Raw genomic sequence first — 56697 nt, forward strand, 5'->3', positions numbered from 1 at the left:
CGGCGGGAGGGGCACCACCTGATCAGCCTCGTTTTCGGGGTCGACCAGGAAGGTCGGCTCCTCAAGATCTTCACCTTCACCCGGACCGACCACGTTGGGCGCTCCCGCGCTCTCGGTCAGTTGCAGCGTCCAGTCCGTCCGGTTTTGGGTATCGATTTCAAAGAACCCGGTGCGCTCATAGCCCCGCGCGAGGCAATCCTCAACCCCGAATATTGTGAAGGTTTCGTCGCGCGTGCACATGAAGACCTGGCCATCCCAGGCGCCGCCGCCGATATCGTCGACGGCATAGAGGTAATAGAAGCGCCGGGCGAGGTCGCCCTGATAAAGCGTGCGGCAATCACCGGGCGGAGTTTGCCACCAGCCTTCGCTCATCCAGCCGCGCTCAGCCCTATAGCCGAGGGAAACCGAAACCATGTTTGCCGTTTCGTTGCAGATGCGCAGATCGGCATAGGCCGGGAGAGGTGCGGCAAGGAAAAAACCGCCAGCAAGGAGGGGAATAAGGATCGAGCCGAGGCAGATGCGTTGCACGGGCGCGCCATGAGACATTGGGAAACCGCGTTTGTTTGAGCCGATGAGACAAGTGGGGTCAATGGCTAATGACCCGATTTGACGGAATTGCGGGCATGCAAGTCGCGCTTATTGGGAGAATCGGTGCGTCAAGGGGTTGAACCGCGCGGGGCCTTGGGGTTCAAGACAGCCAGAACAAGAAGAGGTTTACGATGGCCGTCGAAGACAGCGTCGCCCAGGACCAGCTCCGCGCCTTTATCGAGCGCATCGAGCGGATGGAAGAAGAAAAGGCTGCGATTGCAGCCGATATCAAGGAAATCTACGCCGAAGCCAAAGGCAACGGCTTTGACACCAAGATCCTGCGCAAGATCGTTACGATCCGCAAGCAGGATGCCAATGAGCGCATGGAGCAGGAAGCCCTTCTCGAACTCTACATGTCTGCCCTCGGCATGGTCGAAGGCGCTTCCAACTGAGTTTTGGCCCGGCCCTCAGGCCGGGCTCAACGAGGCGGCGGTCAGCTTGACCGAGCGCCAATAGGTGTTGGCGACGCGCTTGCCAGGACTGATGGCATCAGGGTAATCGAGCGCAATATCGGCAAAGCCATCCTCGTCCAATGCATCGATCGGAACGGGGATGGTGAAGCGCTCGGTCTTGTCGGGCGTCACGGCGATCTCCCGCAATTTCTTGCCATCGACGGAAATGACGACGCGCTGCTGGGCTGGGCCCGGCAGCGTGACGCCGGTCAATTCCAGCATCAAAGTGAGGTTTTGCCTCCGACCGATGGCAAGGCGCAGGCGCGAGGTTTCGCCGATCGAATGCATGCCATCGCCAGCCGGACCGTCCCAGCCGCAAGGACGGGTTTCGCGCGTGTTGTCGCCGCCGGAGCGGAAATCGAGCTCGGTGCCAAGCGCATAGTCGCCGGTCACAGGCTGGGGCAGACACGTGGTCGTGCGGTCTATGTAATAGGCGCGATAATCGGCCGAGACATTTGGGTGGAGCGCCTGCCAGAGCACTGCCAGCTCGAAAAGCGCCAGCAGCGCGGCGAGGGCATAGGCGGCAAGTGCGGCCGGGGAGCGTTCAGACAAGCGCAACATTGCCTCCGAGCCAGGCGAGGGTGACGAACCAGGCGCTCACCAGAAGCGCGGCAAGACTGATGGCAAAGACAATCCGGTTGCGTCCGAACAGGGTGGCCAGGGTGATGGTAATCGGCGCCATGGCGGACATGAAGCGCAGCATCGAGGCCAACCCCGCTGCGAGCGGGATGATGATGCCGAGAAAGCAGAAGATCACCGCAGGCCATTGGCGGCGCCAGGCGAGAATGCCGGTGACGAAAAGGCCCACGACAGCAGCGACCGCCAGGATTTGGGAATTGCTCAGAATTGCGCCATTCGTCGGCCAGTTGACGAGGCCCTCCCAGAGATAGACCGCAGGATTGGCGACCTGGCGGCCCCAGGCCCGCTGGGTATGGCTGAAGGCCAGTCCGTCCCCGATCCAATGATTGAGGAAGGCCATATAGGCAAAAAGCCCGAGCGGCGAAATGAAGATGGCAAGGACAAGCTTTGGCTGACCAAAAATGCCACCCACGACGCCGCGCCATGTTCCGTTAACCTGCCGGTAATCCATGAGCGCCTTGACCCCGATCGAGAGCGAGGAAAAGACGCCGACAATACGCGTTCCGGACAACAGGGCGGCAGCACCGGCGGCGCCGAGATAGTCCGATTTGGCGAGATAGCGGAAGACCAGCGTCGTCAACAGCACATACATCACCTCGGTGAAAAAGGTGGTGAAATAGAATGAGACGGGCCCCGACAGCATGAAGGCGGCATAAAGAGTATAGGCGCGGAGGCTGCGTCCAAGGAGCGGCCAGGCTACGACAACCGCGACATAGGTGAAGCCGATCGAGAGCAGGCTCGCGAGGACGATGGTGGGCAGAGGAATGATCTTGCCGATCAAGCCCACGAGCATAGGATAGAACGGGAAGAACGCCCAATTTCCGGCATTGACCCGCGAAGGAATTGGAAAGGGATCGTAACCCGTCTCGGCCATGCGGATGTACCAGCCACAATCCCACCGGCAGAGCGCACCAAAGTAATTGGTCCATTCGGTATCGGGCTGGGCATAGCGGAAGGCGAGAAACCGGATCAGCGTGCCGCTGACGATAAAGGCCAACGGCAGAAGCAGGACCCATGCAATATGCTTGTCCTGCCCAGAATCTGTGGTTTGAAACATCGCGCCTCCAGCGATGATGAGAATGCGCCAGATTGCATAAAGCTCAAACCATCACATCTGCGCCCCGCGCAACGCAGCCATGCCATCTATTTGTGCAACTTTCGGTACGCGGCGTGCTTTTACAGAGTTGTCCGCAGACAGAGTTTCTCAACAAATGCCGATTGGCCCCGTCACCGAAGCCCTCGTCGAACATTCCACCACTTTCCGTCCTCCCCAGCTGGCCGTCATTGTCCCGTCCTATAATGAGCGGGACAATATCGAGCTGCTTTATGAAAAAGTGGCGCTGGCGCTCGGCTCGACACCTTGGGAAATGATTGTCGTCGATGACGATAGCCCAGACGGTACGGCCGATGTGGTCAATGAACTGAGCCGCATCTACGCCAATATCCGATGCCTGCGCCGCTTTGGCAGGCGGGGTCTGGCTTCCGCATGCGTCGAGGGGATGGCCGTTACGTCCGCGCCTTATGTCGCCGTGATCGATGCCGACCTGCAGCACGATGAAGCCATTCTGCCACAGATGCTCGCCGAGGCTCTCAATGGGGCCGATCTCGTTGTCGGCTCGCGTTTCGCCGAAGGTGGTTCGGCTGGAGACGGGCTGAGCCAGACGCGGCTTTCAGGCAGCAATTTTGCCAACAAGCTTGCCGGGATGATTGCCGGGCAGGCTGTCAGCGACCCGATGAGTGGGTTTTTCCTTATTCGCCGCGAGGCAGCACTGGCGGCGGCCCCCAAGCTTGCAAGCGATGGGTTCAAGATCCTGATCGATCTGATCGTGACATCGGCCCGCATGGGCAAGCCGCTCAAGATCGCTGAAGTGCCGTACACTTTCCGTCCCCGCCATGCCGGCGAAAGCAAGATGAACCCCCTGATCGTGATCCAGTATCTCGGTCTTTGGGTTTCAAAGATGACCGGTGGCGCCTTGCCGCCGAGCTTCCTGCTATTCGGTCTTGTCGGCGGCACTGGTGTCGTCGTCCATCTCGCCGTGCTTGGCGCCACGACAGGGCTGCTGACGGGCAGCACCGGCATGACGCATGAAGCGGTGTTCGTTGCGGCGCAGATCACGGCAACACTTGTCGCCATGACTTGGAATTTCTTCCTCAACAACAATCTGACCTATGCCGACCGCAAATTGCGCGGGGCACGGCTCGTAACGGGGCTTTTGAGCTTCTTTGCGATCTGTGCGCTGGGCGGCATTGCCAATATCTCGGTAGCCAATGCCATTTATCAGTGGGATCATCAGACTTTCATCGCCGGCCTATCGGGCGCGATCATGAGTTCGGTCTTCAACTATGCGGTGACCCGGGCCTTTACCTGGAAATAGCAAGCGAGAGCCTCAAACAAAAATCCCCGCGCAAGCGGGGATTTTTTTACCTGCCTGACTGATGTCAGGCATTCGCGAGAGCCGCCTTCATTGCAGCTTCGTCAAAACCCAGTGTCGTGAGCGCCGTCTGAACGATGCCGGCGCGATCAAGGCCTGCTGCTGCATACATGTCGTTCTGGTTGGAATGTTCATCGAACCGATCAGGGATCATCAGCGGCCGGAAGCGGACCTTGCCGTCTAGAAGTCCATTTGTCGCAAGGAAAGTCGCGACATGGCTGCCGAATCCGCCGAGCCCACCTTCTTCGGTAGTGATGAGCACGTCGTGATCCTGCGCCAGCCGCGCGATCAGTTCTTCGTCGAGCGGCTTCATGAAGCGCGCATCGGCAATAGTCGGGTTGAAGCCTAAAGCCGAGAGTTTGTCGGCCGCCGCGAGAACTTCGCCAAGCCGGGTGCCGTAGGATAGAAGAGCGATGGTATTGCCCTCGCGCAGGAGGCGACCCTTGCCGATCGGCAGGATTTCGCCGCGCGCCGGCATATCGACACCTATGCCATCGCCACGTGGATAACGGAAGGTGATCGGGCCGGCGTCATAGGCCGTCGCGGTGGCGACCATGTGGCGAAGCTCCGCCTCGTCAGCGGCGGCCATCTGCACGATGCCGGGCACAGCACCGAGATAGGCATTGTCGTAGTTGCCGGCGTGAGTCGGGCCATCGGCGCCGACGAAGCCGGCCCGGTCGATGGCAAAGCGCACGGGCAGGCCCTGGATGGCAACGTCGTGAATGACCTGGTCGTAAGCACGCTGCAGGAAGGTCGAATAGATGGCGCAGAATGGGCGCATGCCTTCGCTAGCAAGGCCGGCGGCAAATGTGACCGCGTGCTGTTCGGCGATACCGACGTCGTAAATGCGATCGGGAAAAAGCTCGGCAAATTTATCGAGGCCGGTGCCCGTCGGCATGGCCGCGGTAACAGCGACGACGCGCGGATCGTTCTGCGCTTCCTGGATCAGCGTCTCGGCAAAAACATTGGTGTAGGAGGGCGCGTTCGACGGCGCCTTGGTTTGCGCGCCGGTGATGACGTTGAACTTGGAAACGCCGTGATACTTGTCCGCCGAATTTTCGGCAGGTGCGTAGCCCTTGCCCTTCTTGGTGACGACGTGGATCAGGACGGGGCCCTTCTCCATTTCGCGGACATTATCGAGCACCGGCAGGAGATGGTCGAGATTGTGACCGTCGATCGGCCCGACATAATAGAAGCCCAACTCTTCAAAGAGCGTGCCGCCCGTAAAGAAGGCGCGGGCGAATTCTTCGGTCTTGCGCGCAGGTTCGTGGAGCGGCTTGGGCAGCTTGCTGACCAGCGACTTGGCGGCGTCGCGCGTGCCGCGATAGACCGGGCTCGAGACGAGCTGGGCGAGATAGGCACGAAGAGCGCCCGTCGGCGGGGCGATCGACATGTCGTTGTCGTTGAGGATGACGACGAGCCGCGCATCCATGTCGCCGGCATTGTTCATCGCTTCATAAGCCATGCCCGCCGACATGGCGCCATCGCCGATGACGGCAATGACATTGCGCTGAATTCCCAGATGCTCGCTGGCGACCGCCATGCCGAGACCAGCCGAGATCGAGGTCGACGAGTGGCCGGCGCCAAACGGATCGTATTCGCTTTCGGCGCGGCGCGTGAAGCCGGAGAGCCCATCCTTCTGACGCAGCGTGCGGATGCGGTCGCGGCGCCCGGTCAGGATTTTGTGCGGATAGGCCTGATGGCCGACGTCCCAGATGATGCGGTCATGCGGGGTATCGAAAGCGGCGTGCAGCGCGACAGTGAGTTCGACGACGCCGAGGCCTGCACCGAGATGGCCACCTGTGACCGAAACCGCATCGATCATTTCGAGACGCAGTTCGTCAGCCAGCTGGCGGAGGTTTTCGCGTGGCATGGCACGCAGATCGGCAGGAGTCTTGACCGTGTCGAGCAACGGGGTGTGCAGCTTTTCGGCCAAGCGGGGCTCCCATCAGGATGCAATAGCTATCTGTGTTTAGGCCCGCGGTAAGGCCAATGCAAGAACTGGCGCATCACGGGTCTAATCACTTCGAACGTGCAGATTGCTGAAAAGTGGCACCAATTCATGGCACCAATCGGCAATTATTTCGCTGGCAAGGCGAACCGGGCAGTTCCGGGCATGGTCGTGTCGTCGCCGACGCCCATGACGATGACGTGCTGGCCCATTTCCGGGGTGGGATCGAAGTCCGCTTCATCCCGATCGAAGATCACGGCGAAATGGTTGGAGCTCAGGCTTGCCGGGGCTGCGAACACATCGACGACGTGTTCGAAATCGGGCGCGACGAGGTCGGGCTTGCGAAGGCCGTCGACCGCAACCGGCTTAGATACGTGCGTCGTCAGGGCGGCGACGAGGTCTTGCTGCTGGGCATCGGTGGCCGCAGAGAACGTGCCCGAGAAGAGGTTGGCCATCTCGCCGTCCGTGGCCGGCAGGCCCGAAAGTTCTGTCGGCATCGGGGTTCCGATTGACGCAAGAACCGGCAAGCGGTTGGTGGGCGCGGGCGGAATTGCCCCAGTGATGCTTGGCGTCAGCGATGCGGTGACCGCAGGGCCCAGAGCAGGCTGGGCTGCGCCAGGCGTCGAAGCAACAGGCGCATAGGCGGTGAGCGTTGTCTGCTCCGCCTCCGTTGGGCGAGCGGGCAGCGGGGTCGGGATATCGGTCAGGGCTGCCAACGCCGTCACGGCGTCGCCGGCAGGGAGGGCTGCGGCCGTGGCGACACGCAACGCCTCGGACTTTATCGCCGGAATGGGAATGTCCTTAGGCGTTGCCATTTCAGCAGGATCAAGCGGAGCGCTGCCCGTGGTCGAGAAGGGCAGGAAACTGGGCGTGGCGGGCACCGGCGCGACGGGCGCGGCGTCGGGCGAAGGCTCGACAGCGGCGGCGGCAAGCAGGCTTGCAGGGCGGGGTGCAGGGATCGGGGCGCTTTGCGGCGTCGCCATTTCCGGCGCGACGGAAGCGAGCTGGATGGGCGCTGGAGCTGCAGCTGGAGCGGGCGTCGCCGGGGTTTGCTTGCCGCCGAAGATCACGTCCATCAGCGTCTTGCCGCCACCGCCGCTATCAGCGACCATGGTGCCCGAGGAACTGCCATTGCAGGGATAGGCGTGGCAGCGCTTCCACTCGGCAAGGGCGACGTTATAGCCTTGCTGGGACAATGGCTTGCCGTCCGTTGGCAAGTGCATGGTCTTGCCGTCGGGGAAGAGCTCCTCGAGCTGGGCGCGGGTCATGCGCGGCCAGGCGCGGACGGAGCCTACGTCGAGATGGACGAAGGGGCTGCCCGAAGTGGGGTAATAGCCGACGCCGCCGACCTGCTTGCTCATGGCGACGGCGCGCAATTTGGCGAGGGGGACACCGGGGATAAAGAAATCCATCGCGGTGCCGCGCATATGCTGGGAATTGTCTGCCACGCCTGAAGAATTTGCCGCCAGCATGGCGTTGGTCTTGGGCGAGCGATAGGCGGATACAATATTGATCGGCTGGGTGGCGCCAACCTGCTGGTAAACTTCCCAGACAAGGTCGAAAAGGCGCGGGTCCATCTTGGTGGGTTCGTTGCGGCGCCAATCGCGCAGGAAATAGTTCAGTTCGTTGAGGCCGGACTGGACGTACTTGCCATCGCGCTTGAAGACGATGCGGGCGGTTTCCTTGGTGTGGGTATAATAGAGATAGAGGGCCCGCTCGGTCGCAGCCATGGCTGGCTGCGCGACATAAGCGCCAAGAAAACAAATACTTGCTAGCGCTGCTGCGACAAAATGCAATAAGCGGCTACGCTTTGAAATGGAAGTCCCCGTCACGCCAAACTCTGCCCGGTTTCATGCCAGTATCGTTGGACGTTAGCGCGAAAATCGTTCGGATTTATTAACGCTAACCAGGTGTGAACCAGCCTCGACGGCCCCCTCACGCCCTCGTTATTAAGGGCAAAAGCGGGCACAACCAAGGCGAAAGTGTTAGCAACACGTTAACGGTGAGGCGGCGGGAGCGGCCAATCGGTTACGGCGAGAGCTCTTCGGGCACGTTTTCGGCCTCGGCGATGATCTGCGGCACGCCGGTCGAGGATGCGAGACCCATGGCCTTGATCAGCTTTTCATTGTGGCCATAGACGTCGCCAAAGGAGCGGATGCTGCCATCGGGTTCGACGCGCAGGGTAAAATAGGCGAGGTGGACCGGGATCTGCTTTTCCGGGTTCACCCAGCGCTCGTTGGGCCCGAACATGGCTTCGAGCGAGGTGCGCGAAATGTTGGCCTCGTTGGCCATCAGTGCGTCAGCAAATTCCATCGGGTTTTCGACGCGGACGCAGCCGTGGCTGAAGGCGCGAGCCGAGCGCGCGAAGAGCGACTTGGACGGGGTATCGTGGAGATAGACGTCGTGCTTGTTGGGGAAGAGGAACTTGATCTGGCCGAGGGCATTGCTGGCGCCCGGACGCTGGCGGACCTTGAAGGGGAAATATGAGGTCGAGACCTGCGACCAGTCCACCTGCCAGGGACTGACCGGGCTGCCATTATAGAGCAGGTCCATATTGTGGCTGTCGGTATAGCCCGGATTGCGCAAGACGGCCGGGGCGATCTCGCCCTTGATGATCGACGAGGGCACGTTCCAATATGGATTGACCACGATGTGGCGGATATTGTCCGAAAAAATCGGGGTCTGGTTCTTGACCGTGCCGGTAACGACCCGGGTCGTATATTCGGGCTTGCCGTCGCGCTCGATCCAGAGCCGGAATTCGGGGATATTGACGAAGACGTGGAACTGCCCGAGGTCCGAAGGCATCCAGCGCCAGCGTTCCATATTGGCAATGATGTCTTCGCGGCGTGTGGCATTGCCGCCATTGAAGGCAGCAATGGTTGCCGGCCCAATGATGCCATCGACTTCAAGGCCCAGGCTTTCCTGGAAGGTTTCGACGGCGGTAACGAGATCGGTGTCATAAAGCGTTGAGGTCGTGTCGGCGACTTCGAGGCGCGCGCGAATCAGGGGGACGCGCGGATCTTCGCCACCGGGGCGCAGGACTGGACCATCCCCGATCGGGGTCGGGCGCGCGGTGTTGGCGGCCTTGAAATTGGCGAGAGCTGCCTTGAGCGCCAGAAATTCTGGATGCTTGGGTTCGAGTTCGGCCAGGATCGGGGCCGGATCGTCGCTCTTGGCGAGGCGTTCGAGAAGTCCTGCCTGATCGATCGGTTTCGGCTGAATATCGAGAAGTTCGCTGACCGACTGCGGCTTGATGCGGCCATTGTGAAGATGGTTGGCGTAGCGCAGCACGGAGCCCGAAAATGCTGTTTCGAGCGCCGCGAGAGCTGCCGGATCGCCGCCCCTGGCACGTGCGAGATCGATATCGGGCGTCAGATAATCGTTGGGACGCAGGCCTTCGGTTTCGGCCGCCTTGAACAGGGAAATGATCTTTTCGGCCGACGGCGAGAAAGTCACCGCGCCATTGGCAGCGGTCGTGATCCAGATCGGCTCGAAATGGCGTTCGCCATAAAGGAAATAGAGCTTTTGCGCTTCGGAATAAGCCTGGCTATCGCGCGTCGCGCCATAATAGGCCTGCGACAGACCATCCTTGATGATGCGGGCGAGAGGGGTCAGCGGGGGCGCGATGACGACGGCGGTCGGCTCGATGCTCGCCACATCCTGGGCCAGGACCGGGGCTGCAATCCCGGCAGCCAGAACCAGGGCAACCAGACTAACCGCAACCTTCTTCATGTCCGCTCCTTTGCTCAGGCGACACCACTCGACGCAAGCGGTTCGCACCCGGGCAAGGATCATTACGCATGAAAGATTAACGGGAGCAATTGCTCCCATTATTGTGAGCGCAAGGTGTGACCTGGGCGCAACGACTGCCCACAATGGCGTTATCCGCTTGGGCCTTCTGCCCGCAGGCGCACGCAATAATTTGCTGAAAGGGCAGTATCTTAGTGGCCGGCCGATTGCTGTCGTGCAGTGCCTCGCCAGGCACCATCAGGACGGTCTGAGATCTGCTTCCGGCGGCCGCGACATAGCGGATGCCGGAAGCAAAACCGACTTTGCCGGCTAGGCTGCAGCACCGAGAACCCTGAAATTCTCCCATAGGCCGCGGCTGATCATTGGGCGGAAGCAACTGGGCCAAAAAGTCTGTTAGGCATGGTACAGCCGGACCGACTTGCATTATTCGTCCACGTCGATACACTGAACCATATGGTTCAGTATTCTCAATCCGGCTATGATGCCTGCTTTGCTGCGCTTTCCGATGCGACACGGCGGGGCGTTCTTGAGCAATTGGCGTGTTCGGACGCCTCGGTCACCGAGCTGGCAGAGCGGTTCGAGATGACGCTCACGGCGATGAAGAAGCATGTCGATGTCCTCGTGCGGGCCGGGCTCGTAACGACGGAGAAGGTGGGGCGGGTGCGCACCTGCCGGCTTGGAGCCGGACGGCTCGAAGACGAATTGGCGTGGATCGAGCGGTACCGGCAGCTCTGGGCTGCGCGGTTCGATGCGCTCGACGCGGTGATCGAAGACCTCAAGCAAAAGGAAAGTGCCGATGAGCGACGCAACGACGACTGAAACGATCGCGACCAAGAGTGGCACCGTGACGAGCCGCAGTTCAGAACGCGAACTGCGGACCACGCGCGTGTTCGAGGCGCCCGCGCGGCTGGTCTTTCAGGCCTGGAGCACGACCGAGCTGCTGATGCGCTGGTGGGCGCCCAAGTCGTTCGGCATTACCTTTATTTCCTGCGAAGCCGACGTGCGCACCGGTGGCCATTATCGCTTCGTCTTCGGGCATCCCGCTTCCGATCAGCCGATGGCGTTTTTCGGAAAGTATCTCGAAGTGATCCCCCCGACCAAGATCGTCTGGACCAATGAGGAGAGCGAAGAGGGCTCGGTGACGACGATGACGCTGACGGAAGAAGGCGGTCGGACGACGCTTGTCGTGTCCGATGTCTATCCGTCCAAAGCGGCGCTCGACGAGGCGATCGCTTCAGGCAGCACGGGGGCCTTCCCCGAACAATTCGAGGCGCTGGACGCGATCCTGGCGGAGCTGGCCGGCCGCTAGCTCTTCAGGGCATCTGCACTGCATGGGCCGGGTCAAACTCGGCCTTGCCGAAGGTCGATTTGAGGTTGATCTCGGTCCATTCATGGGGATAGCCCATGACAAGGGGCAGGGCGGCGGTCAGTTCGTCCCTTGCCTCATCGGGCAGATCGATGTCGCCGGCACCGAGATTTTCCTCGACCTGGGCCACGGTGCGGGCGCCGATGATGGCGGCGGTGATGCGCCGGTCGCCAAAGAGCCAGCTCAAGGCGACCTGGCTCGGCGTGTGGCCCAGGCGATCGGCGATTTCGGCCACCTTATCGATGAGCTTGAGGGCATCCTCGAACCAATAGCGCGGCATGGTGATGGCAGCCTGGATGCCAATGCGCGAGCGCGCGTCGGGGGCAGACTGATTGCGATACTTGCCGGAGAGAAGACCGGCGGCAAGGGGGCTCCAACAGATGATGCCGGCGCCGGCATCGGCCGCGGCGGGCAGGATTTCACGCTCGATGTCACGGCGGATGAGATTGTATAGATGCTGGCCCGAGACCAGCCGCTCGTAACCCTTGGCATCGGCGAGGGTATTGGCCTTGGCGATCTGCCAGCCATAGAAATTGGAGCAGCCGATATAGCGCACTTTGCCCGAGCGCACGAGATCGTCGGCGGCGCGCAGGCTCTCTTCGAGCGGGGTAAAGGGATCGGGGCCGTGGAACTGATAAAGATCGATATGGTCGACACCGAGCCGTTTGAGGCTGCGATCGCAGGCATCGATGATGTGCTTTCGCGAGAGGCCGCGGGCCGTGACGGCGGGATCGGTGGGGAACCAGCATTTGGAGGCAAGCACCAGCTGGTCCCGGTCAAAATCCTTGATGGCATGGCCGAGCATGCGTTCGGATTCGCCGGCGCTGTAGCCGTCCGCGGTATCGATGAAATTGCCGCCACCTTCGACAAAGCGCCGGACGATGGCGCTCGCGGTCTCCTGGTCGCACCCCCACTGGCTGTTGCCGAAGGTCATGGTGCCGAGGCAGAGGCGGGAAACGAGCAGGCCAGAGCGGCCGAGATAGCGATATTTCATCCGTGATCCCTCTCGGCCCTTCAATCGAAGAAGCCGGCATCCTCTTCGAGCAGGTATTTTTTGGCGCCTTCGGCATCGATGTCGAGCCCGAGGCCAGGGGCTTCGAGCAGGTCGATGTGACTGTCCTTGACGATCTGGCCTTCGGGAAGGCCGATGACGATATCCTCCCACCATGGGTCGGAGGCGCTCGGATATTCGAAGGCGATGTAATTGGCGGGGAGGGTGGCGCAGACGTTGATCAAAGCGCCAAGGCCGAGGAGGCCATTTGCCGTGCCGTGCGGGGCCATCATGATCGAGTGCATATAGGCGTGTTCGGCGACCCATTTGAGTTCGGCAATGCCGCCGATATCGGCCGGATCGGGGCCGACGACGCGCACGGCCTGGGTTTCGATCAGCTCCTTGAAATTGTGGCGGAGGTAGATCTGTTCGCCGGTATGGATCGGCGTCGAGGTGGAGGTGGTCAATTCGCGATAGGCCTGCGGATTGACCCAGGGGACATAATCGCCGGTCAGCATGTCCTCGAGCCACATGAGGTCGTATTTTTCGACCGCGCGGGCGAAGCGGATGGCGTCGTTGAGGAACCAGCCGGGGCCGCAATCAAGAGCGAGCGAGACCTTGTCGCCCAGGACTTCCTTCATGGCGGCGACGCAATCGAGCATGTGGTTGAAGCCGCGCTCGGAGATCTGCCCCTGATCCATGGCGCCGTGATAGCCGGCTTTGGTCTGGCGCGGGCCGTAATGGAAGTCTTCGATGCTGTCCTTCATGTTGGAGTGGAAGGAAATGCCCTGCTTGACCATAAAGAACTTTTCGGGCCGCTCCATCATCCACTTGACGTCGGCGGCGTAATCTTCGGGCCGGTCGCCGGTGCGCTTCTGGCGGATCGAGCCGTTGTAGACGCGGACCTTGTCGCGGACCTTGCCGCCGAGGAGCTTATAGACCGGGACATTGGCGGCCTTGCCCGCGATGTCCCAGAGCGCATGCTCGATGGCGCTGACGGCAGCGCCATAGGGCTTGAACGAGCCGCGCTGGCGGATTTTGAGCATGCAGCGCTCGACATCGGTCGGGTCTTCGCCGATCAGCGCATCGCGGAAGTGCAGCACCCAGGGCTTTAGGTAGGTCTTGGTGAATTCGACTTCGCCAAGGCCATAAAGGCCCTCGTCGGTGACGATGCGGACGATGGGGTGGCGGCCGATGACGGCGCAGCGGAGGTCGGTGATCTTCATATGATTAGCTCCACGTCCGATCCCAGCTATATTCCTGGTCCCAATGATCCGTCGGCTGCCAGATGCCGGTAACGCCGGGTTGCAGGTGTTGGCTGATGACCTCGTCGACGACGTCGTCGATGCCGAGGCCGGGCTTGTCGGGCACGGTGATGAAACCATCCTGGACGAGGGGTTTGGGCAGGCCGGTGACGATGTCGTCCCACCAGTCGACTTCGACGGAGTGATATTCGAGCGCCATGAAATTCTCGGTGGCGATCGCGACATGCGCCGCGGCCATGGCGGCGATGGGGCTTTCGGCCATGTGGATGGCCATGGCGACCCCATGATCCTGCGCCATGTCCCCGATCTTCTTGGTTTCGAGAATGCCGCCGGATGTCAGGAGGTCTGGGTGAATGACGGAAATGCCGGCTTTGAGGAGTGGCTCGAAGCCCTCCTTGAGGTAGATGTCTTCACCCGTGCAGATGGGGACGGTGGTCGCTTCCTGGAGCTGGCGATATTGCTCGGTATATTGCCAGGGGATGACGTCTTCGAGCCAGGCGGGGACGTATTTCTCGATGCGGCGGGCGAGGCGGATGCCGTTTTGTAGAGAGATATGGCCGACGTGATCGATGGCGAGGGGGACCTCGTAGCCGATGACCTCGCGCACCTCGTGGATATATTGCTCGAGAAGATCGATGCCCTTGTCGGTGAAATGCAGGCCACTGAAGGGGTGACGGACATTGTGCGTATCATAGACCGCATTGCGGGCACGGCGCGCCTCCATCGAGGTGACGGGGCCGCGGTCGGGATGGACGCGATAGGCTTCGAGCGAGCCGGCAGGCGAGACGACGGCGCCGGGGATATCGGCGATCTGCATGAGGCCCAGGTCCATCTTGAGGAAGGTGAAACCCAGATCCATGCGCGCCTTGAGGCGCTTGCCGGTTTCGGTGCCGCTCGGCTTATCGGCGTCGGTGTCGCAATAGCAGCGCACCTTGTCGCGGAACTTGCCGCCCAGCATCTGGTAGATCGGCACGCCATAGGCCTTTCCGGCGAGATCCCAAAGCGCGATTTCAATGGCGGAAACACCGCCGCCCTGGCGGCCATGGCCGCCGAACTGCTTGATGCGGCGGAAGAGGCGATCGATGTCGAGCGGGTTTTCGCCGAGGAGCCGGCTCTTGAGCATCAGTGCATAGGTGGCGCTGGCGCCATCGCGCACTTCGCCGAGGCCGACAATGCCCTGATTGGTATAGATCTTGAGAAGTGCGGAGGTGAAGGGTGCGCCGACGATTTCGGCAACCCGAAGGTCGGTGATGCGCAATTCGCTCGGCGCGGAAGACCGCCGCACATTGGTCTCGATACGCTCGCCGGCGGTCAAATCCATGGTCATTAAGATCCCTCCCTAATTATGCTTTCACCGCGTCAGCGGTGCGGATGTTCTATCCGGCGCTCCTCCGCGCCAGATTGCGTTTGGCGACGCCCATCTGTTCGATGATGTGACGCCCCGATCCCTCGACGTGACGAGCGACCACGGCCGCGGCGCCTTCGGCATCCTGCGCCTTGATCCGGGCAATGAGCTCGCGATGCTCGCTGAGAACCGCTACGCGACGGCTCAGCGACGTCGGGAAGCGCCTACTGATGGCGCGCAGAATTTCGCGATGCTTCCACCAGAGGTCGGCGGCGTGCCGGTTGTAGTGGCGATCGTAAATGAGCTGATGGAACTTCGTGTCGAGCCTGGCATGCAGTTTCGGATCGGCAAAGTTGAGGGCCTCGATCTCGGCCTGGGCGGCTTCGAGTTCGGCAATGTCGGCATCGCTGACGATCGAGACGAACCATCGCGTCAGCGCCGGCTCGATGAGCATTTCGATCTCGATGATGTCGCGCACGAAGTCTTCGTCGATGGCCACGACGCGGGCGCCGCGATTGGCCTCCATCACCACAAAGCCTTCGCCGCGCAATTGCTGCAGGGCCTCGCGCACGGGATTGGTCGAGGTGCGATAGGTGGCGGCGAGATCGGCGACCTTGAGGCGCGCATTGGGCTCCAGCCGTCCCGAAATGATGTCCTCGCGGATCAGTTCGTAGATAGTGCTTGGCTGGTCATTGGCCGTTTGAGCCAGGTCAGGATTAGCGCTGCTCTCGTTCATAGCGCCTGTCTTATGCGCCTTTCACGGCGCCGCCAAGCTTGTTCGCACGTATAAATCACAAAATAATGTACGATCTTCTCGCGCTTGACACACAAGTGTGGGTCTGTAACGTTCCCGGTGGGTGACATGGGCAAAAGCCCAGCCCCGGAGCAGGCGCCACCTGATCGTCTGCAAAGAGGAGGCGCAGCGCACGCTGCGTGGAAAGCCAGGTCAGACCGAGGGGGTCGAGCGGCTTTCCTTGAGGAGGACTATCGATGACCAATATGCAGGGCCGCGCTCAGCGGCCGGGCTCGCTGACTCGTCGGCAGGCCGTCGCCTACGCCGTTGCGGCTCTGGCGACCGCGTCCCTGATGTCGACGACCGCTTTTGCCCAGACTGTGGATCTCAGCCAATGGTCGCCCGAATATGTGAGGTCGATCGCCGGCACCAAGCAATTCGACGCAACCAAGGATTGCGGCGCCGTCGTTCCAAACGATTATGCCGGCCGCGTCAGCTATTGGTATACCGGGCCCTTCGAGGCCGATCCGCAGATCGCGCATGAACAGGACAAGGCTTTCTGGGAAGCGTTCAAGGCCGCCTATCCCAATATCGAAACCGACGTCCAGTCGATCACCTATAACGAATTGCTCGACAAGTTCCGTACGGCACTGCTCGGCAATGCGGCCCCGATGGTCATCCGCCTCCAGATCCTGGGTGGCGTCGAATTTGCCGCAAAGGGTTATCTGCAGCCACTCACGCCCGAAGACGTCGGCTATACCGCGGCCGATTTCTGGCCCGGTGCGCTCAAGTCGGTGACCTATGAGGGCACCACCTATGGCCTGCCGACCAATAACGAGACCATGGCGCTGATCTGGAACGCCAAAATTTTCAAGGATGCCGGGCTCGATCCGGAAAATCCGCCAGCTACCTGGGATGACGTGGTGGCCTATTCCAAGACCATCCACGATAAGCTTGGGATCGCCGGCTACGGGCTCGTCGCCAAGCAGAATGCCGGCAATACGCCATTCCGCTTCATGCCGCAGCTCTGGGCCTATGGTGGCGGGGCGCTCGACGAAGCCTCACCCAACCCGACCTATACCAAGGTCGAAATCAACAATGACGGCTCCAAGGCAGCGCTCCAGGCTGCCTATCAGATGTACGTTGTCGACAAATCCGTCCCGGTCTCGGCCCTGACCAATACCCAGGCTGAAAACCAGGCTCCGTTCATTGCCGGACAGCTGGGCATGATGATCGCCCATCCGGCCGAATATGCCAAAATGGTCGACCTCGCCTCCAAGGCTACAGGCGCGGACAAGGCCGTTGCCGACGATGTCGTCGCCAATATGCGTTATGGCCTCATACCGACAGGCCCGGACGGCAAGCGCGCCGTGGTGTTCGGCGGCTCCAACATCCATGTGGTCAAGCCCGAATTCGTCGAGGGTGGACAATCTGACGAACAGGCGGTCAAGGCGTTGATCTGCTTCTGGAATAGCCCGGAATGGTCGACCAAGCTCGCCTGGGTCGGTTCCAATCCCGGCAATATCAACGGCTTCCTGACCGATGCCATGAAGGAACGCCTTGATACGATCAAGTTCCTCGATGTGACCACGTCCATGCTGCCCAACGGCATTCCGTTCCCGGTGATCCCGCAGGCGCCTGAGATCATGAACATCATCGTTCCTGACATGCTGCAGAATGCCTTGACGGAAAACATGACGGTCGATGAGGCGGCCAACGATGCAGCCACCAAGATCGAAGCGATCATCGGCAGCGGCGGCGGCCTCTGACCCCTAGCGACTCCGAGGATCGGCAGCCTTCGCTGCCGGTCCGCGATGCCCACGAAAAAAGGGTTGTCTAGTGAGCAGTGTTGAGAAGCAGGCCATCTTTCGCGACGTGCCTGGATTTGTGCCCAAGAGGCCCAGTTTCGGCCAGAAGATCTGGAGAAGCCGCGCTGACTATCTCTATGTCGCGCCCGCTATTCTGGTCATGCTCGTCGTGATCGCCTACCCGATCTATTACACCATCGAGCTGAGCTTTTTTAACACACCGGCCAGCCTGTCACTGGCCGACAAGCAGTTCAACGGGATCGACAACTACGTCACCATTCTGACAAGCCCCGTCTTCTGGAAGGTGACGTGGCAGACCATTGTCTGGACAGTGTTGTCCACCTTCTTCGCATTTTTGCTCGGCCTTGGCGCCGCGCTCGCCCTCCATCGCGAATTCGTTGGCCGTGCATTGTTGCGTGGGCTTTTGCTGATCCCCTGGGTCATCAGCGCGGTGGCCGCCTCCTATGTGTGGAAGTGGCTTTATCACTCCGATTTCGGCGCCATCGGCGCGGCGCTGGTGCAACTCGGGATCACCGACAGGCCCATCAATTTCATCGATAATTCGACCAGCGCACTTTATTCGCTGATCGTGGTCAATGTCTGGAAGGAATTCTCCTTCGCCATGATCATGCTGATGGCCGGGCTGCAAACAGTGCCTGATAGCCTGTTGCGCGCCGCCCAGGTCGATGGCGCCAATCCCTGGCAACGTTTCTGGCACGTGACCTTCCCCCACCTTTCGGGTGTGTCGACGGTCACGATCCTTCTGCTCGTCGTGCAGAACTTCAATTCGTTCATCATCCCCTTCATCATGACCGGGGGCGGCCCCGTGGGATCGACGCAGATCTGGATCACCCACATCTATGAACTCGCTTTCCTGCGGCAGCGCTGGGGCGTCGGCGCGGCCTACGCCGTCCTCCTTTTCATCATCATGATGACGCTCGGCTACTTCTATGTCCGCGCGCTGACCCGCGGCGATGAATCGAGGGCCGGCGCATGACCAGTGAAACCGTCAATTCAGCTGAGCCCGTCCGCGTCGCCCGGCGGCGCGGTATCGATGGCTGGCGCTGGGCGGGCCGCATCTTCCTGACGCTGCTGGTGGGCTTCACCATCATGCCGATGTTCTGGATGGTGATCACTTCGCTCAAAACCGGCTTCGCCGCCATGCAGTATCCGCCGCAGTGGTGGCCGGCCTCACCAACGCTCGACAACTATTGGCGACTGCTCGATCCCAATGGGAGCGTCGGCCGCGATTTCCTGCGCTACTTCTGGAACAGCATGTTCGTGTCCGTCGCGACGACCGTGCTCGCCGTCTTGGTGGCGGTTCCGGCGGCCTATGCCTTCTCGCGCTTCCGTTTTCCGGGCCGGAACTTCCTGTTCTTCGCCATTCTCCTGCGCAACATGTTTCCCGCGGTCGTCTTCCTCGTGCCGCTCTTTATCCTGATGCGGGTGTTGGGTCTCGTGAACACGCATGGCTCACTGATCCTGACCTATCTAACGTTCGGCCTGCCACTCGCCATCTGGCTGCTCAAGGGCTTTTACGACAATATCCCAATCCAGCTTGAACAGGCCGCGCGCATCGACGGCGCCACACGCTTCCAGGCCTTCTTCCATATCGTCATGCCGCTTTCGACGCCCGGCATCATCGCCACGTCGATCTACTCGTTCATCGGCGCCTGGAACGAATATATCTACGCCTATACCTTTCTCACGCGGCACGACCAGATGACGCTGCCGGTCGGCATCCAGCGTTTCTTTTCCGAAAACGCCACCGATTGGCCGGGCCTGATGGCCGCCACCTTCCTGATGAGCGTGCCGGTCGTCGTGCTGTTCCTCGTGCTGCAGAAATACTTCGTGCGTGCCCTCACCGAAGGCGCCGTCAAACACTAACGGGGGTGCACATGGCCCAAGTGGTTCTCAAGGATCTCGTCAAGACCTATGGCTCGGTCTATGCCGCCAAGGATGTGTCGCTGACGGTCAATGACGGGGAGTTCGTCGCGCTGGTCGGGCCATCGGGCTGCGGCAAGACGACGACGCTTAATCTCGTCGCCGGGCTTATTCCGATCACCTCGGGTGACATCGTCATCGGCGATCGCATCGTCAACGACCTCGACCCCAAGGATCGCGACATCGCCATGGTGTTTCAGAACTACGCGCTTTATCCGCAAAAGACGGTGTTCCAGAACCTGGCTTTCCCCTTGATGATGCGGAAGCTCCCCAAGGACGAGATCGACCGCAAGGTGCGCGAAGCGGCCAAGGTGCTCGACATCACGCACCTTCTCGAGCGCAAGCCGCGTGAACTTTCGGGCGGGCAGCAACAGCGCGTGGCGCTCGGGCGGGCGCTGGTGCGCGATCCGGCGGTGTTTCTCATGGACGAGCCGCTGTCCAATCTCGATGCGAAGCTGCGCGTGCAGATGCGCTCCGAGATCAAGCGCTTCCACCAGGATCTCAATGCCACCATCATCTACGTGACCCATGACCAGCTCGAGGCTGTGACCATGGCTGACAAGATGGCGGTGATGAACGGTGGGCTGCTCCAGCAATACGATACGCCGGCAAATGTCTTTGCCAATCCGGTCAATATGTTCGTTGCCAGTTTCGTCGGCAGCCCGGCCATGAGCCTCGTGCCGCTCGAACTTTCGAGCAGCAATGGCCAGAGTGCGCTGACGAGCGCGGAAGGCTGGAGCCTGCCGCTCTCGGAACGCAATGCGCGCAAGGTTGCGGGTGCATCTTCGAATAAGGTGGTTCTCGGCGCGCGCCACTCGACCATAAACCTGCACAAGACGCAGATGCCGGGCACCGTGCCCGCCCGCGTCTACACAGTCGAGCCCACCGGCGACATCACCTTCGTCCAGGCGTTCCTCGCCGGCGCCATCGTCAATATCAGCCTGCCGCCGTCGGTGGTCGTGGCGCCGGATGAACAGGTCTGGCTCGAATTCGACCAGGACCGCATCCACCTGTTCGACGGGCAGACCGAAATGGCGCTGCGCGCCGACTAACCACCAGAAACTAGACCATGTCGCTCAAGCTCAAGATCACTGCATTCAAGCCCTATCCCGTCAAGGTTGGAATCCGGAACCAGTTTCTTCTCAAGATCGAGACCGACCAGGGTGTCTTCGGTTGGGGTGAAAGCGGTCTGACCGGCCGGGAAAAGGCGGTGGCGGGGGCCATCGAGCACTATTCGAAGTTTCTGATCGGCCAGGATGCGATGCAGATCGGCCGCATCTGGCAGGAAATGTATCGCAGCCAGTATTTTGAAGGCGGCCGCGTGCTGCAGGCGGCGATTTCGGCCATCGACATCGCCCTCCACGATATCAAGGGCAAGGCGCTCGGCGTACCGGTGTATGAATTATTGGGCGGCAAGCAGCGGCACGCCGTTCCCGCCTTTGCCTCGACCGGCGATGCCGCAGGCGAGGGGGCAGTCGAGCGGGCGCATGAATTGCGCGAAATGGGGTTCGACGCCATCCGCTTTTTCCCCATCGGCCAAGATAACCGCGACGTCTTCGAGCCGCGCCAATCGATCGCCGCCACGGCGCGCCTGCTTAACCGGGCGCGGGCGGAACTGGGCGATGAAGTGGTGCTCGGCATCGATTACCATCACCGCCTGTCGGTCGCGGAAGCGGCAAGCTTTTGCAACAAGCTCGACAAGGGCGTTTTGGATTTTCTCGAAGAGCCGATCCGCGACGAGACGCCGGAAGCCTATGAATCGCTGCGGACCATGACGGATATTCCCTTCGCCATCGGCGAGGAATTTGCCAGCAAATGGCAGTTCGTGCCCTATATCGAGCGGGGTATCCACCAGTTCAATCGGCTCGATGTCTGCAATGTCGGCGGGCTTACCGAGGCGATGAAGGTCGCTGGATGGAGCGAGGCGCATTATGTCGACCTCATGCCGCATAATCCGCTCGGCCCGGTGTGTACCGCTGCCACGGTCCACTTCGCCGCGGCGGTGCCCAACTTTGCCTGGCTCGAAACCCGCGCGCCCGAAACCGCGCTCGGCTTTGACAATTCCGAATTCTTCCCAGTGCAGCCCAGGCTTGAAGGCGCCGTCTATCCCGTAAGCGACGCGCCGGGGCTTGGCGTCGAGGTCAATGAGACCCTGCTTGCCAAGCAAGGCTTCGAGTTCTGGGAAGCCCCGCATCTGAGACGCACCGATGGTTCGGTGACCAACTGGTAGGCCAAGGGCCCCGAGGAGACAGCATGATCGAGACCCATGACATCACCCGTCCGTCAAAACACCTGATCGAGGGACTGAGGGAGCTGGGCGCGGCGACCGTTGCCGGAACGCTCGGCCATATGGGGTTCAAGAACCCGCACATGACCGGCATCCTGCCCCAGACGAAGGGCAGGTCGATTTGCGGGCCGGCGTTGACGTTGCAGTGCCTTCCCCAGCGCCCCGATCTTTTCAGCGAAGGCGAATATGCCGATCCCGAAAAGCAGCTCCACCGGCATGTGCTTTATCATGTGCAGGATGGTGACGTGGTGGTGGTCGATGCGCGCGGAGACATGCGCTCGGGCATTTTCGGGGACATGATGAGCACCTATTTCAAGGGCCGCGGCGGCGCCGGCATCATCATCGATGGCGTGATGCGCGACCGGCCCAATGTCGAAAAGCTCGACCTTTCGCTCTGGCTCAAGGGCTGGTCGCCCAATTATCACGTGCAAACCGACATCTTTCCCAATGCCGTCAACGTCACCATCGCCTGCGGTGGGGTAACGGTCGTGCCCGGCGATATCATCGTGGCCGATGACGACGGCGCCGTGGTCGTACCGGTCTCGATGGCCGAAAAGGTCATCGAGGACGGCAAAAAGCACGCCGAATGGGAAGAATTTTCGCGCATGAAACTGATGCAGGGGGAATCGCTGAAACGCTACTACCCGCTGCATCCCGACGCCGAGGAAGAATACCAGGCCTGGCGCAAGCTCAACCCGGTGAAGAGGGGCTGAGCGCCTGCTGGTGTGGCTTCAGGGCTTGAAGAACGCCAACTGCTGGTGAAGCGCGGGATAGAGTTCTTCGGCCCTGGTGCTCAACATGGCCTTGAGGCCGCGGGTGTCGTCGTCGGCGAGCACCTCCAGAGCGCCGTTGACGACGCCATCATATGTCTGGGTGACGACACTCTCGGCCGTCACCTTGGGCACATCCCAACGCTTGGACATCGGCGTATCGATCATGCCGACCAGGACGCCGATGACCTGTGTCTTCTGGCCCTGAAGCTGGAAGCGCAGGCCATTGGTGGCCGACCACATCGCCGTTTTCGATACCGAATGGGCGGTGCCGAGGCCGATCCAGGCAGCGGCCGAGAGAATGTTGACGATGGTTCCGCCGCCATGGGTGGCCAGGATGGGCGCGAAAGCATTGGAAAGTCGCATCGTACCGAAGAAATTGGTTTCGAAGATGCGACGCATCTCTTCGTCCGGCCCAGAGATGGAATCCCCAGCCGGCGCGATGGCGGCATTGTTGACGAGGAGGTCGACGTCGGTCGCGATCGTTGCCGCATCGGCAATGGATTTTGCATCGGTGAGGTCGAGCTGCAGGATGGTGATGCGATCGTCGTGCCAATCGCGGGGCGAGCGAGCCGCTGCATAAACCTTGCGCGCGCCGCGCTCCAATGCCTGGCGGACGAAGTGTTCGCCGAGGCCGCCATTAGCGCCCGTGACCAGAACCGTGCGGCCTTCGAGTGACTTTTCCATTTGAACTCTCTATGTAAGTGGGGATGGTCCCCATAACTATATACGGGGGGTCTCCCCGCTTATTCAAGGAGGGTCGGATGTCGAATTCTGCACGCCCGGAAAAACCGGCCATCAATGGGCAAAGGGTCCGGCGGCCGCGAGCCGATGCCGCAGAGAACCGGGAAGCCATCCTGGCTGCGGCGCGGGACCTTTTTGAAACCGAGGGCGTTCTGGCGCCGCTCGATGCCGTCGCCGTCAAGGCGGGCGTGGGCAATGCCACGCTCTATAGGCACTTTCCCAAGCGGGACGATCTGCTGGCGGCCGTGATCCAATCGAGTTCGGACGACGCGCTGATCGTTGGACAGAAATTGTCGGAAGCGCATGGACCGGGACAGGCCCTTGCCGAGTGGGTGGTCGATCTCGCCTGGCGGCTGCGCATCTGGCATGACCTGCCGCACTGCATTGCTTCGGCGCACGGCGATCCATCGTCCTCGCTCGACGGATCTTGCCGGCCGCTGATCAATGAGACAGGGCGGCTGCTCGCGGCTGCGCAGGCCGCCAAGCAAGCCGCGCCGGGAATTGGCGCTGAGGAGGTTTATGAACTGGTGCTGGCGCTTTCCTGGGCCGTCGACCGCTATGGCGACACCGAAGAACGGGCGCGACACCGCGTGCTGATGGGAACGGCGGGTGTGTTCCTGCCATTTGCAGATGAGAAACCGCCAAGCCCTGAGCCGCCTGGCCGACGGCAGGCCTCAGTTCGCCGCGCTGGATGATCAAGGAGACGAGCATGACCGAAGCCTTCGACGCCATCATCATCGGGGCAGGCCAATCAGGCCCGTTTCTGGCTGCCAAGCTTGCGGAGGCGGGGCGCAAGGTGGCGCTGATCGAGCGCCGGCGCTTGGGCGGCACGTGCGTCAATGATGGGTGCACACCCACCAAGACCCTGGTTGCCAGCGCCCGTGCTGCCTGGGCAGCCCGGCACGCGGGCGAATTCGGCGTCCTGGTCGATGGACCGGTGCGCGTTGACATGAAGGCGATCAAGGCCCGCAAGGACGCGGTGGTCAATGCCTCGGTCAAGAGCCTGACCGACTGGCTCGGGGGGCTCAAGACCCTCGACTATATCAAGGCAACCGGCCGGTTCGTGTCGCCGAACGTGGTCGAAGCGGATGGACGACAGCTGACGGCGCCGCAGATTTTCATCAATACCGGGGCCTCGGCGAGCATTCCCGACTGGCCCGGGCTCCAGGATGTTCCCTATCTCACAAATTCGAGCATCATGGACCTCGATGTTTTGCCCGAACATCTGGTGATCGCGGGGGCGAGCTATATCGCGCTCGAATTTGCGCAGATCTATGCCCGGTTTGGGGCAAAGGTGACGGTGATCGAGCGTGGTGAACGGCCGGCGAGCCGTGAGGACGAGGATATTTCGGCGGCAATCCGGGAGAGCCTCGAGGCCGATGGCGTCGTCTTTCGCTTCAAGACGACAGTCGAGAGCGTGGCGCGGGCGGACGACGGTTTTTCGATGCGGGTCGAGGGGCCGGATGGCGCGGAGACCCTGTCGGGCTCGCATCTGCTGATCGCTCTCGGGCGGCGCCCCAATACGAAGGATCTCAACCTCGAAACCGCCGGCATCGCGCTCGACAAGCACGGCTATATCCCGGTCGATGACCACCTCAGAACGTCCGTGCCGGGTATCTGGGCGATGGGTGATGTCAACGGGAAGGGCGCTTTCACGCATACATCCTATAATGACTTCGAGATCGTCGCGGACAATGTGCTCGATGGAGGTGATCGCTCGATCGCGGGCCGTATCCCGGTTTATGGCCTTTTCGTCGATCCACCGCTCGGGCGGATCGGGATGAGCGAGCGCGAGGTGCGGCAGTCGGGGCGCAAAGCGCTGATTGCGACTTATCCGATGGCGCGGGTCGGGCGCGCGAAGGAGCGCGGGGAAACGCGGGGCCTGATGAAGGTGCTGGTCGATGCCGAGACCAATCGCATCCTTGGGGCGGCAGTCCTCGGGATCAATGGCGACGAGGTGGTGCACAACCTTCTTCAGCACATGGCCATGGGCACGGATTACCACCGGCTGATGGAGACGGTGCATATCCACCCAACGGTCAGCGAACTGGTGCCGACCATGCTCGCTGGGCTCAAGCCGCTCGAGTGAGTGGCTCGATCTGTGGCGGCGCATCTGCCGATGGTCTAGGTCCGATTGCTGCACCGCGGCTGCAATTTGAATAGAACCATGGCTCGTCAGGAGTGTCTCGGCCTGTCGGGTCAAGACGGAGCGACTAGCTACGGTCGCATCACTGTTATTGTAAGGCGGTCGATGTTGGGCACGGCGATCATTGGATTTGACTCTGCATGGACGGACAATCCGAAGGCGCCTGGCGCGGTTTCTGTCATCGCGATCGATGAAACCGGGGCAAAAACCTTCGTCGCGCCGCGGCTTGCGACGTTTGGTCAGGCACTCGAAGTGATTGCCGGGGAGCAGACGAGGCACGAACGGGTGTTCGTGGCGATCGACCAGCCGACGATCGTGCCGAACCTTGGCGGCGCGCGTCCCGTCGATCGGGTCGCCGCTTCGCTGATGTCCTGGCTCGGGGGCGGGGTGCAGCCGGCTAATCGCTCACGCACCGGCATGTTCGACGCGGATGCGCCGATCTGGGCGTTCAAGGCGGCACTTGGGGCTTCGGACAATCCCGAACTGGCGCGGGATGGCGTCGCGGGGACCTATATCGCCGAGGTCTTTCCGGCGATGTCGTTGCCGAGCATGGCGCTGGAATTTTGCGGGCGGCGCATGGGGCCACGGTATAATCCGGGGCGAAAGGCGACTTTCAAGATCGACGACTGGCAGGCAGTGTTGGTGTGCGCCGCTGCATGTGGGGATGCGCTCGGTATCGACGGCGTTGCGGACTGGTGTGCGGTACATGCGCAAAAGCCGTGGCCGAGCAAAGCGGACCAGGACCTGCTCGATGGGCTTCTCTGCGCGCTGATCGGGTATCTCTGGCTCTTCGAGCCACGATCGCGCCTCTTGATGATCGGCGATCTGATCGAAGGCTATATGGTAGCGCCGGCGATTGGAGAGGCGAGGGCGCGGCTTGAAGCTGCGGCCCTCTTGAGGAGCGTGCCTTGCCGATAGGCCGCTTTAATTGCTCATCGTCGAGCGGTGGGCCCAGCCGGTCATCCGCTTTTCGAGCCATGCCATAAGCGCGTACATCGCGATTCCCTCGATGGCGAGCATGAGAAGGCCGGCAAAGACGAGCGGGACATTGAAGTTGGATTGCGCCGAGGCCATCATGTTGCCCAAGCCATTGTTGGAGGCAACGGTTTCACTGACCACAGAGCCGACAAAGGCAAGCGTGATGGCGACCTTGAGGGAGCCGAAGAAGTACGGCATCGAGCGCGGAATGCCGACCTTGAGCATGATGTCGAGCTTCCTGGCGCCGAGGGCGCGGAGGACGTCTTCGGTCTCGGGCTCGATGGTGGCTAGACCGGTCGCGACATTGACGACAATGGGGAAGAAGGAAATCAGGAAGGCCGTGAGGACGGCTGGAACGGTGCCGATGCCGAACCAGATGACGAGGATCGGGACCAAAGCCACCTTGGGAATGGCATTAAAGCCGATCATGATCGGATAAAGCCCGGCATAGATGGTCTTGGACCAGCCGATGAAAAGGCCGATGCCAAGCCCGGCGGCAACCGCGATGAGGAAGCCGAGGACGGTTGTGTAAAGCGTCTGGAGCGAATTCTTCCAGATCGGGGACCAGTACTGGATGATGGCTTCGAAGATGCGGCTCGGGGCCGGCAGGATGGTATGCGGCAGGCCCGAAAGGCGGACGCCGATTTCCCAGAGTACGAACAGGCCGACGGTATAGAGCAGCGGCGCCAGCCGGATCCAGTCGATCTTGAAGCTATCACGCGGGGGCGGCAGGGTGCTGACGGCGGTGACGGTTTCGATATTGGTCATGCTGCCGCCCTCGCGGTGGCGATCTCGCCATGAAGGCGCTGGACCATGTCGTTGAACGCCGGCTGATAAAGGATATCGAGATCGCGCGGCCTCGCGAAGGGGACGACATGCTCGGAAATGACGCGGCCGGGCCGCGCGCTCATCACGACGACCTTATCGGCGAGAAATACGGATTCGCGCAGATCATGGGTGACGAGGACGATGGTGACGTCCTGACTCGCATGCAGATCGCGGATGACGCACCAGAGTTCTTCGCGGGTAAAGGCATCGAGCGCGCCAAACGGCTCGTCGAGCATAAGAAGCTCCGGCTCGTGGATCAGCGCGCGGCAGAGATTGGCGCGTTGCTGCATGCCGCCCGAAAGCTGCCAGGGGAACTTGTCGCCAAAGCCCTTGAGGCCTACGGTTTCAAGCAGCCTTACGGCCTTGGCGACATATTCGGCCTTGTGGCTGCGCAGGCGATGACGATGACGTTCGACGATTTCGAGCGGCAGGAGAATGTTTTCGAGAGTGGTCCGCCACGGCAGCATGGTCGGGTTCTGGAAGGCCATGCCGACGATCGAAACGGGCTTGGTCACTTCCTGGCCGGCGACGATGACCGTGCCGCTCTGGGGGATATGGAGCCCGGTCGTCAGTTTCATCAGGGTCGACTTGCCGCAACCGGAAGGGCCAACCACGGCAACGAACTCGCCGCGATCGATCTTGAGATCAAGTCCGCTCACTGCCAGCGTGCCTGTGGGCCCGCCATAGCGCATGTCGACGTTTTCAATCGAAACGAGGGGCATGGGAGAAGTCCTTGGCAATGGCGGGACGGATGAGGCTCAGGGCAGCATGCGCTCTTCGGCAGGCGGCAGATATTGCGCGTCGAAAACGTCAGCAGCCGTCACGGCGCCCTTGAGGCCCATCGAGAGCTTGAGCGTTTCGAGGGAAGCGGCAAGGCGCGCTTCATCGACGCCGCCAAAGCCATTTTCGATGACATAGGGCGTCTTGATGTTCATCTCGTTGGCCATGGTGAGACGCGCGGTCTCGGTTTCGAGATTGAGCGTTTCGTTGCGCGCAAGAACGGCAGCAGCGCCAGCGGCCGGGTCGGCGACGGCATCGGCAAAGCCCTTGGCAAGGGCACGGAGGAAGCCTTTGACCGCTTCGGGATTTTCCTCGGCGAAGGCTTCGTTGACGAGGATGGTATTGCCGTAAAGGTTGAGCCCGTGATCGGCAAAGAGAATAGTCGATATGTCGTCTTCAGGCACGCCATTGGCGATCAGGTTGAGGATAACCGAGAAGGCAAAGCCGAAGACGCCATCGACATCGCCCGAGGCCAGCATGGGCTCGCGCACCGGGAAGCCGATGTTTTCAATGGTGATGGTCGAAGCGTCGATGCCGGCCGCGGGGATAAAGGCCTGCCACTGGGCGAAGGCGCCATCCGGCGGAGGGGCGCCGAGCTTCTTGCCTTCAAGCGATTGCGGATCGTCGGTGATGCCGAGCGACTTGCGGCCGACGATGGAAAAAACGGGCTTGTCATAGACCATCATGATGGCCTTGACCGGCTGGGCGGGATCTTCGTCGAGGAATTTGATGAGCGAGTTGATGTCGCCGAAACCGAACTGGTAGGCACCGGTCGCAACGCGCGGGATCGCTTCCACCGAGCCATTGCCGGTGTCGATGGTGACATCAAGACCCTCTTCGGCAAAGTAGCCTTTGTCCTGGGCGAGGAGGAAACCGGCGGCGGGTCCCTCGAAGCGCCAATCCAGCGTGAGCTTGACAGCAGTCTGGGCAAAGGCCGGCGCGGTCATCAAGCCGGCGAGAAAAAGAGCAGAGGCAGCAGTTGCAGAAAACAGCCTGCGGTTGAGCATATTGTGCGATCCCGAAATTGTCCTTGCACCACACAAGCGCAAGGATTTTTCGCACGCAAGTATTAAATGCTCAATTTTTCCTCAATCGAACTCCGCGATTAAAATATAGGCATTGGGTGCGTGGATCTGCTCGTGGGCTGTGCAAAGATGGCTTGGCTAACGAGAAGGCGCGAGCCAGCTTGAGGCACTCCCCATAGGCCGAGAGATCGGTAAGAACGGCATCCGCGGCCACGTCGCGGCGCACAAGCTGAGCGCCTATAGCCTAGATGCCGCGGAACGGGGTGAGGTTGGGGGTGCAGAAATCGGCGTCGCGCATCATCCGCTCGTTGGCAGCGCTGATCTGGCAGCCGAAAGCAAAGGGCGTGACGCCGGTCGGATCAAGATCGTTTTCGGCCATGGTGCTGGGGAAGAAACCTTCCGCCAGCGCCATTTCGCCCTTGATGCGCATCTGTTCGGCGCCATTGGCCAGAAAGACTTCGGGGCCGGCGACATAGACCTTGTGGGTCGGGATCATGTCAGCTTTCTGTCGGCAAGCGCCTTCATGATCCAATCGCGGTAGGTCTCGTCCTTGTCGTTGATCTCGGGGATGACCTTGGATGCTTCACTCATGAAGAAGTAGTAATCGCGCCCCATTTCCTGGCCGCGGCGGGTATGCATGTCGAGGGCGACGTCGGGAATTTCGGGCAGGTTTTCGCCGAGCTCCATGGAACGCTTGGCCCAATTGACCATGTCGTCGCTGGTGCGATCCTTCTTTGAGCTGCAAAGCAGGCGGATGGCGTGGGCGGCAAAGAGGAAGCGATCGCCGGCCGGACGCGGATAGCGCTTGTGCTGCTGATAGAGCGTTTCAACGAGCACTGGCGCGTCGACATTGCCAAAGCCGATGTCTTCGACGGCGATCACGCAGAGGCGCGACCACATCATCTCTTCCATTTCGGGGCTGGTGATGAACATTTCCCAGCCGAGCAGCAGCACATTCTCTGTCATGCCGCGCCGGGTACATTTCTGCAGAGCCGAAATCACTTCATCGGCGGCAAAGTCATTTTCGGTGGTGGTCCGCTGCCACGGATCGGGCGGCTGCTGCACTTTGACCATTCTAATTACTCCTGAGTCTGTAACGGTTATTTCCAGCGCGCTTCGACGCGCCCCACCGCCGCCACGACGAGGCCTGGGCTTGGAAGCAAGATTGCATTGAGACCGGAAAGACTGACCCAGGCCTGCCACAGCGCTTTATGTCGAGGCGCATCACGAGTTCAATCCGCCCTCGGATACGGCGATCCTCGGGCTGATCGAAGCGCTGGTTGCGGCCGTGCCAGCAAGACGCCAAACGCTGCGGAGGTGGTCGAGAAGTTCGCCGCTTGTACCTATCCCTGGATGAACAGCTCGCCCACGGATTGGAACAATGAATGAGGCTGGCCGCTCAGCCTATCACAGCGTCTTGCCCATCCAGATCGCCTCGCCGCGACCGATCTCTTCAAGGCCGATATGCTTGTAAAAGCCATAGGCGCGGTCATTGGTGAGGCTGAGCCCGAGATGCATGGCGGGCGCGCCGGCGTCACGCAAGGAGGCGAGTTCGGTCTCGATCAACTTGCGCCCCCAGCCACCCGATTGCGCCGGTGGCAGGAGGTTGATGTGAAGATGCGCCGGATGGGATTTCGAGATCGTTGGGTCCGAGTGCCTGGGTTGCCTGATCCGGCTTAGCACCACGTCATCGAACTTCGCCTCGGCTTTCCGCTCCGCATATTTGCTGGCGAGCATCGGCCACCAGTCCTTGTCGAGCTGCTCTTCAAACGCCTTGGTATCCGGCGTTCCGACAACGTAGCCGAGCACATCCGCGCCATCGGCAAGAACGAATGCGTGGTCCGGCGCAAAATCCAGATAGGGCACGGACCAAACCAGACCGGGATAATCCGGATCGGAATAAAGCGCTGTTGCGTCGGTGCCGGCATTGGCCGTCAAGACACAGATGGAGAAAAGCGCGTTGCGGTCTTCGGGGCGGGCTGGGCGTATCTCTAGCGACATGGCGGTGGTCTTTCGTGGGAATAGATCAGCATAGCCATCACGGCCATGGTGTGGCGTGGAAAGTTATTCAAAATTGGGAGCCGTCTCTGGTGTCGTACTATCGACAAGGGCCGAGATCAGCGCATTGGCGCTCCGGTGGTGACGGCCCGGGCCGAGCGCGACGAATTCCACCTCGCCCAAATGGGGCAGGGTGAGTTCGTCGTCCACCACAGCAAGTCCGTCGGGGATGAGTCTGGCGGAATGGGCGGCGATGCCGAGCCCGGCGACGAGCGCTGCCCTCAATCCGTTGAGGCTGCCGCTCGAACAGGCCATGCGCCACGGGCGGCGCGCTGCTTCGAGCGCTGCAACGGCGAGGGTGCGCGTGATGGAAGGGGGCGCATAGGCAACGAGAGGCACGGGCTCATCGGGGTTCAGCGAAAAGCCGGGCCTTGAAATCCAGGCGAGCTCTTCGGTCCAGGCGACTTCACCACGGGTATCGCCAGAGCGCCGCTTGGCGAAGATGACGTCAAGCTCTCCGGAATCGTAGCGCTGATATAAAGCGCTCGAGAGGCCGACTGCGAGTTCGAGATCGACCTCGGGATGCTCGTTGCGAAAGGCTCTCAGCACATCGGCAAGCTGGGAGACCGCAAAATCTTCAGAGATGCCGAGGCGCAGTTTTTCGCGATGGGCGGTTCCAAAGAAATAGCTCGACATGCGCTCGTTGGCCTCGATGACGCTGGCCGCGAAATCGCACATGGCGTCGCCATCGGCAGTCAAAGTCACCGCATGGGTATCGCGCACGAAGAGACGGCAACCAACCATCTGCTCCAGTTTCTGGATATGCTGGCTGATGGTCGACTGACGTAGGTCGAGGCTTTTGGCCGCAGCGGTAAAACTCCGCTCCCTGGCGACGGCCAGAAAGGATTTGAGCAGGCTGGGCGGCACTTCCAGAACCGGCACGGCAGAGTTGACCTCTTCTTATCGTGGATCGTGATGACGGAAATCGAAAGGCTCGCCCTATCGATCATGGTCTCATTTCGTTACCCCGAAACCCTGGCACATTGAAACGGCAGGAAACCAATGTCACTCGCTAAACGCCTCAAGCGCTTCGGCCTCGATTATTACCTGTTCCTGCTCCTCGGCACGGTCGTCCTCGCGACGCTTCTTCCGGCCTCTGGGCTCGGCGCAGAAATCGTCGATCAGGTGGCTTATTATGCCGTGGCGCTGCTGTTTTTTCTTTATGGCGCAAAGCTCAATACCAGCGCCATCGTTGCTGGCATCGCGAACTGGCGGCTGCAGGGACTGGTGTTCATTTTCACCTATGTGATGTTCCCTCTCTGCGGCCTTGCTCTGGCAGCGGTGCTATCGCCATGGATTGAAGAAGAGCTGGCGATCGGCATCGTCTATCTTTCGATCCTGCCTTCTACCGTTCAATCTTCGATCGCCTTCACCTCGATTGCGCGGGGCAATGTTCCGGCCGCGGTCTGCGCCGCCTCGCTCTCGAACATCCTTGGCGTCTTCCTGACGCCGGCGCTCGTCGCGATGCTGCTCCATGCGTCGGGCGACGGGATTTCGCTTCAGTCGCTTCTCGATATCGGCTTGCAGATCCTTGCGCCCTTCGTCGCCGGACAGGTTTTGCGACCACTGGTCGGTGGGTTCATCAGCAAGCATGGCCTTATGACGCAAGTCGTCGATCGTGGATCGATCCTCATCATCGTTTATTCAGCCTTCAGCGCAGGCGTCATTGCCGGGATCTGGGAAGAGGTGGGCCCGACGAGCCTTACCATTATCCTTCTTGCCAATGGGCTGCTTCTTGCTGTCGTAATGATGGCGACCTGGTGGGCTGGGCGGGCGGCAGGCCTTGATCCGGCGGATCGGTTCACCCTGCTCTTTTGTGGCTCGAAAAAGAGCCTCGCGAGCGGCCTGCCGATGGCCAATATCCTCTTTGCCGGGCAGGCTGTCAGCATGATCATCCTCCCCTTGATGCTGTTCCACCAGATCCAGCTGTTTGTCTGCGCCATCATCGCGCAGCGGGCGGGGCACCTTGCAAGCGAGCGGGAATTGCAGGCAGCCATGCTTCCGGCCGATGCGCGGGCGTGAACGCCAGCCTTCGCGCATTTGCCTCGGATGAAGCCGGAACGAGTGGGCGGGTCGACCGTTGCGGGCACAGGTTGAGTGCGCGGAGCCGATGAGGTGATCGGCTCGTTTGGGCGCAAAGCGTAGTGGTAATCGTATAATGGGACGAAAGAAGCGGATCGCGCTGATCGGGGGCGGGCCAACATCGGTCTATACGCTCAAGAACTTGCTGCAGAGCGCGGACGAACTCGATATCACCATTTTCGAGGCGGGACGCGTCGCCGGATGCGGTATTCCCTATTCGGAAGAGCACAATACGCCGGACATGATGGCCAATATCACGTCGGTCGAAATTCCGCCGGTGCTCGTGTCGCTGGCAGACTGGGTTCGCTCGGCCGATCTGCATCTTTTGAACAAATTCGGGATCGATCGGGCGCGAGTCGGGGAGCGCGACTATTATCCACGCGTCTTGATCGGAGCCTATTACGCCGACCAGCTCGCGCGCATGGTTGCGGGCTCGGCGCCCTGGCATAAAGTCGGGATCGAGACCGAAACGCGTGTGCTCGACATCAAGCCAATGAGCGCCGGGTTCGATGTGGTGGTGTGCCGCAAGGACACGACGAGCAAGCGCCGCTTTGATGCGGTGGTCATGGCAACCGGACATCTGACGCAATCGCTCAAGCCGAAACGGGTGAAGGGGCTTTATCGCTCACCCTATCCGATAAAGGACCTGACACTGGGCGGGGATGGGACAGCGCTTATATTGGGGTCGTCGCTGAGTGCGATCGACGCCGCTGTCGGCCTTGCCATGCGGCACGGCAAGTTTGTCGGCGAAGAGGATGATCTCGCCTTCAAACTTGAGGCTGGCGCAAAGCTGCGTCTCGTCATGGCGTCACGCAAGGGGACGGTGCCCGATGCGGACTTTTTCTATCCGATCCCGGAAGAGCCGCTGATGATCTTTACGCCAGCGCGGCTCGAAAAGCTGCGGCACAAGGGCAAGGACGGGTTGCTCAACAAGGCCTTCACGCTGTTCAAGCAGCAGCTTGAAGTGGACGATCCCGCCTTTCTCGACGGGCTGGGGATAGCGCGGCTGACGCCCGAAAACTTTGCCGAAGCCTATTTCGAGATGCGCAAGACCCGGCAGGGGTTTGCCGCGATCGAGGACGATCTCAACCAATCCAAGATCAATTATCGCGACCGTCGCGTCGTGATGTGGCGCTATACGATGATGCGCGCTCATGAGGTGTTCGGCACCGTGGTGCCGTACCTTGACGAGCGCGACCTCAAGCGGTTCCGGCAGCACCTGGCGCCGGCCTTTGCCGATGCATATGGCTGCGTGCCGCACCTGTCGATCGCGCGGCTCCTGGCACTGCACCGGGCGGGGTGTCTCGATATCGTTGCCTTGGGCGAAAATGGGACGATTCGCTATGACGCGGGTCGCTTTACCCTCGAAGCGGGCAGGCAGAAGCAAAGCTTTGCAACGCTGATCGATGCGCGTGGCCAAAGCACCGCGTCCATTTCCGAACTCGGTTTCGATCAACTCGACCGGGCGCTGGCAACGGACGACATCTTGAAACGCACGAACGGCCAAAGCCAGGACGATCAGTTCCGGTTGCGGCTCAAAGGGCAGCCCGACGCCGACATTTTCTGCATCTCGATTCCGGTCATGATGGAGCGCTATCCTTTCGCCCAAGGGCTCGTTGCCTGCTCGGAAGCCGCGGAAGTGGTGGCGACCGCGCTTTGACCGGCGGGCTGACGATGGCGGTTTTCCGGATCGAGACGATCTTCATTTATCCCGTGCGGTCGATTGGCGGCATGGCGGTTGCGGAGGCTCAAATTACGCCGGGCGGGTCTTTGCGCGGGGATCGCGAATGGGTGGTTGTCAGGCCCGATGGCAGCTTGCTCTGGCAGGGCGACATTCCGCGCATGACTTTGCTATCCGCGTCGATCGAAACCGATGGGCTCAGGATCCGCGGACACGATGGCGGCGTTGGTCCTGTGCCGAGGGATATAGCCGGCGGAGACGTCGCGGTGCGGCAGGACGGTTATACGCTTGCCGGCATCGACCAGGGCGACGAGATGGCCGAATGGCTCGGTGCGCAATTAGAGACGCCTTGCCGGCTCGTGCGGGTCGGCGAAGAGGCGCATCGCTGGGGTGGGCTTAACCCGATCCATGCCGTTTCGCTCGCGTCGCTGGCGGCGCTCAATGCCCGTCTTGTCTCAGCCGGCGAGGCCGCGGTCGAGGTCGAGCGGTTTCGGGCCAATGTGGTGCTGGGCGGCAGTCACGCCGCTTTTGCCGAGGAGGCGGCCGACGAATTGGTCTTCGAGGACGCCTCGCTGGTATTGCGCGAGCCATGCGTCCGATGCGAATTGCCCAATATCAGCAGGGTTGATGCCCGTCGCGGCAAGCAGCCTCTCAAGGCAATTGGCATGATGAGCCGCAGCCGCCCGGCGGCGCGACCCGCTTCGTTCGGGACCTACTGCACGGCAAAAGGGACGTCGCTTCGCCTCGGCATGTCGACGGAGGTTTGAGTGGGGTAGCCGGAGAACGAATGAACTCGGAACGATCATTTGTTCGCTGTCGTTTTGCTTAACCTGAACTCACCAGCAAGGACAACTCTCATGGCCAAGTCACCCTCCCTCGTCGCGCTGCTCGGCTTGTTGGCAGTTGCGGGTTTCCAGCATCGGGACAAAATCCAGGATGCGCTCAAGGGTCTTTCCAACAATAGCGGCGGCGCCGGCCAGAGCGGAGGGCTTGGCGGGATGCTGGGCGGCCTCGGCGACCTGATCAACGGCAAGCCAGGCAGCGGCAACGTGCTGACCGGTGGCCTCAACGATCTCCTCGACAGCTTTCGGGGCAATGGCCAGAAGGAAACGGCCGATTCATGGACGACGGTCGGTGTGCCGACCAAGGGCCTGACGCCGCAGGAAGTCGAATCCGCCATCGGCCGCGACACGCTGACCGAACTCAGCCAATCAACCGGGCTTTCCTATGACGAACTGGTCAAGCGGCTCTCGACCAATATTCCCGACGCGGTCGACCGGCTGACCCCGGAAGGCCGTTTCCCGGCAACAGACGACGAAGCCCGCCGCAGCCTTTTTGGCTAGGACCGAGTGCGGCAATCATCTTGAAAAATCCAGAAGCACGGAGGGGAGCAGAATGAAAGCTGCTCCCCTCATTCATTGTGTCAGCGTGGCTGTTGGCTTATCGCAAAAGTCATTCCACGCATGGGAGCGCGACAGACCTTCTTAGCACCTAGAAGTGATAATTGACGCCGGCGCGGATGACGCTGAACTTATGGCCTACTTCGCGCGAACCACCGGGGAGGCCGCCATAGCTCTGGCTGCCGAGGTCGACGTAAAGATATTCAGCCTTGACCGAAATGTTCTCGGTCGCCTTGGCTTCAATGCCGAGACCGGCGGTCCAACCGACATGCGTGGCGTTCTGCGAGGTGGTGACCCCACCGTTGATGACCTGGGCGGTGCCGCGGCCGAAGGCGGCGCCGAGGGTCACATAGGGCATGACTTGGCCAAAGGTGCCGCCGGCACGGGCGCGCACGGTGCCGAACATATCCATTTTGCCCTCGAACGTGCCGCCGCCGGCCGCCGGCTCGTTGTAGCCGAGATTAGTCCATTGCAGGTCGGCTTCACCGCCGATGACGAGACCGCCCATGTCCGCATTGAAACCGGCCTGCGCGCCGGCATTCCAGCCGCTAGAGGGATTGTTGGTGTTGACGATAGCGGGATTGACGGTCGTCGAGCCCCAGCTATAGCCACCCGCAACGCCGGCATAAAAGCCGTTCCAGTCGGTGACGGAGCTCGAGGAGAAAAGGGGCGAGGTCGCCGGAGCAGGATTGTTCCAGCCCAGATCCGCGGCGCCTGCGGATGCGGTCAGCGCCAGGATGGCGGAAAGAGCAATGGCGGAGCGTTTCATTTTAGCCTCGTCGAAATGCCAGGTGTTTAGAGGCAAAATCGGCCGAAGATATTAATGATCGCGAAAGGAATAAGGTTAACGCCCCGGGTTTTATCGAAATCCGGTGGAAAGCGTTAGCTATGCAGGCCAGGGGCTTCCTGGCCGGTCGACTGCACATATTCGGTATAGCCGCCGCCATAGGTGTGCACCCCTTCCGGCGTCAGTTCGAGCACGCGATTGGAGAGGGCGGCGAGGAAGTGCCGGTCGTGGCTGACGAAGAGCATCGTGCCTTCATATTGGCTCAAGGCGGTGATCAGCATTTCCTTGGTAGTGATGTCGAGGTGGTTGGTCGGCTCGTCGAGGACGAGAAAGTTCGGCGGATCATAAAGAAGCTTGGCCATGACAAGGCGCGCCTTCTCGCCGCCCGAAAGCACGCGGCACTTCTTTTCGATCTCGTCGCCTGAAAAGCCGAAGCAACCGGCGAGCGTGCGGAGCGCCGACTGACCTGCCTGAGGAAAGGAATCTTCGAGCGATTGCACCACTGTGCGGTCGCCATCGAGGAGATCCATGGCGTGCTGGGCGAAATAGCCCATTTTGACGCTGGGGCCGATCGCTACGGAGCCGGCATCGGGCTCTGCAGATTTCGCCACGAGCTTTAACAGTGTCGACTTACCGGCGCCGTTGACGCCAAGAATGCACCAGCGCTCGCGACGGCGGACGTGGAAATCGAGGCCGGAATAGATAGTCTTGGATCCATAGGCCTTATCGATGCTTTTCAGCAGCGCGACGTCTTCGCCGGAGCGCGGAGCGGGCCGGAATTCGAACGCCACCGTCTGGCGGCGCTTGGGCATTTCGACGCGGTCGATCTTGTCTAGCTTTTTCACCCGGCTCTGGACCTGGGCGGCGTGGCTGGCGCGGGCCTTGAACCGCTCGATGAAGGCGATTTCCTTGGCGAGCATGGCCTGCTGACGCTCGAACTGGGCCTGCTGGTTCTTGTCGGCGATGGCACGCTGCTGCTCGTAGAAATCGTAGTCGCCCGTATAGGAGGTGAGGGCGCCGGCATCGATCTCGACGATCTTGTTGACGATGCGGTTCATGAACTCGCGATCGTGCGAAGTCATGAGGATGGCGCCGTCATAGGTCTTGAGGAAATTTTCGAGCCAGATGAGGCTTTCAAGATCGAGATGGTTGGACGGTTCGTCGAGAAGGAGGACATCGGGCCGCATCAGCAGGATCTTTGCCAGCGCAACGCGCATCTTCCAGCCGCCGGAGAGGGCGCCAACATCACCGTCCATCATCTCCTGGGAAAAGCCGAGGCCGTCGAGGACTTCGCGCGCGCGCGCATCGAGCGAATAGCCGTCGAGTTCCTGGAACTGATGCTGAACATCGCCATAGCGCTCGATGATCGCGTCCATCTCGTCGGCGCGGTCCGGGTCGGCCATGGCGGCTTCGAGTTCGGCCATTTCAGCGGTCAACGCGCCGATCGGGCCTGCGCCCTCCATGACTTCGACGGCGGCAGAGCGGCCGGACGTTTCGCCCACATCCTGGCTGAAATAGCCGATGGTGACGCCGCGATCGACCGAGACCTGGCCTTCGTCTGGCTGTTCCTGACCAGAGATCATGCGGAAGAGCGTGGTCTTGCCGGCGCCATTGGGGCCGACGAGCCCAGCCTTTTCGCCGCGCTGCAGCCCGGCCGAGGCCTCGACGAAGATCAACTGCTTGCCGTTTTGCTTGCCGATGCTTTCGAGGCGGATCATGGGGCGACTGCTCTATGGGTAACGTTGCGCCCCTAAAGCATCTGGGTCGACCGAGCGCAAGGCGGCGTTTTGCAACGCGGCCCTGCTCGGCTCACGCCGCGTCGTTGATCAGGTTTTCGGCCATGCCGTATTCGTGGAGTTTTCGATAGAGTGTCGAGCGGCCGATGCCGAGGGCGCGAGCGACGCGGGACATGCGGCCGCCGTGATAATCGATGGCAAAGGCAATGGCTGCGCGCTCGATATCGGCAAGTGGCTGAAGATCACCGGCGGGGTTGAGGAAGCGATCCTGTGCGGGGAGGGCCACAGGATCGGGACGCAGCCGGGCAGGCGCGCTGTCGATATGGATGGGTGCTGCCAGAACCGGCGCCTGGCCAACCGCGCGCACGGCTTCTTCCCGGCCGGCAGACTGAGCCAGCATCTGCGGAAAATCCTCGGCTTCGAGGAAGGCGGCTTCGCTCAGGACCACGGCGCGATAAACGGCGTTTTCGAGCTGGCGGACATTGCCCGGCCAATCATAGGCCGACAAAAGGTCGAGCGCCGGCGGGGTGATGCCGAGGACTCGCTTGCCGGCTTCGGCGGAAAAACGGGCAATGAAGTGCGAGACAAGGTTGGCCAGATCTTCCATGCGCTCGCGCAGCGGCGGCACGTAGATGGGGAAGACGTTGAGGCGATAAAAGAGATCTTCGCGGAATTCGCCGGTCTTGGCCAGATTGAGGAGACGGCGATTTGTCGCCGAAATCAGGCGGACGTTGACCTTTTCCGCTCGGCTGGCGCCGACCGGCTCGATCTCGCCTTCCTGAAGAGCGCGCAGGAGTTTCACCTGGGTGTCGAGTGGAAGTTCGCCCACCTCATCTAGAAACAGCGTGCCGCCATGGGCCTCGGTAAACTTGCCGGCCTGGTCGGCAATGGCGCCGGTGAAGGCACCCTTCTTGTGGCCGAAGAGCACGGATTCAACGAGATTTGGCGGAATGGCGCCGCAATTGACGGTGACGAAAGGCTTGCCGGCTCGGTCGGACGAGCCCTGGATGATGCGGGCGACGAGTTCTTTGCCGACACCGGTCTCGCCTTCGATCAGTACCGGGATCGGACTTTTCGCTGCCTTGGCGGAAAGCGCCAGAACGCGCGCCATCGAGGGGGCACTGGCGATCATGTCGGCGGGCGTCAGTGTGCCGGAGCGGCGCGCATGCTCTGAGCGGATAGCGGCTTCGAGCGTGTCGAGCTTCATCGCATTGCGCAGCGAGACGATGAGGCGTTCGGGCGAGACGGGCTTGACGAAATAATCAGCCGCGCCCTGACGCATGGCCGAAATGACGGTTTCGAGTGAGGAATTGGCAGTCTGGATGATGACCGGCGTCGTCAGTCCTTCGGCACGCATCGCCGCCATTACGCCCATGCCGTCGAGATCGGGCATGACGAGATCAAGGATCATGGCGCCGATCTTGCGGTCTTCGCGGAGGAGAGAGAGTGCCTGGTCCCCGCCGGTGGCCGTGATCGGCTTGAAGCCTGCCCGATTGGCGATTTCAGCGGTTAACCGGAGTTGCACCGGATCGTCGTCGACCACAAGAACGCGCGTCATGCCTGTCCCAAAGCTGATGTCGTTGTTCGGCACGAATCGGTTGTGCCGTTTTGGGAAGAGAATGAGGATGCCGGCTTAAGAGGGTGTTAAGCCTAATGAATTGGTTCGCACGGCGGACGTCAGGCAAACAAAAAGGGCCGCGGAAATCTCCGTGACCCTCAGGACTCAGTGCTGGATTTCGCTCAGGCGATTAGTGCCGGTCAGCGATATTGAAGCGGGCCAACTCATCCTTGACCTCGAGCTTTTTGCGTTTGAGGGCTGAGACCATGAGGTCATCATATTGGCGATTCTGCATTTCTGCCTGAATCTGCCGGTCCAGTTCCTGGTGGCGCCGTTCCAGCGCTGCGATGTGGCCTTCAGTAGTCATAGACAACTCCTTCGACATCGTGGACGTAACCATAGTCACAAATCTTTCACGCTTTGTCGACCTCCGGAGGGGGTACGTCGGAAATCTGGTGCAAAACGTGATCGCTTCGGTTAATCAAATCTCAGTTGTCGCTCGACTATTTGGTTTCGACATGCTGCACCTTACCAAGGAACAGGAAGCCCAATATGGGCTTGAGCTGGCGACCAAGCGCCAGGAGCATGCGGACCTCGACGCCGCGATCCATACCTTGACCCAATCCCAGTTCGCCGATCGCATGCTGGTGCAGCGGCTCAAGAAGCGCAAACTGATGCTCAAGGACCGGATCGTCGAACTCGAAAACATTCTCCTGCCCGACATCATCGCCTGATGTTTTGAGGCGCTCGTGCCTTGAGTTGCGGCCGGATTTGGGCTAGACGCGCGCTTTGCGGAGCGGGATGGGGGAACAGCCATGCTCAAGCCACCGGTTGCCATTGTCATGGGCAGCCAATCGGACTGGCCGACAATGCGGCTGGCCGCGGAAACCCTCGAAGCTCTCGAAATCGAATATGAGGCGCGGATCGTCTCGGCGCACCGGACGCCCGAGCGCCTCGTCGAGTTTGCGACCAATGCCCGCGCAGAAGGTTTTAAAATCATCATCGCAGGTGCAGGCGGGGCAGCGCACCTGCCGGGGATGATAGCGGCGATGACGGTGTTGCCGGTGTTCGGCGTGCCGGTGCGGTCCAAGGCGCTCAATGGGCTCGACAGCCTTTATTCGATCGTACAGATGCCCGGTGGCGTACCCGTCGGCACGTTGGCCATCGGTGAGCCGGGCGCGATCAACGCGGCATTGTTGGCGGCGTCGATCCTCGCGCTCAACGACGATGAACTAGCCGACCGGCTCGACGCGCATCGCGAGCGGCAGACTGCCGCGGTTCCGCAGTTTCCTTCCGACAACGAGTAGTGCCTGTGTCAGATCCTCTTCCTGCGCTTCGTCCCGGGGCAACCATCGGCATTCTGGGCGGCGGGCAGCTCGGGCGCATGCTGGCGCTGGCGGGCGCAAAGCTGGGGCTCAAAAGCCATATCTATTGCCCCGATCCGCACAGCCCAGCGTTCGATGTGACGCCATTCAAGACCGTGGCGGCTTATGACGACGAAGCGGCGTTGCGGGCCTTTGCGGCCGAGGTCGATATCGTCACTTATGAATTCGAGAACGTGCCAGCGGCGACGGCGGAACTTCTCGCCAGCCTCAAACCCCTGCGGCCGGACGCCAATGCTCTGGCCATTTCCCAGGATCGGCTCGCCGAAAAGAGCTTCCTCGCATCAAAGAACATTCCGGTCGCGCCCTATCGCGCAGTGCATTCGCTCGAAGAGCTCGAAGCGGCTGTTGGCGAACTGGGATTGCCGGCTGTGTTGAAGACGACGCGGCTTGGCTATGATGGCAAGGGCCAGCGCGTCTTGCGCACGCAGGAAGATGCTGCGGCAGCATTTGCCGCGCTCAAGCCCCACCCGCTGGTGCTTGAAGGGTTCGTGCCGTTCGAGAAGGAAATTTCTGTCGTCGTGGCGCGCAGTGCGGACGGGACCGTGCGAGCCTACGATCCAGCCGAGAACGTGCATCGCGCCCATATTCTCTTTACCTCGACCGTGCCGGCCGATGTGCCTGCCGGCGTTGCCAAGCATGCGGCAATGCTCGCCAAGGTCATTGTCGTGGCGCTCGATTATGTGGGCGTTCTGGGTGTCGAGTTCTTCGTGCTCGGTGGCGAAAGGCCGAGCCTGCTGGTCAACGAGATAGCCCCCCGAGTGCATAATTCGGGACACTGGACGGAAGCCGTGTGCCTGACCGACCAGTTCGAACAGCATATGCGGGCGGTGGCCGGTTGGCCGCTCGGCGATCCGCAGCGCTATGCCGATGTGGTGATGCAGAACCTGATCGGCGACGAAGTCGAGATCGTGCCCGGCGGGATCGGCGGGGATACCCAGCCCCACCTTTACGGCAAGGCGGAAGCGCGGCCGGGGCGGAAGATGGGCCACATCAACCGCATTTTGCGCGCGAACTGAACGCTAGCGCGCGAGCCAATTGCCGATGGCGCCAGCGACCGCGGAGGGATTTTCCATGGTCGGCAGGTGGCCGCATTTAGCGAAATGTACGATGTCGGCATGGGGAATGGCGGAGGCCATCTCCTCGGCAAGCTCGGGCGGGGTCAAGATATCTTCGGTGCCGACCCCGATCAGGGTCGGGACTTGGATGCTTGCCAGTTGCGGGCGGGAATCGATGCGGCCAAGAATGGCCTTTTGCTGACGGATATAGGTGTCCTGGCCGCAGCGTTCGGCCATGGCCTGCACTTCGTCGGCGAGTGGGGTTTCGAGATTGCGCTTTGCAAGAAGGCTCGGCAGGAGGCTGCGCGAAACGCCGATAAACTTGCCGAGCTTGACGTTTTCGATGCCCTTGCGCCGCGCCTCGCGCCGCTCGTCGCTATCGGGCCGGGCCGACGTATCGAGAAGGGCAAGGTGCGTGACGCGATCGGGCGCCTGGCGCATGATTTCGAGCGCAACGTATCCGCCCATCGAAAGACCGGCGAGCGCAAAGCGCGGCGGCGCTGCCAGAAGCGTTCGGCTCGCCATTCCGGCGATGGTGTCATCGAGTGTCAGGTCTGCCACCATGGGAGCAACAGTGTCGCGCAGCGGCAAGACGACATCGCGCCAGAGCCGCGCGTCGCAAAGAAGGCCGGGGAGCAGGACGATCGGGGTCAGCATTGGTGCGAACTCGTTGGGGGCTGAGCAAGCGGTACTGTGCTTCAGAAATTGAGGCAATACGCCGAATTTCTCGTGCGCGAGTGTGGACAAGTGCGAAGAGCCAAGCTATATAGCGCGCCACGGTGGCCGGCTCTGCTGGTCGGCGACGTAGTTCCTGTGGCTGCGGCGCTTTTATCCAATCCAATTTGCCAAGCTTTGAAGGGGCAGTTGACCTTTGCAAGTAGTCGTTCGCGATAACAATGTTGACCAGGCGCTGCGCGCCCTGAAGAAGAAGCTGCAACGCGAAGGCGTCTTCCGCGAAATGAAGCTGCGCAACTACTATGAAAAGCCGTCGGAAAAGAAGGCTCGCCAGAAGGCTGAAGCTGTCCGTCGCGCACGCAAGCTGGCTCGCAAGCGCGCACAGCGCGAAGGCCTGATTGCAGCGCCGGCAGCGCGCGCGTAGTTCGCGACGCCAGAGAATTCAAAACGCCGTCCTTCGGGGCGGCGTTTTTGTTTTGGGTGTTGCCCTAGCAATTTGCGCTCCGCGCTGCGTTCGGCTTATCCGCGCCGCAGTTGGAGCACGGCGAAGACAACGGTCAGCGCGGCAAGTGTCGGCATCAAAATGACCAATGCGTCATAGGCATTGGTAAAGGCGGTGCCGGCGATAAGCGAGGCGAGGAAGCCACCACCCATCTGGAAAAATCCGGTCAGGGCGCCTGCTGCTCCGGCAATGTCGCCAAAGCCTGCCATGGCCGCAGCCGTGGCACTTGGGCTGATGCAGGCCAGCGAAAGCATCCAGAAGCCCACGGGAACCATGACGGCAAAGACCTCGTCAGGGAAAATGCGGGGGAGGATAGCGTATCCAAGGCCCGCAATGCCGATCAGCACCAGGCCAATGGCCGCGAGCTGCCAGCCATCCATGATTTTTGAGAGACGCGCGACCACGAGATTGCCAATGATGAAGGAGCCGGTCTGCACCAGCATGGCCATGGCAAACTGGAACGGGGTAAGGCCGATCTCGTCGATGAGGACGAAAGGCAGAAGGGCGGCGGAGGCGTAAAATCCACCAAAGGCGGCAGCCAGCGTGCCGGCTGGGAACAAAAAGCCGGGCGTGCGCAGAAGGCGCCCATAATTGCCGAGGACGGTTCCGAACCGCAGCGGAACACGGCGCGCCTCGGGCAGGGTTTCGCGCGCGGAAAATCCGAGAAGCGAGATGATGGCGAGGCCGAAACCGGCCATGACCACGAACATGATATGCCAGGAGCCGACGAGGAGGATGGCGCTGCCGAGCGTGGGCGCAACGGCGGGCGCGACAGTCAGAACGAGATTGATCAGCGTCAGGATGCCAATAGCCTCTCGGCCGACGAACAGGTCGCGGACCATGGCGCGGGAGAGCGCAACGCCAGCGGAGACGCCGAAGCCCTGGAGAATGCGGCCGACCAGCAGAGCTTCAAGACTCGGCGCGAGAGCGCAGACAAGGCCGCCAATCACATAAATGCCGAAGAAGGCAATGCCGATCATGCGGCGGCCATAGCGATCCGACAACGGGCCGCAAAGGAGTTGGGCGAGCGCAAAGGCGGCGAAGTAGACCGTCAGCGTGAGTTTGCCGCCGGCGTCAGTGGTGTTGAGATCAAGCACGAGCGCGGGAAGGGCTGGCGCGTAGAGCGTGAGGCTCAATGGGCCCGTCGCGACCATCAGGCCGCCGATGATGGCAGTGCGGCGGCCGGACATGGCCGGAAGTGTCGTGGTGGTCATGACTTCACTGGGTTACAGCGCCCGAGCGAATGAAAAAGGCCTTGGCCTTGTCCCAGATACCGGCATCCCAGAGATCGGAATGATCGGCACCGGGAACGATCCAGAGTTCATCCTTGTTGGGGGCAAGCTCATATAGACGCTCGCCATTTGAAACGGCGATGGTGCGATCCGCAGTACCATGGCCGACAAAGACCGGCTCGGTGACGCCCGCAATCCATTCGTTGGACCGGAATTGGTCAAGCATGACCCAGTTAACCGGAAGGACGGGATAGCGCTCGGCTGCCACCGTGACGGCTGACAGGAATGGCGTTTCAAGCAGCAATGCCAGGGATTCCTTCTGGCTCGCAACATGGGTGGCAGGGCCTGTGCCAAGTGAGCGACCCCAGATGACTATGGGAAAGTCCTTTGCGGCAGCCCAATCATAAGCGGCAATGGAATCGGCAAGAATATTGGCTTCCGATAGAGTGCCGGGAGAAGCGGGGAAGCCCCGATAATCGAAGGCGAGAAAACCGTAGCCATCGGCGACGAAGCGGACATAGCGCTCATGCTCTGCGGTAAAGCTTTGCGAGTTGCCCTTATAGTAGATGATTAGCGGCTTGCCGGGCTGGGGCGCATGATACCAGCCATTGACGACCTCGCCATCGCCAACTGGAATAGCGACATCTTCACCACCCGTGAGCCCGGAATTGGCGAGCGGAGTGATCTCGCCATGCGGATCGTACTGAAAGGCGCGCTGATTGAAATACATATAGCCGACTGCCCCGCCATAGCCGATGGTCACCAAGGCGAGGACGGCGGCGAGAGCGAGGCGAAGGAGTTTCACGAAGGCAGTTCCGCACTGTTGCGGAGATGGCTATAGCAAACCTCCACCGCGATAGGCATGCCTTTGCCCCGAAATCTCCAACACATTCAGGCGACAGCCTCTTAGAGCTCGGAAATGGTCTTCTCGAGTGCCTGCGCAAAGACTTCGTCGGGCTGAGCGCCGGAAAGCGCATACTTTTCGGCAAAGACAAAGAATGGCACGCCACGGATGCCTTGTTGCGCGGCAGAGGTCGCTAGTTGTTCGGTAATAGACAGTTCGTTGGCGTCATTCATGGCATCAAGCGCATCGCCGCGATCCCAGCCGAACTCGACGGCGATATCGGCAAGCGTATTATCGTCATTGATCTGGCGATGATCGAGGAAATAAGCCTCCGCGATAGCGTTGGCCAGTTCGTGCTGGTTGCCATTGGGTTTGGAAAGCCGCGTGATCGTGTGCGCCTTGGCCGTATTGAACATGCGGGGCTGTTTGGAAAGATCGAGTTCGATGCCTGCCTTGGAAGCCTCGCCTTCGACGCGCGCCCACATGTCCTTCGGATCGCGGCCATATTTGGCCTTCAGCATCTCTCCCACGTCAACGCCTTCGGGCGGGACGGTAGGGTCGAGATAAAATGGGTGATTTTCGACAACGACGTCGACGTCATCGGGGAGCTTGGACAGGGCCTGATCAAGACGGGCAGAGCCAACCAGACACCAAGGGCAGACGACGTCGGTGAAGACGTCGATTTTGAGGTTACGGGCCATCTTACGCTCCACAAGTGATTTCGCTTCACATGGCGCGCCTTAGGTGCGCCAGCAAGAGGGCACTTTGCGGTAACTTAGTTGGCGCCGATAGCCGGCTGCTGCGCGTTGATGAGAGCAAAGGGCGGGGCCCAGGCTGCAGCGACGGCAAGACCAAGAGCAGCGCCAAAACCGATCCAGCCGATGACCGGCAGCATGAACCAGCCGGCCATGCCCGAAATGCGCGTCATGCGAATGGCTGTCGCAAGGGCGAGCAGCAAGACGCCAGTCATGACAAGCGCCAAGGTCATTGAATCAAGCGGGGCTGCGAAGAACGGGAAGGCGATCATGGCCGCGACAAGCGCCGCGCTCCAGCGCAAGGCAATCGCGCCGCGCCGGCCCTTGTGGGCAACCAGACCCATGGAGATGCCGATCGAAAAGATCAAAGCGAGATGAAAACCAGCCCCTACCCAACCCGGAAGACCAAGAGGGGAGAAAAACAGCGGCATGAGGCCGAGCGATTCCGCAGCAAGGTTGACACCACCAAATGCAGCCAGCGGCGCAAGCGCGAAGAGCGCCGTGCGTCCAAACGTGGCAAAGCCCAGCTTGGGCTTGGACTGGACGTTGTGAAGTTCCGTTGCTGTCAAGGTCGCCATGGCCGGCTCCCGTGCTGTTGGTTACGCGGAATCAATGGTGAAACGCGTGTCAAGGTTCCCTATAGGTCAACACGCTCCCGTGTATGGCCAATTGCAATGGAAACGCTGTGCGGCTATTTCCCGGGATAATTTTTGGAGTGCCGCGATGAGCGAGAACGAGCTGAGCGAGCGTCTCGACAAGCTGGAAAGCCGCATCGCTTTCCAGGATCAAACCATAGAGGATCTCAACGCGGTTATCACCGAGCAGTGGGCGGTGATCGAAGGTTTGCGACGCAAGCTCGGTGTTATGGAAGAGCAGGTGCGCAGCGGCAGCTATATCGCTGATCCCGCAAGCGAAAAGCCACCGCCGCATTACTGAGTTGTGCAGTCAACGATTACCGGCTCAACGCCTCGGCCAGAAACGGCAGGCTGACGTCCATGCGGTAGTCGACGCTCGAATGATTGTCGGGGAATTCCTCGTAGCGATGGGCGATGCCTTTCTGCTCGAGCGTGCGGTGGATGCGGCGGGAGCCGTAAAGGATGTTGTACTGATCCTCCGTGCCGCAGTCGAAATAGAAACCTTTCAATTGGCGCAGCGCATCGGCATGGGTTTCAACCATGCGCGCCGGATCCCATTTGAGCCAATTGGCCCAGCGCTCCTCAATGAGTTCGCAGGTATCGAGCGTCACGGGAAGACGCAGGCCGAGGAAGGTGCTGGGCTCTGGATCGGGATCAAAGCTCGCGGCTTGCGCAAGGATCATGAGGAGAAGCGTGTCCTTGCCATCGATCTTCTGTTTGGCCTCGAAGGCGCGTATCCATTTTTCGATCGAGTTTTCCGATTTTGCCAGCATGCGCAGACTGTTGGGGAATTCAGGGATGTAGAGGTTCTCGAACCCTGCATCGCCCGAATGACTGGCAGCGGCGGCCCAGAAATCGGGGTGGCGCATTGCGTGGATATGGGCGCCGAAGCCGCCTGAGGACTTGCCGAAAACGCCGCGCCTGCCTACGCCGCCGCACCCGAACTTTTCTTCGACGAAGGGGACCATCTCCCCGATCAGAAAATCTTCGTAGTTTCCGAGAACCGGGCTGTTCACGTATTGATTGCCCCCGAGACGCGAGAAGCAATCGGGAAAAGCAACGACAACCGGCGCCATCTTGCCTTCGCCGATCAGGCGGTCCAGGCGTTCGGGGACGTTTTCGCCAAAGTTCTTCCACGCCGTGTGAGCCGGGCCGCCGGCCGTATAGCCAACAAGATCGACGAGAATGGGCAAGCCCTCGCCGCTGTGGCCTGCGGGCACATAGACGTCGACGAGGCGGGTGGTCGGGTCCCCCAGGCGATTGCCCGCAATGGCCTTGCTGTCGATGGTGAAGCGGTGGACCGTACCTGGTGTGTGGGTCGTGCGGCGCATGGCGTTCTCCCTTATGATTGGCCCAGAGGTTTGACCGAGGCCATGTCCGAAGGCAAGCAATGAACCGGCAGAGGTTTGGAGTCGTTGAGGGGCCATGGGCTTCATCATCAACCGCGATCTTTATGTTCCCGAACTCGATGCCTGGATCGATCCGCCAGAGCCGCGGGCGCGGGCCATAATCACCCACGGGCACGCCGACCACGCGCGATCGGGACATGGGGCGGTGCTGGCGACGCCCGACACGATAGAGATCATGAAGGTTCGATACGGCGAAGATTGCGCGGGCCGGTTCGAGGCGCTCGACTATCGCACGCCGCTTCAGGTCAATGGCGCCACCGTCAGTTTCTATCCAGCCGGACACATCCTTGGGTCGGCGCAGGTGCTGATCGAATTTGCCGGACAGCGGGCCGTCGTTACCGGCGACTACAAACGTCTCAGAGACAGGACTGCGCAGCCTTACGAGCCGGTGCCGTGCGATCTTCTCATCACCGAGGCAACCTTCGGGCTGCCGGTTTTCCAGCATCCCGACCCAAGGGATGAGATCGCGCGGCTCCTTAAATCGGTCGCTGCGCAGCCCGAGCGAAGCCACCTCATCGGTTCTTATGCGCTCGGCAAGGCGCAGCGGGTGATTGCACTCCTGCGCGATGCCGGCTGGGAGAAGCCGATCTATCTCCACGGCGCCATGATCCGGCTCTGCGAACTTTATCAGGCGCTCGGTGTCGATCTTGGCGAACTGCTGCCCGCGACAGGCATGCCCAAGGCCGCGATGATGGGCCAGATCGTCATCGCGCCGCCATCGGCCATTCGCGACCGCTGGAGCCGGCGGTTTCCCGACCCCGTGGTGTGCCAGGCTTCGGGATGGATGAGCGTCAAGCAGCGGGCGCGGCAGGCGCTGGTCGAGCTGCCGCTCGTAATTTCAGACCACTGCGATTGGGGCGAGCTCAACGTTTCGATCCTTGAGAGCAGGGCGGAGACGGCGTGGGTGACCCATGGGCGGGAGGATGCGCTGGTCTATTGGTGCCGGCAGCAGGGGCTTGCTGCAGAGCCGCTGGCGCTGCCTGGCCTTGATGACGATGGCGGGGAGGGGGGCGAATGAGACGCTTTGCGGATCTACTCGAGCTTTTGGCCCTGACGCCATCGCGAACCCGAAAAATCGAGGCGCTAAAGCGATATTTCAGCGAGGTGCCGGACCCGGACCGCGGCATTGCGCTGGCTGTGCTGACCGGCGAGATGAATATCCGCAACGTCAAGCCGGCGCTGCTGCGCGAGACCGTCCTGGCCCAGGTCGACGAGACGCTTTTTGCACTTTCATACGATTATGTCGGAGACCTTGGCGAAACCATTGCGCTGATTTGGCCGCACCAGGCCGAGGGTGAACTGCCAGGGCTGTCCACGCTTGTTGACCTCCTCAACTTCACCAGCAAGGCCGAGCTGCCGAAAGTGATCGGCGGGCTGCTCAGCCAGGCCGCCATTCACGAGCGCTGGGCGCTGGTGAAGCTCGCAACCGGTTCCTTGCGCATCGGGGTCTCGGCGCGGCTCGCCAAGACGGCGCTGGCCGATATGAGCGGCGTGGCACTGCAGGATATAGAGGAAGTCTGGCACGGGCTGAAACCGCCCTACGAAAATCTCTTTGCCTGGCTCGAAGGCCGGGCGGACCGGCCCGATATCGACCATGCAGCGCGTTTCCATCCGCTGATGCTGTCCAACCCGATCGAGGACCGGGACTTTGAAAAGCTCGATCCGAAGGATTTTTCGGCCGAGTGGAAGTGGGACGGTATCCGCGTGCAGCTGGTGATGGGGCCGCTAGGGGTGTCGATGTTTTCGCGGACCGGCGACGATATCGGCGGCTCATTTCCCGATGTAGTCGAAAACGCCGCAGGCGAGGCCGTGCTCGATGGCGAATTGCTGGTCGGGCATGGTTTTGACGCGCTCAGCTTCAACGACCTGCAGCAGCGGCTCAATCGCAAGGTGCCTTCGGGCAAGCAGATGCAGGAGCTGCCTGCGTTCGTGCGCGTCTACGATATGTTATTCGATGGCGACGAGGACGTTCGTGCGCTGGGCTGGGAAGCGCGGCGGGGCCGACTTGAGAAATGGTTCAGGAATAATCCGCAGACGCGGATGGATGTTTCCGAGATCCTGCCCTTCAAGGATTGGGATGACCTAGGCCGCTTGCGCCGGCAGGGTGCGGACGAGCATGGGCATGAAGGAGTGATGATCAAGCTGCGGACCGCGCCTTATGTACCAGGGCGGCCAAAGGGAAACTGGTTCAAGTGGAAGCGCGATCCCAATGTGGTCGATGCGGTTTTGATGTATGCCCAGCGTGGGCACGGTAAGCGGAGTTCCTATTATTCGGACTACACTTTTGGCGTCTGGAAGGGCAACGAGATCGTGCCGATCGGCAAGGCCTATTTCGGGTTTACCGACGAGGAACTAAAGCAGATCGACAAATGGATACGGGCGCATACTACGGCCGCCTTCGGGCCGGTGCGCGAGGTCAAGAAAGAGCTGGTCTTTGAAGTGGCATTCGACTCGGCGCAGAAAAGCGGGCGGCACAAGTCGGGCGTCGCGCTGCGGTTTCCGCGCATCAACCGCATCCGCTGGGACAAGCCGGCGCAGGAAGCGGCGCGGATAGAGGATATGGAAGCCTTCGTGAGTTAGCGCTTGCTCAGGCAACGGCGGCGCGAAGGCCGGTAGCGGGAAATTTCCGGCCCGCCTTGATCAGCTTGCCATCAAGCTTCAGCACACGGTCGAATAGCGCCACGACGAGCGGATTGGGCGAAGCTTGCGCAACGCTTCGGAAGACGGTTTGGCCGGCCTTGTCGGCCGGGAGCGTTTTGGCCAGAATTCCGAGGGCAATTGCGGCTGCACGGGTGCGTCCCTGGAGGCAGTGGATCATCAGCCGCGCGTCTTTTGGGAGACCCTCGACAAAACGGAGCACCTCTTCGACGTGCACTGTGGACGGCGCGCCGGGCGCCGTGGGGTCGACGACGTCTTCGAAGCGGGAATGGAGCTGCCGGGACTGATCGAAATCGGGTAGACCCAGATAGCGGCTCTCGGGACCATAGATCGAGATGATGTGGCTCGGCGCCCATTCAACGCCATTACGGCGCGCTTCGGTCTGGCTGCAGACGAGCATGGCTGCGGGCCAGCGATTTGGGTGGCCCGTTCCATCGGTCAGCGGGGCGAACAGCTCGGACATGGCCTAACTCGAAACGACTCGTTCCCGTGCAAGTTTGCGGATTTCATGCAGCTCGGCAATCGTGGTCTGAAGGTCTGCCAGTTGTTGTTCAAGCAATTGTAAACGCTCATCCACCTTTTCGGTGAGCAAGTTTACCTGTTGGCCCCGGTCCGCGTCGTAGAGCGCGAGATAGTCGGAGATGTCGCGGAGCGAAAAGCCGAGGCGTTTGCCGCGCAGGATCAGGATCAACCGGGCGCGATCGCGGCGGCGGAAGACGCGGGTAGCGCCGAGGCGTTCGGGAGAGATCAGGCCCTTGCTCTCGTAAAAGCGGATGGCGCGGGTTGAGATGCCGAATTCGCGCGCGAGATCGGCGATCGAATAAAGCTCGGCAGTTTCGGGGTCGATGCGGTTCACGGCTTTCCCGCTTTCTTCTGAGCGTATTCTTCGCGCAGCTCTTTCTTTGAAAGCTTGCCGATCAAGGTCTTGGGAAGTGCGTCCTTGAAGATGATTTCCTTGGGCATTTCGATCTTGTTGAGCTTTTCGGCGAGAAAATGCTTGAGATCGGTTTCGCTTACGCTTTGTCCCTCACGCAACTTGACGAAAGCAACCGGCGCCTCGCCGCGATATTCGTCCGGTACGCCGATGACATTGGTTTCTTCAACTGCTTCGTGGGTCATCAACGCTTCCTCGATGGTGCGCGGATAAACGTTGAAACCTGAGCAGATAATGAGGTCCTTGATGCGATCGACGAGGAAGACGTAACCGTCTTCGTCGACATGGCCGACATCGCCCGTGCGCAACCAGCCGTCGGCAAAGGCCTCCTCGGTGGCTTCGGGATTTTTGTAATAGCCGGCCATGACCTGCTTGCCCTTGACCTGCAGTTCGCCATTTTCACCGATGCCGACCACCTCATGGCTATCGACATCGACGAACCGGATATCGGTACCCGGGAGCGGGAGGCCGATCGACATGGGCTTTGAGGCGACGCGAAGGGCTGCGCAGCAAACGACAGGAGACGCTTCGGTCAGGCCATAGCCCTCGGCAAGGATCGCCTTGGACTTTTTGGCAAAGGCATTGCGCACTTCGTCGGGGAGGGCGGCGCCCCCGGAGATGGCGACTTCGAGGCTTTCGAGATGCTCGGGCTTGGCCGTGTCGGCGCGGGCGATCGCGTTGAGCAAGGTCGGGACTGCAGGCAGGACATTGGCCCTGGTGCGCGTCAGAAGATCGAGCAGCGCCTTCAATTCAAAGCGCGGCAGCATGACGACCTGCGTGCCATTGCAGAGGGGCACGTTCATGCAGACGGTCATGGCGAAGATATGAAAGAAGGGGAGGACCGCAACGACCTTAGACGGCGGGTAAAAGAGCCCGCAGCCCCACTTGTCGATCTGGCTCATATTGGCCGCGATATTGGCGTGGGTCAGGAGGGCGCCCTTGGGAATGCCCGTCGTGCCGCCGGTATATTGCTGGACGGCGATATCCTTGTCCGCATCGATGACGACAGCGCTGGGCGTGCGATTTCTGGCGATGAGATCGCCAAAGGCGCTGATCTTGCCGGCATGGGGCGAACGCGACGGATGAGCCAGATCCTTGCGCTTGAAGAGCGAGAAGAGAACCTTCTTAGGAAATGGCAGTGCATCGGGGAAGTGGCAGACGATCAGCGACTTGACGTTTCCCGCGGCAAGAAGCGCTTCGCCCTTTTCAAAAATCTGCTGAAGGTCGAGCGTAATCAAAATATCGGCACCGGCATTGGCCGTGATGTGGCTGAGCTCCGGTACGGTATAAAGGGGATTGCAATTGACGATCGTGCCACCAGCGCGCAGCACGCCGTAGTAGGCGATTGGGTAAAAAGGCGTGTTGGGGAGCATGAGGGCCACACGGCTGCCCTTGGTAACTCCGAATTCGCTTTGCAGGGCGCCGGCGAATGCGACGATCTTCCTGGCCAGTTCACCGAAGGTCGTGGTGCCGCCCAGAAAGTCGAGGGCCACGGCGGAGGGGTTGCGGGCGCAGGCGGCGAGAACCTGTTCGTGCACCGGGGTCGTGTCGATCTGGGCCTGCCAGTCGATCCCTTCGGGATAGCTGGCAATCCAGGGACGCAAGTGCTCGCGCGACTGGCTTGTGGCATCCATGCCAAATCCTCCTCTCATCCCGGCGCCACGGTATGCTCCGCAGCCTCGCGGCTCTTTTCGCCGGTTGTAGAGCGAAGTATTCCACGCCTTTACGTTAGCGTCAAACAACTGCCCATGACTTTGAAGCCGATGCGTTAGGGAAACGCCGTCGGTCAAGAATTTCGCATGATTTGACGCCACCATGCGTGCACACGGTTTTTTATTTTCGGCGATGTAGACTGTCCTCGAAGTCTTGCGTTGCCGACAAGGGGCTACGGCTCGCGAAGGATGTCGCGTTCAACGTATGCGGCGCTTGCTTGACGTATACGTCAATTTGATGAACTATTACGAGGACGGGCGCGATGGCACAATGCGGCCACGACCCGATGGTTTAGCAAGGCGGACGACGCCAGGACCAACTCAGCGTCGCGCCGTCCCAGGAGGACAGTGCCGTGGGCCTATTGCTTTTCGTGATTGCTTTGGTCGTTTTCGCCACGTTGGCCATGCGGGAAAGTCCGCTTTGGCAGTGGGGCGTTGCGACACTGGCAATCGGGGTTGTTTCGGGGGTGGATTTTGCGCAGAGCGGCGCAAGCTTCGAACTCGGCTTCGGCAGCTGGCTGCTCATTGTCCTGGGTGTCATCCTGCTGGCGCTCAGCGTGGCGCCGATCCGCAAGGCGCTGGTGATCACGCCGGTGTTCGGAGCGGTCAAGTCCATCCTGCCGCGCGTCAGCCGCACCGAGCAGGAGGCGCTCGACGCCGGGACGGTCGGTTGGGATGCCGAATTGTTTTCCGGCCGCCCCAACTGGGACAAGCTGACTGAAATCCGTCCACTGACGCTGACGGCGGAAGAAGAGGCGTTTCTCGCTGGCCCGACGGAAACAGCTTGCCAGATGATCGACGATTGGGACATCCGGCACAACCGCGCCGACCTCTCGCCCGAGCTTTGGCTATTCCTCCGCGAAAAAGGTTTTTTGGGCATGCTCATCGGCAAGGAGCATGGCGGGTTGGGCTTTTCGGCGCAGGCGCAGTCGATGATTGTGTCCAAGATCGCGAGCCGTTCGGTTGCAGCGGGGATAACCGTCATGGTGCCTAATTCGCTCGGGCCGGGTGAATTGCTCGAAAAATACGGCACGCCGGCGCAGAAGGAGAAGTATCTCCATCGGCTTGCAACCGGTGTCGATATTCCGTGTTTTGCGCTGACGGGCGTGCATTCCGGGTCGGATGCCGGCGGCATGCGCGATATTGGTATTGTTACCAAGGGCATGTGGAATGGGCAGGAGACGCTGGGCGTCAACCTGACGTTCGACAAGCGCTATATTACGCTGGCACCGATTGCGACGCTGGTCGGGCTCGCCTTCATCCTCAAGGATCCCAATAATCTCCTCGGGCGTGGCGAGGATATCGGCATTACCCTCGCGCTTATTCCGCATGATCATCCGGGTCTCGATATCGGAAGGCGGCATTTCCCGGCGCGGCAGGCTTTCATGAACGGGCCCGTGCGTGGCAAGGATATGTTCGTGCCGATCGACTACTTGATCGGGGGCACCGATTATGCGGGGCAGGGCTGGCGCATGTTGATGGAGTGTCTCTCCACAGGCCGCGCCATTTCGCTGCCGGCAATCGGGTCGACCTCGATCAAGGCAACGCTGCGCGCCACCTCGGCCTATGCGCGGGTGCGGCGGCAGTTCGGGATTCCGGTCGGGACCATGGAAGGCGTGGCGGAGCCGCTCGGCGAAATGGTCAAGCGCGCCTATAGTTTTGAAGCGGCGCGGCGATTGACGGCGTCCATGGTCGATGAGGGCCAGCGCCCCGCGGTGATCGCGGGGCTGCTCAAATATACGACGACCGAAGCCATGCGCGACAGCATGGACGATGCCTTCGACATCCAGGGTGGCCGCGCTATTCAGGATGGGCCGGGCAATTATCTTTTCGGCGCCTATCAGGCACTGCCGGTGGCGATTACCGTCGAGGGCGCCAATATCCTGACGCGCACGCTGATGACTTTTGCGCAGGGCGTTTTGCGCGCGCATCCCTATCTGCTCAAGGAAGTTCAGGCAGCCCAGAGCAAGGATCGGCGCAAGGGCATCGATGCGTTCGATAGGGCCTTTGGCGGACATACCGCCTTTATGCTGCGCAATATCGTGGCGAGTTTTCTCCACGGGCTGACCAACGGCGCCTTTGCTTCCTCGCCTAATGATGGGCCGATGGCCGGCTGGTATCGTAAGTTGCACCGTTATTCGCAGGCCTTTGCGCTGACAGCGGACTGGACGACGGTGGTGCTGGGCGGCAAGCTTAAGGCCAAGCAGAAGATTTCGGGCCGCATGGCCGATCTTCTGGGTGACCTCTACATCATGTCGGCAACGCTGAAGCGTTTCGAGGAAGAGGGCCGGCTCGCGGAGGATCGGGATCTGGTCGATGCGATCATGCAGGATCGCATTGCCTCGATGGAAAAGACTTTCGGGGAAGTGTTCGACAATTTCCCCAATCCGGTTTTCGGCACGGCCATGCGTTTCCTCTGCTTTCCGCTCGGACGGCACGCGAAGCCCGCGGCCGATGACGTCAATTACAAGTTCGTCCGCGCGGTTCTGCGCCCCGGCGCGTTCCGCGATCGGTTGACCACAGGCATCTATGTGAGCATGGACCCAAATGATGTGACGGGCGTTCTCGAAGATGCATTGATCAAGGTCACGGAGGCCGAGGAAATCGAAGCCCGGTTCATCAAGGCTGCCCGCCGCGGCGTCTTCGATCGCCGCCTCGATCGGGACGCTATCGCCGATGCGGTGGCGGCAGGTGTGATCAATGACAATGAAGCCGGCATCATGCGAGCGGCCGACGAAGCCACCGAGCGGGCCGTGCAGGTGGATGACTTCGAAAAG

General features: G+C 61.0%; 56 protein-coding genes (1 of these 56 only partly in view). 25 read left to right on the forward strand and 31 right to left on the reverse strand.

Translation table 11 applies throughout. The features are described from left to right. The coding region (locus VW35_RS15345) for a DUF1036 domain-containing protein (RefSeq protein ID WP_244465917.1) at positions 1-528 on the reverse strand (528 nt) is incomplete at its 3' end. A 191-nt stretch (positions 529-719) separates the two neighbouring features. Between VW35_RS15345 and VW35_RS15350 the strand changes: the two genes are divergently transcribed. Further along, a complete protein-coding gene (locus VW35_RS15350) occupies positions 720-980 on the forward strand; it encodes a DUF2312 domain-containing protein (RefSeq protein WP_046143980.1) in 261 nt (86 codons plus the stop codon). A 15-nt stretch (positions 981-995) separates the two neighbouring features. Here VW35_RS15350 and VW35_RS15355 read toward each other — a convergent pair whose 3' ends face one another. Both VW35_RS15355 and VW35_RS15360 read right to left on the reverse strand, forming a co-directional pair. Beyond that, positions 996-1592 carry a hypothetical protein gene (locus VW35_RS15355; RefSeq protein WP_152662620.1) on the reverse strand — a complete coding sequence of 199 codons (597 nt, stop codon included), beginning with the start codon at positions 1590-1592 and terminating at the stop codon, positions 996-998. Then, on the reverse strand, positions 1585-2736 hold the full coding sequence (locus VW35_RS15360) for a hypothetical protein (protein ID WP_046143982.1): 1152 nt from the start codon (positions 2734-2736) through the stop codon (positions 1585-1587). Before VW35_RS15360 ends, VW35_RS15355 begins: the two co-directional genes overlap by 8 nt. 154 nt (positions 2737-2890) lie before the next feature. Between VW35_RS15360 and VW35_RS15365 the strand changes: the two genes are divergently transcribed. Beyond that, entirely contained in the window at positions 2891-4054 is a 1164-nt protein-coding gene (locus VW35_RS15365) for a glycosyltransferase family 2 protein (RefSeq protein ID WP_046143983.1), read from the forward strand. 64 nt (positions 4055-4118) lie between these two features. Here the strand turns inward: VW35_RS15365 and dxs are convergent, their stop codons facing one another. From dxs to VW35_RS15380, 3 genes are all read right to left on the reverse strand, one after another. Beyond that, positions 4119-6047: a 1-deoxy-D-xylulose-5-phosphate synthase gene (dxs, locus tag VW35_RS15370; protein ID WP_083982878.1), complete on the reverse strand. Its 1929-nt coding sequence runs from the start codon at positions 6045-6047 to the stop codon at positions 4119-4121. 143 nt (positions 6048-6190) lie between these two features. After that, entirely contained in the window at positions 6191-7894 is a 1704-nt protein-coding gene (mepK, locus tag VW35_RS20725) for a peptidoglycan L,D-endopeptidase MepK (protein WP_483088784.1), read from the reverse strand. A gap of 196 nt (positions 7895-8090) precedes the next feature. Continuing rightward, positions 8091-9794 (reverse strand): L,D-transpeptidase family protein, encoded by a 1704-nt coding sequence (locus VW35_RS15380; protein ID WP_052951783.1) that lies wholly within the window; start codon positions 9792-9794, stop codon positions 8091-8093. 471 nt (positions 9795-10265) lie between these two features. On the opposite strand from VW35_RS15380, the gene VW35_RS15385 reads away from it, so the two are divergent. After that, a complete protein-coding gene (locus VW35_RS15385) occupies positions 10266-10631 on the forward strand; it encodes an ArsR/SmtB family transcription factor (protein WP_046143984.1) in 366 nt (121 codons plus the stop codon). Next, positions 10609-11121: an SRPBCC family protein gene (locus VW35_RS15390; protein WP_046143985.1), complete on the forward strand. Its 513-nt coding sequence runs from the start codon at positions 10609-10611 to the stop codon at positions 11119-11121. The genes VW35_RS15385 and VW35_RS15390 overlap by 23 nt, the downstream gene beginning before the upstream one ends. A gap of 4 nt (positions 11122-11125) precedes the next feature. On the opposite strand, the gene VW35_RS15395 is transcribed toward VW35_RS15390, so the two are convergent. The 4 genes from VW35_RS15395 to VW35_RS15410 are packed head-to-tail and all read right to left on the reverse strand — an operon-like array spanning position 11126 to position 15515. Further along, positions 11126-12172: an aldo/keto reductase gene (locus tag VW35_RS15395; protein ID WP_052951784.1), complete on the reverse strand. Its 1047-nt coding sequence runs from the start codon at positions 12170-12172 to the stop codon at positions 11126-11128. Positions 12173-12192: 20 nt separating this feature from the next. Beyond that, positions 12193-13395 carry a mandelate racemase/muconate lactonizing enzyme family protein gene (locus VW35_RS15400; protein WP_046143986.1) on the reverse strand — a complete coding sequence of 401 codons (1203 nt, stop codon included), beginning with the start codon at positions 13393-13395 and terminating at the stop codon, positions 12193-12195. A gap of 4 nt (positions 13396-13399) precedes the next feature. Next, positions 13400-14755, reverse strand: coding sequence for a mandelate racemase/muconate lactonizing enzyme family protein (locus tag VW35_RS15405; protein WP_046144048.1), 1356 nt, complete (start codon positions 14753-14755; stop codon positions 13400-13402). Positions 14756-14810: 55 nt separating this feature from the next. Then, positions 14811-15515 (reverse strand): GntR family transcriptional regulator, encoded by a 705-nt coding sequence (locus VW35_RS15410; RefSeq protein ID WP_046143987.1) that lies wholly within the window; start codon positions 15513-15515, stop codon positions 14811-14813. 263 nt (positions 15516-15778) lie between these two features. Between VW35_RS15410 and VW35_RS15415 the strand changes: the two genes are divergently transcribed. The 6 genes from VW35_RS15415 (at position 15779) to VW35_RS15440 (ending at position 22264) form a co-directional block, all read left to right on the forward strand. Next, positions 15779-17281 carry an extracellular solute-binding protein gene (locus tag VW35_RS15415; protein ID WP_425283786.1) on the forward strand — a complete coding sequence of 501 codons (1503 nt, stop codon included), beginning with the start codon at positions 15779-15781 and terminating at the stop codon, positions 17279-17281. A 94-nt stretch (positions 17282-17375) separates the two neighbouring features. Then, on the forward strand, positions 17376-18317 hold the full coding sequence (locus tag VW35_RS15420; RefSeq protein WP_046144050.1) for a carbohydrate ABC transporter permease: 942 nt from the start codon (positions 17376-17378) through the stop codon (positions 18315-18317). After that, a complete protein-coding gene (locus VW35_RS15425) occupies positions 18314-19207 on the forward strand; it encodes a carbohydrate ABC transporter permease (RefSeq protein WP_046143988.1) in 894 nt (297 codons plus the stop codon). Before VW35_RS15420 ends, VW35_RS15425 begins: the two co-directional genes overlap by 4 nt. 11 nt (positions 19208-19218) lie before the next feature. Beyond that, a complete protein-coding gene (locus VW35_RS15430) occupies positions 19219-20316 on the forward strand; it encodes an ABC transporter ATP-binding protein (protein WP_046143989.1) in 1098 nt (365 codons plus the stop codon). A 17-nt stretch (positions 20317-20333) separates the two neighbouring features. Beyond that, entirely contained in the window at positions 20334-21494 is a 1161-nt protein-coding gene (locus VW35_RS15435) for a mandelate racemase/muconate lactonizing enzyme family protein (RefSeq protein ID WP_046143990.1), read from the forward strand. A gap of 23 nt (positions 21495-21517) precedes the next feature. Then, positions 21518-22264 (forward strand): ribonuclease activity regulator RraA, encoded by a 747-nt coding sequence (locus tag VW35_RS15440; RefSeq protein ID WP_046143991.1) that lies wholly within the window; start codon positions 21518-21520, stop codon positions 22262-22264. Between the two features lie 18 nt (positions 22265-22282). On the opposite strand, the gene VW35_RS15445 is transcribed toward VW35_RS15440, so the two are convergent. Continuing rightward, positions 22283-23008, reverse strand: a complete 726-nt coding sequence (locus VW35_RS15445) for an SDR family oxidoreductase (protein ID WP_046143992.1) — start codon at positions 23006-23008, stop codon at positions 22283-22285. A gap of 77 nt (positions 23009-23085) precedes the next feature. Between VW35_RS15445 and VW35_RS15450 the strand changes: the two genes are divergently transcribed. From VW35_RS15450 to VW35_RS15460, 3 genes are all read left to right on the forward strand, one after another. Continuing rightward, positions 23086-23760 (forward strand): TetR/AcrR family transcriptional regulator, encoded by a 675-nt coding sequence (locus VW35_RS15450; RefSeq protein ID WP_046143993.1) that lies wholly within the window; start codon positions 23086-23088, stop codon positions 23758-23760. Between the two features lie 14 nt (positions 23761-23774). Further along, positions 23775-25154, forward strand: coding sequence for an FAD-containing oxidoreductase (locus VW35_RS15455; RefSeq protein ID WP_046144051.1), 1380 nt, complete (start codon positions 23775-23777; stop codon positions 25152-25154). Positions 25155-25316: 162 nt separating this feature from the next. Then, entirely contained in the window at positions 25317-26129 is an 813-nt protein-coding gene (locus VW35_RS15460; RefSeq protein ID WP_046143994.1) for a DUF429 domain-containing protein, read from the forward strand. 6 nt (positions 26130-26135) lie between these two features. On the opposite strand, the gene VW35_RS15465 is transcribed toward VW35_RS15460, so the two are convergent. The 7 genes from VW35_RS15465 to VW35_RS15495 all read right to left on the reverse strand — a co-directional run bounded on the left by VW35_RS15465 (position 26136) and on the right by VW35_RS15495 (position 31762). Then, complete coding sequence (locus VW35_RS15465; protein WP_046143995.1) at positions 26136-26957, reverse strand: ABC transporter permease; 822 nt, start codon at positions 26955-26957, stop codon at positions 26136-26138. Beyond that, positions 26954-27709 (reverse strand): ABC transporter ATP-binding protein, encoded by a 756-nt coding sequence (locus tag VW35_RS15470; RefSeq protein WP_046144052.1) that lies wholly within the window; start codon positions 27707-27709, stop codon positions 26954-26956. The genes VW35_RS15465 and VW35_RS15470 overlap by 4 nt, the downstream gene beginning before the upstream one ends. Positions 27710-27775: 66 nt before the next feature. Continuing rightward, positions 27776-28804, reverse strand: a complete 1029-nt coding sequence (locus tag VW35_RS15475) for an ABC transporter substrate-binding protein (protein WP_046143996.1) — start codon at positions 28802-28804, stop codon at positions 27776-27778. A gap of 262 nt (positions 28805-29066) precedes the next feature. Beyond that, a complete protein-coding gene (locus tag VW35_RS15480) occupies positions 29067-29318 on the reverse strand; it encodes a TIR domain-containing protein (protein ID WP_046144053.1) in 252 nt (83 codons plus the stop codon). After that, complete coding sequence (locus VW35_RS15485) at positions 29315-29896, reverse strand: AAA family ATPase (protein WP_046143997.1); 582 nt, start codon at positions 29894-29896, stop codon at positions 29315-29317. Before VW35_RS15485 ends, VW35_RS15480 begins: the two co-directional genes overlap by 4 nt. 333 nt (positions 29897-30229) lie before the next feature. After that, positions 30230-30823 (reverse strand): GNAT family N-acetyltransferase, encoded by a 594-nt coding sequence (locus VW35_RS15490; RefSeq protein ID WP_046143998.1) that lies wholly within the window; start codon positions 30821-30823, stop codon positions 30230-30232. A gap of 63 nt (positions 30824-30886) precedes the next feature. Continuing rightward, entirely contained in the window at positions 30887-31762 is an 876-nt protein-coding gene (locus VW35_RS15495; protein WP_083982884.1) for a LysR substrate-binding domain-containing protein, read from the reverse strand. A gap of 120 nt (positions 31763-31882) precedes the next feature. Here VW35_RS15495 and VW35_RS15500 point away from each other — a divergent pair, with 120 nt between their 5' ends. From VW35_RS15500 to VW35_RS15515, 4 genes are all read left to right on the forward strand, one after another. Next, positions 31883-32902 carry a bile acid:sodium symporter family protein gene (locus VW35_RS15500; protein WP_046143999.1) on the forward strand — a complete coding sequence of 340 codons (1020 nt, stop codon included), beginning with the start codon at positions 31883-31885 and terminating at the stop codon, positions 32900-32902. Positions 32903-33038: 136 nt separating this feature from the next. Then, complete coding sequence (locus tag VW35_RS15505) at positions 33039-34622, forward strand: FAD/NAD(P)-binding protein (RefSeq protein WP_046144000.1); 1584 nt, start codon at positions 33039-33041, stop codon at positions 34620-34622. Positions 34623-34636: 14 nt separating this feature from the next. Beyond that, the gene (locus VW35_RS15510; protein ID WP_046144001.1) at positions 34637-35410 is read left to right on the forward strand and encodes an MOSC domain-containing protein; all 774 of its coding nucleotides are present in this window, start codon (positions 34637-34639) and stop codon (positions 35408-35410) included. A 90-nt stretch (positions 35411-35500) separates the two neighbouring features. Next, entirely contained in the window at positions 35501-35986 is a 486-nt protein-coding gene (locus VW35_RS15515) for a YidB family protein (protein ID WP_046144002.1), read from the forward strand. A 148-nt stretch (positions 35987-36134) separates the two neighbouring features. Here VW35_RS15515 and VW35_RS15520 read toward each other — a convergent pair whose 3' ends face one another. The 4 genes from VW35_RS15520 to VW35_RS21055 form a co-directional block, all read right to left on the reverse strand. Beyond that, complete coding sequence (locus tag VW35_RS15520) at positions 36135-36812, reverse strand: outer membrane protein (protein WP_052951785.1); 678 nt, start codon at positions 36810-36812, stop codon at positions 36135-36137. Positions 36813-36925: 113 nt separating this feature from the next. Further along, positions 36926-38548, reverse strand: coding sequence for an ABC-F family ATP-binding cassette domain-containing protein (locus VW35_RS15525; protein ID WP_046144003.1), 1623 nt, complete (start codon positions 38546-38548; stop codon positions 36926-36928). Between the two features lie 91 nt (positions 38549-38639). Further along, a complete protein-coding gene (locus tag VW35_RS15530) occupies positions 38640-40124 on the reverse strand; it encodes a sigma-54-dependent transcriptional regulator (protein ID WP_046144056.1) in 1485 nt (494 codons plus the stop codon). 190 nt (positions 40125-40314) lie between these two features. Continuing rightward, a complete protein-coding gene (locus VW35_RS21055; RefSeq protein ID WP_083982886.1) occupies positions 40315-40491 on the reverse strand; it encodes a YdcH family protein in 177 nt (58 codons plus the stop codon). A 151-nt stretch (positions 40492-40642) separates the two neighbouring features. Here VW35_RS21055 and VW35_RS15535 point away from each other — a divergent pair, with 151 nt between their 5' ends. From VW35_RS15535 to VW35_RS15545, 3 genes are all read left to right on the forward strand, one after another. Continuing rightward, on the forward strand, positions 40643-40858 hold the full coding sequence (locus tag VW35_RS15535) for a YdcH family protein (RefSeq protein ID WP_046144004.1): 216 nt from the start codon (positions 40643-40645) through the stop codon (positions 40856-40858). Positions 40859-40939: 81 nt separating this feature from the next. Beyond that, positions 40940-41431: a 5-(carboxyamino)imidazole ribonucleotide mutase gene (purE, locus tag VW35_RS15540; protein WP_046144005.1), complete on the forward strand. Its 492-nt coding sequence runs from the start codon at positions 40940-40942 to the stop codon at positions 41429-41431. Positions 41432-41436: 5 nt separating this feature from the next. After that, entirely contained in the window at positions 41437-42525 is a 1089-nt protein-coding gene (locus VW35_RS15545; RefSeq protein WP_046144057.1) for a 5-(carboxyamino)imidazole ribonucleotide synthase, read from the forward strand. A 3-nt stretch (positions 42526-42528) separates the two neighbouring features. Here VW35_RS15545 and VW35_RS15550 read toward each other — a convergent pair whose 3' ends face one another. Beyond that, positions 42529-43221 (reverse strand): alpha/beta fold hydrolase, encoded by a 693-nt coding sequence (locus VW35_RS15550; protein ID WP_046144006.1) that lies wholly within the window; start codon positions 43219-43221, stop codon positions 42529-42531. Between the two features lie 214 nt (positions 43222-43435). On the opposite strand from VW35_RS15550, the gene rpsU reads away from it, so the two are divergent. Then, the gene (rpsU, locus tag VW35_RS15555) at positions 43436-43663 is read left to right on the forward strand and encodes a 30S ribosomal protein S21 (protein ID WP_046144007.1); all 228 of its coding nucleotides are present in this window, start codon (positions 43436-43438) and stop codon (positions 43661-43663) included. A gap of 95 nt (positions 43664-43758) precedes the next feature. Here rpsU and VW35_RS15560 read toward each other — a convergent pair whose 3' ends face one another. The 4 genes from VW35_RS15560 to VW35_RS15575 all read right to left on the reverse strand — a co-directional run bounded on the left by VW35_RS15560 (position 43759) and on the right by VW35_RS15575 (position 47150). Continuing rightward, the gene (locus VW35_RS15560; protein WP_046144008.1) at positions 43759-44955 is read right to left on the reverse strand and encodes a multidrug effflux MFS transporter; all 1197 of its coding nucleotides are present in this window, start codon (positions 44953-44955) and stop codon (positions 43759-43761) included. A gap of 4 nt (positions 44956-44959) precedes the next feature. Next, a complete protein-coding gene (locus VW35_RS15565; protein WP_046144009.1) occupies positions 44960-45778 on the reverse strand; it encodes an alpha/beta hydrolase in 819 nt (272 codons plus the stop codon). Between the two features lie 101 nt (positions 45779-45879). Beyond that, entirely contained in the window at positions 45880-46518 is a 639-nt protein-coding gene (locus VW35_RS15570) for a DsbA family oxidoreductase (protein ID WP_046144010.1), read from the reverse strand. Between the two features lie 74 nt (positions 46519-46592). Then, complete coding sequence (locus VW35_RS15575) at positions 46593-47150, reverse strand: tryptophan-rich sensory protein (protein WP_046144011.1); 558 nt, start codon at positions 47148-47150, stop codon at positions 46593-46595. 145 nt (positions 47151-47295) lie between these two features. Between VW35_RS15575 and VW35_RS15580 the strand changes: the two genes are divergently transcribed. After that, entirely contained in the window at positions 47296-47508 is a 213-nt protein-coding gene (locus VW35_RS15580; RefSeq protein ID WP_046144012.1) for a SlyX family protein, read from the forward strand. Between the two features lie 16 nt (positions 47509-47524). Here the strand turns inward: VW35_RS15580 and VW35_RS15585 are convergent, their stop codons facing one another. After that, complete coding sequence (locus VW35_RS15585; RefSeq protein ID WP_046144013.1) at positions 47525-48538, reverse strand: alpha/beta hydrolase; 1014 nt, start codon at positions 48536-48538, stop codon at positions 47525-47527. A 94-nt stretch (positions 48539-48632) separates the two neighbouring features. Between VW35_RS15585 and VW35_RS15590 the strand changes: the two genes are divergently transcribed. Further along, positions 48633-49634, forward strand: a complete 1002-nt coding sequence (locus tag VW35_RS15590) for a ligase-associated DNA damage response exonuclease (RefSeq protein WP_046144014.1) — start codon at positions 48633-48635, stop codon at positions 49632-49634. Next, positions 49631-51196, forward strand: coding sequence for a cisplatin damage response ATP-dependent DNA ligase (locus VW35_RS15595; protein ID WP_046144015.1), 1566 nt, complete (start codon positions 49631-49633; stop codon positions 51194-51196). Before VW35_RS15590 ends, VW35_RS15595 begins: the two co-directional genes overlap by 4 nt. Before the next feature lie 7 nt (positions 51197-51203). Here the strand turns inward: VW35_RS15595 and VW35_RS15600 are convergent, their stop codons facing one another. The 3 genes from VW35_RS15600 to VW35_RS15610 are packed head-to-tail and all read right to left on the reverse strand — an operon-like array spanning position 51204 to position 53842. Further along, entirely contained in the window at positions 51204-51737 is a 534-nt protein-coding gene (locus tag VW35_RS15600) for a hypothetical protein (protein ID WP_046144016.1), read from the reverse strand. Between the two features lie 3 nt (positions 51738-51740). Then, positions 51741-52130: a MerR family DNA-binding protein gene (locus tag VW35_RS15605; protein WP_046144017.1), complete on the reverse strand. Its 390-nt coding sequence runs from the start codon at positions 52128-52130 to the stop codon at positions 51741-51743. Further along, on the reverse strand, positions 52127-53842 hold the full coding sequence (locus VW35_RS15610) for a long-chain-fatty-acid--CoA ligase (protein WP_046144018.1): 1716 nt from the start codon (positions 53840-53842) through the stop codon (positions 52127-52129). Before VW35_RS15610 ends, VW35_RS15605 begins: the two co-directional genes overlap by 4 nt. A gap of 431 nt (positions 53843-54273) precedes the next feature. Here VW35_RS15610 and VW35_RS15615 point away from each other — a divergent pair, with 431 nt between their 5' ends. Further along, positions 54274-56697 carry the 5' portion of an acyl-CoA dehydrogenase gene (locus VW35_RS15615; RefSeq protein ID WP_083982888.1) on the forward strand. The gene runs 99 nt beyond the window's last position, so only the first 2424 of its 2523 coding nucleotides appear in the window; the start codon lies at positions 54274-54276; the stop codon falls past the right edge of the window.

The organism is Devosia soli (assembly GCF_000970455.1).
Classification (GTDB): domain Bacteria; phylum Pseudomonadota; class Alphaproteobacteria; order Rhizobiales; family Devosiaceae; genus Devosia; species Devosia soli.

Bases quoted from the DNA above. Each gene is read 5' to 3' on its own strand.
- VW35_RS15350 (WP_046143980.1), top strand. From the start codon at position 720: ATGGCCGTCGAAGACAGCGTCGCCCAGGACCAGCTCCGCGCCTTTATC.
- VW35_RS15360 (WP_046143982.1), bottom strand. From the start codon at position 2,736: ATGTTTCAAACCACAGATTCTGGGCAGGACAAGCATATTGCATGGGTC.
- VW35_RS15365 (WP_046143983.1), top strand. From the start codon at position 2,891: ATGCCGATTGGCCCCGTCACCGAAGCCCTCGTCGAACATTCCACCACT.
- VW35_RS15380 (WP_052951783.1), bottom strand. From the start codon at position 9,794: ATGAAGAAGGTTGCGGTTAGTCTGGTTGCCCTGGTTCTGGCTGCCGGG.
- VW35_RS15385 (WP_046143984.1), top strand. From the start codon at position 10,266: ATGGTTCAGTATTCTCAATCCGGCTATGATGCCTGCTTTGCTGCGCTT.
- VW35_RS15390 (WP_046143985.1), top strand. From the start codon at position 10,609: ATGAGCGACGCAACGACGACTGAAACGATCGCGACCAAGAGTGGCACC.
- VW35_RS15395 (WP_052951784.1), bottom strand. From the start codon at position 12,172: ATGAAATATCGCTATCTCGGCCGCTCTGGCCTGCTCGTTTCCCGCCTC.
- VW35_RS15400 (WP_046143986.1), bottom strand. From the start codon at position 13,395: ATGAAGATCACCGACCTCCGCTGCGCCGTCATCGGCCGCCACCCCATC.
- VW35_RS15405 (WP_046144048.1), bottom strand. From the start codon at position 14,755: ATGGATTTGACCGCCGGCGAGCGTATCGAGACCAATGTGCGGCGGTCT.
- VW35_RS15410 (WP_046143987.1), bottom strand. From the start codon at position 15,515: ATGAACGAGAGCAGCGCTAATCCTGACCTGGCTCAAACGGCCAATGAC.
- VW35_RS15415 (WP_425283786.1), top strand. From the start codon at position 15,779: ATGCAGGGCCGCGCTCAGCGGCCGGGCTCGCTGACTCGTCGGCAGGCC.
- VW35_RS15425 (WP_046143988.1), top strand. From the start codon at position 18,314: ATGACCAGTGAAACCGTCAATTCAGCTGAGCCCGTCCGCGTCGCCCGG.
- VW35_RS15430 (WP_046143989.1), top strand. From the start codon at position 19,219: ATGGCCCAAGTGGTTCTCAAGGATCTCGTCAAGACCTATGGCTCGGTC.
- VW35_RS15435 (WP_046143990.1), top strand. From the start codon at position 20,334: ATGTCGCTCAAGCTCAAGATCACTGCATTCAAGCCCTATCCCGTCAAG.
- VW35_RS15440 (WP_046143991.1), top strand. From the start codon at position 21,518: ATGATCGAGACCCATGACATCACCCGTCCGTCAAAACACCTGATCGAG.
- VW35_RS15445 (WP_046143992.1), bottom strand. From the start codon at position 23,008: ATGGAAAAGTCACTCGAAGGCCGCACGGTTCTGGTCACGGGCGCTAAT.
- VW35_RS15450 (WP_046143993.1), top strand. From the start codon at position 23,086: ATGTCGAATTCTGCACGCCCGGAAAAACCGGCCATCAATGGGCAAAGG.
- VW35_RS15455 (WP_046144051.1), top strand. From the start codon at position 23,775: ATGACCGAAGCCTTCGACGCCATCATCATCGGGGCAGGCCAATCAGGC.
- VW35_RS15460 (WP_046143994.1), top strand. From the start codon at position 25,317: ATGTTGGGCACGGCGATCATTGGATTTGACTCTGCATGGACGGACAAT.
- VW35_RS15465 (WP_046143995.1), bottom strand. From the start codon at position 26,957: ATGACCAATATCGAAACCGTCACCGCCGTCAGCACCCTGCCGCCCCCG.
- VW35_RS15470 (WP_046144052.1), bottom strand. From the start codon at position 27,709: ATGCGCTATGGCGGGCCCACAGGCACGCTGGCAGTGAGCGGACTTGAT.
- VW35_RS15475 (WP_046143996.1), bottom strand. From the start codon at position 28,804: ATGCTCAACCGCAGGCTGTTTTCTGCAACTGCTGCCTCTGCTCTTTTT.
- VW35_RS15480 (WP_046144053.1), bottom strand. From the start codon at position 29,318: ATGATCCCGACCCACAAGGTCTATGTCGCCGGCCCCGAAGTCTTTCTG.
- VW35_RS15485 (WP_046143997.1), bottom strand. From the start codon at position 29,896: ATGGTCAAAGTGCAGCAGCCGCCCGATCCGTGGCAGCGGACCACCACC.
- VW35_RS15490 (WP_046143998.1), bottom strand. From the start codon at position 30,823: ATGTCGCTAGAGATACGCCCAGCCCGCCCCGAAGACCGCAACGCGCTT.
- VW35_RS15500 (WP_046143999.1), top strand. From the start codon at position 31,883: ATGTCACTCGCTAAACGCCTCAAGCGCTTCGGCCTCGATTATTACCTG.
- VW35_RS15505 (WP_046144000.1), top strand. From the start codon at position 33,039: ATGGGACGAAAGAAGCGGATCGCGCTGATCGGGGGCGGGCCAACATCG.
- VW35_RS15510 (WP_046144001.1), top strand. From the start codon at position 34,637: ATGGCGGTTTTCCGGATCGAGACGATCTTCATTTATCCCGTGCGGTCG.
- VW35_RS15515 (WP_046144002.1), top strand. From the start codon at position 35,501: ATGGCCAAGTCACCCTCCCTCGTCGCGCTGCTCGGCTTGTTGGCAGTT.
- VW35_RS15520 (WP_052951785.1), bottom strand. From the start codon at position 36,812: ATGAAACGCTCCGCCATTGCTCTTTCCGCCATCCTGGCGCTGACCGCA.
- VW35_RS15525 (WP_046144003.1), bottom strand. From the start codon at position 38,548: ATGATCCGCCTCGAAAGCATCGGCAAGCAAAACGGCAAGCAGTTGATC.
- VW35_RS15530 (WP_046144056.1), bottom strand. From the start codon at position 40,124: ATGACGCGCGTTCTTGTGGTCGACGACGATCCGGTGCAACTCCGGTTA.
- VW35_RS21055 (WP_083982886.1), bottom strand. From the start codon at position 40,491: ATGACTACTGAAGGCCACATCGCAGCGCTGGAACGGCGCCACCAGGAA.
- VW35_RS15535 (WP_046144004.1), top strand. From the start codon at position 40,643: ATGCTGCACCTTACCAAGGAACAGGAAGCCCAATATGGGCTTGAGCTG.
- purE (WP_046144005.1), top strand. From the start codon at position 40,940: ATGCTCAAGCCACCGGTTGCCATTGTCATGGGCAGCCAATCGGACTGG.
- VW35_RS15550 (WP_046144006.1), bottom strand. From the start codon at position 43,221: ATGCTGACCCCGATCGTCCTGCTCCCCGGCCTTCTTTGCGACGCGCGG.
- VW35_RS15560 (WP_046144008.1), bottom strand. From the start codon at position 44,955: ATGACCACCACGACACTTCCGGCCATGTCCGGCCGCCGCACTGCCATC.
- VW35_RS15570 (WP_046144010.1), bottom strand. From the start codon at position 46,518: ATGGCCCGTAACCTCAAAATCGACGTCTTCACCGACGTCGTCTGCCCT.
- VW35_RS15575 (WP_046144011.1), bottom strand. From the start codon at position 47,150: ATGGCGACCTTGACAGCAACGGAACTTCACAACGTCCAGTCCAAGCCC.
- VW35_RS15580 (WP_046144012.1), top strand. From the start codon at position 47,296: ATGAGCGAGAACGAGCTGAGCGAGCGTCTCGACAAGCTGGAAAGCCGC.
- VW35_RS15585 (WP_046144013.1), bottom strand. From the start codon at position 48,538: ATGCGCCGCACGACCCACACACCAGGTACGGTCCACCGCTTCACCATC.
- VW35_RS15590 (WP_046144014.1), top strand. From the start codon at position 48,633: ATGGGCTTCATCATCAACCGCGATCTTTATGTTCCCGAACTCGATGCC.
- VW35_RS15595 (WP_046144015.1), top strand. From the start codon at position 49,631: ATGAGACGCTTTGCGGATCTACTCGAGCTTTTGGCCCTGACGCCATCG.
- VW35_RS15600 (WP_046144016.1), bottom strand. From the start codon at position 51,737: ATGTCCGAGCTGTTCGCCCCGCTGACCGATGGAACGGGCCACCCAAAT.
- VW35_RS15610 (WP_046144018.1), bottom strand. From the start codon at position 53,842: ATGGATGCCACAAGCCAGTCGCGCGAGCACTTGCGTCCCTGGATTGCC.